Raw genomic sequence first — 57,671 nt, forward strand, 5'->3', positions numbered from 1 at the left:
CGCAGCTCCTTAATATCTTTCGCTTGCACATTATCAGGCTGATCTTGCAAGATCAAGTCCCGAATGCGTTTCGTCGCCTCCTCACACTGTTGACGACGCTCATTATAAGCCGTATCCGCAAGTTCATGGCGTACACCTGTATCGATCACAACAACCGACACATCCGGATCTTCAAAAGGCAGATAGCGATAATCTAAAGAGCGGCAATCCAACAGGATAGCTTTATGTGGTTGTCCCAAACACGATGCCGCTTGATCCAGGATACCGCACATCACCCCCGAAGCAATCTGCTCGGCTCTCTGACATATGCCTGCAACTTGAATATGTGTCAATGTTGCATTATCTTCTCCAATCGTAAAAGCATGCTGCGAGAAAAGAGCATAAGCATGAGCTGAAGCCACCTCCAGAGAAGCTGAAGAGCTCATACCTCCACCCAAAGGAACATCACCGCTCACCACAGCATCAAAGCCCTTCAAAGCGATACCAGCACGTGTGAGCTCAGCTGCTACCCCTAAAATATAACGAGCCCATCCCGAGATACCCTTACGTTGTGCTTCAAAAGAGGCTGGCAGATCAGAGAGAGAAAACTGTGCATACTCTTTAAAATGAGCTGACCAGAGATGTACTTCTTGATCTGCGCGTGTACGACCAGCAAAAGCAGAAACACGATCCATAGCCAACGGCAACACAAACCCACCATTATAATCGGTATGCTCACCAATCAGATTCACCCGACCGGGAGCCCAGGCAGCTCCTAAAGAGCCAATATAAGCCGTTCCATCATGAAACACGGACGAAAACTGCTCAATGGCTTCACGGACGGGAGGCAACAACTTCGTTGTATCCATAGATGGTTACACACCCTTTCCTTTTTCAATTGCTTCGCGTAATTCTTGTGCTTTCAGCTCAGGAGATGAATCATTTGTCCACAGGCCCCATAAAGACTCGGAAGAGGCTGCATATTTGAGCTTACCAGGTGCTCGACCAATCGCCAAAATCTCCACATGAAAGTGAAAACGCTCATCTGCAAGCTGATGTAGTCCCAAGAGGTAAGGCATCGGGGCCATGGCACCGTCATTAAGAGCATTGAAGCCACGAATAACCTTTAACAACATCTCAGCCAAATCACGTAATTCTTCATCTTGCATGGCTCCGATATTTGCCACATGCCGCCGTGGATACAGATGAGTCTCATAAGGATAGCGTACATACGGAGGCAAAAAAGCCTGCCATGTTGTATTGGCAGCCACTTGTTGCTTTCCATCGCCCAGTTCTTCGCGCACGCGACAGAAGGGGCAACCTCGGCCTGCCACATCATCCAGCACAACCGTTTCTAATTCTCGCTCCAGAGTGGGAGGGATGACCGAAACGCCATACGCCTGACCATGCGGATGATACTGCGTCTGTCCGATTGAAGCGCCACTATTCTCAAATATCATCACTGCCGGATAGCGCGAAGCTACATCCTGATACAGGTCTCGCCATAGTTTCGTCACTTCAAATACTTCATCGACTGACAACTGAGGAAATGTGCGATTATGATCTCGATTATAGATCACGACGTACGCTTCACCAACGGGGGGTTTTAGAGGAGGGAAATCATTTGGATGCAACCACACTTGCGTATCGGGGCCTACAAGTCCATTGGTGATATCGGCGCAGAACGGACACTCATTTGTGCCTTCGCGACGATTCATCCTATGTGCGGCATTCACAAGATATTGCCTGAGGATTGGATTCCATACGAGTGGCGTTGAATATTCCTGCATAAATACATTCCTGCCTATAAATGATGATGATGGTGCTGAGCAACCTGACTTCCCAAGAGCACACAACGTCCTTGCCGCGTCAAAGATGCAAGCAATTCTTCTTTACCAGGACCATGCTCATTATCCACATCAGTCAATAGCCATTCATCCCAGGTCGCCTTATCAGTAAAGATGGCCCAGGCCACCGGAGCAACCTGTTCTCTCGCGATCCGTATCAATTCCTGAGCATGATCATAACCGGGCTCTAATTGCGCAATGGGTAACAATCCAGCTGCGACGAACGCTTCAAAAGTCCTCACTGAACACACATCTCCATCCATAATCTCACAGACGCATCCAAGTGACAATTCCTCAGACATTTCAGCGCCATCTTCATGAGCCTGCCACACGCCTATCAACAATGAGCAGTGTGTGGGTAACGTCTTAAGAAATGCACTGATATCTGCTTTGCGCCATCCATGCCATGAATAGGAACCATCATTCTGCTCAATCTGCAACGCGACATCTAGCAAAGGACGGATTGCACTCCACAATGGAGAAGTCGCATCAATCACAATTAATTCTTCAGCTAACACACTTTCTACTCCTCTACAGCATAGCCTGCGTAAAAGTATCTCTCGTATTCAACAGGTAAAGAGGAAATTTCATCTCTCCACCTTATCAAGCTACCAAAAACCTCTTTCTCGCATGCATACAAAGTATACAATACCTGACCATATCATGATATAATTTCAATACACATCTTCCCACTTTCAGACAGCGCATAGATTTTCGAATTCTCTTATACGTGGAGGCGCGCCGATGAATACCGGTCTATTAGCTCTTTTCCTGACGCTCTTCGGGATGCTAGGCTTACTGCTACTCTCTGCAATTGCCCTGCATATCACCTGGCTTTATCGCAACTCCTACACGGGAACGTTTCGCTGGCACATCCGTAATCATTATTTGAAGCAAGTTGCAGCTATTGCCTGCCTTTTTTGTCTTGCCATGGCCGCAAGTTATGGTATCCTACTAGAAGCCTGGGCACTTCTTTACATCATCATTGGCGTAAAAGTTGGAACATGGTGGCTAAGACTGACTATTGACCAGCGCGCCTGATAAAAGCAACCACAGATATCATCCACTCATCTGATAAAAGCTCAGAACCTGAAAAACACGGAGAAGATGCGCTAAAAAAGCAGAGAGGCTCGTTTATCTTTAAGTAGGGCATCTGCGCATAGCTTCACAAGCGGCACGATGACAAAAGGATAAATCTATGAACGAGCTCCCCTGGTATGAGACATTCTTTGGTCCTGATTATTTACGCCTCTATATGCCTTTTCTTCCGCTAGAGAAGGCAGAACAGGACATTAAAAGCATTATCACCCTCTTGCACCTACAGCCCGGTGACCAGCTACTTGATCTCTGTTGCGGCTATGGACGCCATGCGGTTGGATTGGCCCTCTACGGATGCAACGTGACAGGCCAGGATCTCAGTGAAATACTCTTACAAAAGGCTCAGGAACACGCCAGCGCATCCCAGCAAAACATTCGTTGGGTACACAGTGACATGCGCAAAATACCTTTTGAGAACGAATTTGACGTCATCATCAATATGTTCACGTCATTCGGATATTTCCCTACAGATGAAGAGAACCAACAAGTCCTGCATGCAATTACCAAAGCACTTAAGCCGGGGGGGCTCTTTCTACTTGAAACCATCTATCAGCCACGGGTTATCCGCGCCAACGCTCCTCATGGCATTATCCACTATCCAGATGGTCTAATCGTCCTCGAAGAGCGCCATATCAACCTCCTGACAAGCCATAACGAGGTGCATATTAGCTTGCTTAAGCCTGATGGTCAACGTACCGAGTATCGTCAATCCATTCGTATCTACACACTCACAGAGCTTGCCCACATGCTGAAAGAAGCAGGCTTAGAGCTCCAATCTTACTATGGAGATCTTGAGGGCAACCCCTTAACACTAGAAAGTCGCCTCGTCATTATCAGCCAGAAGCGCTAATATAAGCCTGAAAAAATGCACGTAAATGCATACACTCGGTAGCTTCGCACCCATTCTATGGACTCATGGTCTCTAAATGCGCTATAATGAACGAAGCTACCAAATTTTTTAATTGCTTTGTCCAATCTTGGTGGGGCTATATCGACCAGACACCAGACTCAAGCGTGCCAATCCGACAAAAATCTGCATGGCACTGAAAGAGGCTATCTTCTCCCAAATGTATCAAGGAAAAGCCTGCTAACAATCTGGCACATCCCCGCCAACAACGGTAGTATTCATAGAACCGGTCCTATTTTATTATTATAAATGTATAAGGAAGGTACATAACTGTGTCCTGGTGTAGATTTTTTATCCCTAAGATTGCGGCACTCGATGTAAAACCGAGTGATCCCGACTTAAATGAGCACATTTCGTACGCGAAATGTGTCAAAGGTCATGTGTTACGTGACGCAAATGATTGGCTTAAATGTGAAAATTTGCCCGCACCTGATGCGCAATGCTGGCAAGAAGGGGGCGAGACGCTCTTCACATTAAGTGCCCGTCGTCGTCGCGAGGAAGCAGAAACGCCCTCGAACGTCCACGATCAGGAAAAACCAACAACACAAGCTAGTAAATCCTGAGGTCTCATGGGTAAACATACAGCGTCCTCGGCTCTTCCTTCTCATATTGCACCTGATCACATCGCTCTGGTGCAGACATCGCTTCTCTCATGGTATGACCAGGAGCAGCGTGCCTTACCGTGGCGCGAAACAAGTGATCCATATGCAATCCTCGTATCGGAAGTGATGCTTCAACAAACGCAGGTCGACCGTGTTCTCCCTAAATATCAACAGTTTTTAGCTGCCTTCCCCACTCTAGCGGATCTAGCGCAGGCCCCAACTGCTGATGTGATTGCCGTTTGGGTCCCACTCGGCTACAACAGGAGAGCGGTAAGCTTGCAGTCAATTGCTCGACAGGTCATCGCTGAATATAGTGGACGGATTCCAGATACGATCGACGAACTACTCAAGCTCAAAGGGATTGGTCGTTATACAGCTGGAGCGATTGCCTGCTTCGCCTATCGAAAGCAGGTCGCCACCGTTGACACCAATATTCGTCGTGTCCTACATCGCGTCTTCCTGGGTCTTGAACACCCAGAACCCAGAGCTAATGACGCTCAAATGCTCACACTGGCAGAACAGGTACTTCCCACGGATCAAGCATACAACTGGAACCAGGCCCTGATGGATATGGGAGCCACCATTTGTACCAGCAACAATCCTCTCTGTGGAACCTGTCACTTGCAATCAAACTGTCAGGCATACGCCGAAATGGGACAATACAGTCTCTTTCCGTCAGGTGCTGTCTTTCGCCAATTACGCAAAGTAGCTGAGAAGAAACCGCGCTATCAAGCCCAACCTTTTACCAGTACAAACCGCTATTTTCGAGGGCGTATCGTCGATTTACTCCGTTCAGTACCAGCAAATCAACGTATTCCTCTTGCAACATTGGGACCACAGATCAAGCCAGAGTTTGGTGAGCAGGATCACGACTGGTTACAAACGATCATACATGGCCTGGTGAAAGATGGCTTATTGGATGCGAATGAGGAAGGTGTACGTTTACCGTAAAAAACCTCACTTGTCTGTATCATGTATACTTAGGCTATATTTTTCTCATTTGCCTTATCACCATTTGCATGGAGGAAATCAAGCAATGCAACTTACTAGCATTGACCAGATAACAAAACATTACCGACATATTTTTCTTGCTCCCCATCTTGACGACGTCGTCTACTCATGTGGCGGCACTATGGGCATGCAAGTCAGTTCCGGCATCCGCCCTCTCGTGATTACAGCATTTGCTGGTCCTCCCAGGGCCAACCAAAAGCTCAGCCATCTGGCGCTCGAAGTCATGCGCGACTGGGACATCAGCGATCTAGATGGAGCCATCAATTTTACCGATCAGCGTCGCCAGGAGGATAAAGCCGCGCTTGATTACTTACAATCCGACTACCTCTGGCTTGATTATCCTGAAGCTATCTATCGTGGCGACCCTGGTTATTACACCAGCAAAGAGCAACTCATCGGAGGCGAAGTTCACTCCTCCGACAGCTCCCTCGATAGCGAATTGGGCAAAATGCTGACCGATCTACAAGACCGTTTACCTGATACTGTCTGGTATGCACCACTCGGTGTTGGAAAGCATATTGACCATCAAATTGTTTGCTCAGCTGCTGATCGTCTGGTCCAACGTGGTGCGAAAGTCTACTTCTACGAAGAAATCCCTTATGTTCAGCGTGACAAAGGGGCACTTGATGCACGCCTTCAAGAGCTTGGTGGTGCATTCGAGTACAATCTCGTCGAAACATCTGAGCTCATCCCCATGAAATTGGAAGCCGCTGACATGTATACCTCCCAAATCGTACCAAATTTTGGTAGCCGAGAAGCTATGCACAAAGTAATTGATGAATATGCACAAAATATTCGTCCTGTTGAAACGATCCGTCTGGAACGTTATTGGGTTGTACGCTAAAATGTTTCTTACCAGATAATCAGATTCTTTTTCTTTTACCTGGAGAGCAGAGGAAATGTAAAACTCACATCAACTCTGCTTTCTATGGTGTATCAGAAACTTTCATCCTATTTCTAAATGACAGTTATCATGATACAATCAAGAATCAACGTTCGTTTACTTACATCACATGCCTGGGTGGATGAGGGGAAAGTAGGAGTGAGGATTCATGAAAGGGTTAGAAGGTTCAAAATTAGGACGATACGAATTACGTTTTCGTGTGGCCCAGGGAGGAATGTCCGAAGTTTATCTTGGATATGATCGCCGTGTCAAACGCTATGTAGCAGTTAAGGTGTTATATGGCAGTGATGAGCCGTTTGTCCGACGATTCGAACGCGAAGCTCGCGCGGTTGGCACGCTTGCACACAATCATATTTTACCACTCTTCGATTTTGGAGAACAACGTCCCTGGTATTATCTGATTATGCCTTTTGTTGAAGGCGGAACGCTACGCGACTATCTCCATAAACGTGAACGACTCACACTAGAAGAAGCTGGAAGTTTCTTGGAACAAATCGCCAGCGCTCTGCAGTATGCACACGACCATGGAGTTGTGCACCGAGACGTCAAACCATCAAACATTCTACTACGCCTTGATGGTCATGCCTATCTCGTCGATTTCGGCCTGGCCAAAGCAAAGCTCGAGGCCGAATTTCAGACACATTCAGGAGCGATGGTCGGCACTCCTGAGTATATGGCTCCTGAACAGTCAGATGGACGCAACGACTCTCGTAGCGATATCTATTCATTGGGTATTATCCTCTACCAGATGCTTACAGGAAAAGTTCCCTTTACGGCGGACTCGCCAGTTGGCGTTACGTTGAAACATATCCAGACACCGCCGATACCGCCATGCCAATTAAACAGTGAAATCCCGGCTTCCATTGAAGAAGTAATGCTTAAAGCTCTTGCCAAAGCTCCTGAAGATCGTTTCCAGGAAGCGCAGGCATTTGCGCATGCGTATAAAATGGCCTTATTTAAAAACTTGACCGGCGTCCTGGAAAATGAATTACTACTCACTACGATTACTGGGGATACTAATACACATATTGTGCAGCAGACAAGACAACAGACCAACAATATCATCGACGATATCGAACAAATCACGACGAAACTGAACATTCCAGCCACCAAACCACAGCTCTTTCCCCTGGAAAGAGACAAGGCATCGTTTACCTCCTATACAGCAGCTATGTTGAAAAAGAAAAAGAGACGTTTTCATCCTCTCTATATCATCCTACTATTTCTCATAACTACGCTATGTATAACACTTTATCTCGTCCAAATGGGACAACCACAACCTATCCACAAACCTGCACATCACCCAAATCTCATCCAAACAGCAAAGGTTCAAGCCACAAAAACAGGAATGGCCTGGATACATGCCCAGGCAACGCTGGCAGCCCAGGCACGTATCCAGGCACTGACAGAGATTGCCACATCGATTGGGGCCGGCAATATTCTTTATTACAACGATATGAACCAAAAAACTCCTGGCTGGATCAACGATGGAAACCAATGCTACTTTACACCACAAGGATATCATGTCCACACGGGACTGGCCCATGCAGTAGCATGGTGTTACTCCAACCAGCAAAGTTTTGCCAATGCCATCATGTCAGTTCAGGTAGAGATGCACTATGGAGATTTCTGTGGCTTAGTATTTCGTCTCAATCCATACTACAAAACATTTTATGTCTTAGAATTAAACAGTTATGGAGCATATCGTTTGCAACGAGCTCAGGGGAATGATCCCGCTCTCTGGCTTACCTTGATCGATTGGACCAGCAGTAATGCTATTCGTCAGGGATATGGACAATCCAATACCATGCTTGTCGTTGCCACAAAAGCCCGCTTCCGTATTTATATTAACCGTCAACTAGTCATCTCAACTTTTACCGATAATACATATACCGCTGGCTTAATTGGTCTCCTGGTTGGAGGAGATAGTATGTACGGGACTGAAGCCGTTTTTAAGCAAATCGCTATCTTTCAAAAAGAGTAAAAGAGAGGAAAATGTCGGCCATGCATCAGCAAAATAATGCTTTCTCCCCGAAGGAGGCACAAATCCATACTGTTTATCTATCTTTAGGATCAAATCTTGATGATCGGCAGAGCAATCTTCATCGGGCACTCCAAAAGTTACAAAAAATTGTGCAGATTCAGCATACCTCCTCTATTTACGAAACAGCACCTGTTGGATATCTAGATCAACCAGATTTCCTCAATCTAGTTTGTTCAGGTACTACGGACATCACGGCACCAGAACTTTTGGCACAAGCCAAAACCATCGAAAAGTACCTCGGACGTCAATCTACGATTCGGAACGGCCCACGACCCATCGATATTGATATTCTTCTCTACGATACCTGTATATATGAGGACGAATATCTCACCCTTCCTCATCCGCGTATGACCGAGCGGGCCTTTGTTCTCATCCCACTCGTTGAAATTTCCCCCTCTGTGATTGAGCCACGCAGTGGCCGTACAGCACAAGAGCTTCTGGATACAATCTCACACTCTGGTGTGCGCAAGACGACGATTTACATCTAACTTCTCTGCCACATGATACGTACATAAAGCAAGGCACATTCAGGCAATTCGCCTGCATGCTGATCAAATTTTCTAGGTCTTTTACCCTCTTAACAAGAGATAGCCGATCATGCTATAATGCTGATACGACAATTACAACAATTGGCCGTGAACACACTACCGCACATTATCATCAGTGTGCACACAATAGGGAGCACTCGTGGAGGGAGTTCTGTTAGATATAGACCAGCTAGCTAAGGCAGCCGCAGATATTGCATCTGACAAAAAAGCATCCGACGTTCTCTTGCTGGATATTAGAGACGTTAGCTATATGGCCGACTACTTTGTAATCTGTAGCGGCAATAACGATCGTCAGATCCAAGCCATCGCCGATACTATTGACGACGATCTGGGGAAGCAGGGAGGTACGCTGCTTCATCGTGAAGGTAATGCTGATTCGGGATGGGTACTACTTGATTTCGGTAGTGTCATTGTACATATCTTCGGGCCAAAAGAGCGCGAATACTATCGACTAGAGCGCCTTTGGAGTGAAGCAAAAACCATTGTATACTTACAATAATATGTAGAGAAAAGGTGGCGACGATGACATTTTTTCGTAATCGTTTGTTCCTGGAAGGAATAGCTCTTGGTGGGATATGCGGTATCGTTATCGGTTCCGTCATCGCTTTTACCTATGGTGAGAGCAGCGTAGAAGCCGTACGACGAGCCGTACAAAACAAATTTCCAGGCAAACGTGAAGTGCCCTTTAAATATCTCTCGCAATAATTCTTTTTACTGCGAGCATACGTTCTCTAAGGGGCACATTCAGACGAATATGCTGCAATACTGTCAATATCACGTTCAGAATAAGGCGTAAGATGAGAGTGGTGAAGAAGGGGTAGAAGTCGTGAGGTTTTTCTTAGTTTTTTGTCTTACTTGCCTTATTCTGGGCGTGACTTTTTTTGCCGGGCTGTGTCCTCTATCTACCGCTCATGCCCAGGATAGTCAGCGATTTTTATCCATAACCTCAATGATTGATATTACACCCTCACCATCGCCAGAATCGATTGTTATTAACGAGGTAATCACATCACCAGCTTCGCCCCAGCAAGGCCCTTGGATTGAACTCTACAATACGTTACCACAATCATATCAATTAACAAAAGCCATTCTAGATAGCGGTCCCAATACAAATCCATTTGTTATTGCAAATACATCCATACCAGCACACGGTTTCAGCGTGGTATTTCCATCTTCCGATACCAACTTCATGAGTACATTCAGTTCTAATCTAAGACTCATACTCGACGGTACTCTTGTCGATCAAATCTCCTCACTACCCACGCTGCCACAAGATTCATCTTACGCTCGCATCCCCGATGGAAGTTCATCCTGGCAAATCACACCTGATATAACCAAACATACGGCCCCAACCATGGGCAAGAGCAATAACATCATTTTTACCACATCAAGCACACCGGAGCCAAACAAATCAACGGTCAAAACGAAGCAGCGTGCTCAAAAAACGCCTACCCCAAAAGTCATAAAGGCTCAAGCCTCACACCAAACACAATCATCAGCCTCGGCATCGGCACAACCATCAACCGCCAAATCAAAGCTGCCACAACTACAGCCCACATGGAGATCAATCCGCCTACCCACACGTGTCGCAGACTCTACATCACCCGAGTCAACTACACCTGACCTGACAACATTAGCACCTATCGCAAGTTCGCCAGATACATTCAAAAAGATTGCCATCTCCCTTATGGCCATAGCGCTGGCATCGATACTCTGGTGGTGTCGGAGACTTTTCATCAAGACAAAACCAAAACACATTGGCAGCAGACTTTGAAAATTGTACAATAGCATGGAAAGTATCTGCCAGCAGTTGAGTGTGTGGAGAGAGTCACGATCAGATTTCTATTTGATGCAGCATCTCAAACAGCGATTTGATCCGCGTGGACTATTTGTGAGAGGGAGATATTTAGGAGGATTGTGATTACAACTGAAAATTTATGTCTTGTGACGGCTCAAACAGAATTTATTACAGCAGCGTTTGCTGAACTTAAAATCATTGACAAAGGACTTATCGAAGTCGAAGAAATCTCATCTGATATCCTACTCTGCCAGGCGCCCGATGTAGCACAGTTGATGAATATAGCCAGTAATACACACCCCACTTTTGCGCGTCACATAGCCCCGGTGCAGACAATTGTGGACTTAGACAATAACGAGCACGATCTTGGCAATATCGCATTGAGCACGATTCAGTTACCAGATTTTGCTCTGATAGAACGCGGAACTCACTTTGCAGTGCAAACCCGATTAACGCAAACGAATAAAGCTGATGGTGAGCGTGCTTATAGCAGTGGGCAAGTCAATCGAGCATTAGCGGAGGCATTAGCGGAGGAGACCGGTGCAGTAGAGGACATCAAAAAGCCGCAAGTTGTGATTTCTCTGCTCTGCACAATGGATAAAGGATATCTAGGTATCTCAACTGCCGAAACGAATCTCAGCAGTTGGCCTGGAGGAGCCCGGCATTATGCTCAGACCAAAGAGCAAATCAGCCGAGCCGAATTCAAATTACTAGAGGCTCTAGAAGTATTTGGTGTCACACTACCCACTCAAGGGCAAGCGCTTGATCTGGGTGCTGCACCTGGTGGCTGGACGCGACTCTTACTCAATGCGGGACTCCAGGTTGTAGCAGTCGATCCGGCGAAGCTTGATCCTCGCCTGGAGCGGCATAGAGGCTTAGAACATTACCGGGGATATGCTGAGGACTATCTAGAAGATGCCGTGCAAAAAAACAAGCGCTACGATCTTATCGTGAACGATATGCGCATGGATGCACGCGAAGCTGCTCGGCTGCTCAGTAAAGCATCCAGCTGCTTACGTGTTGACGACGGATTTATAATCAGCGTCTTCAAATTGCCCCACGCGACACTAGAGGTCGATCCGTTTGTTAATCTAAAAGAGGCCCTGGCGATACTCAGGAGAAGCTATCGGATTGTGCAAGCGCGTCAGCTTTTTCACAATCGACAAGAAGTAACCGTTATCACCGCGCAGCCAATACCTCAACAAAGACGGCGCTAACAGGCTTGGAGGCAGTAGAATGAAATCAGAATATGCACAGCCACAAACCATAAGATTCTTTCCGCCCACCGAAGGGCCGTTACGTCGTCACACGCATACTTATGATCTCATGCGTCAATGCATTCACTGTGGATTTTGTCTGCCAACCTGCCCAACCTATGCCGTCCTGGGAGTTGAAATGGACTCCCCTCGTGGTCGCATTTTTCAGATGCAAGCTGTGGCCGATGGCAAATTGGATATTTCCGATGATTTCGTTGAGCACATGAACTGTTGTGTTGGATGTCGAGCTTGCGAAACCGCCTGCCCTTCTGGAGTACAGTTTGGAAAACTCATCGAAGCAGCCCGTGAGCAAATTCAACTCACGCCAATCACCCCAGCCGAGCAAGAAGATCCAGACACCAACCAACAGACAGAAGAGGCTGAATTTGGAACCTCAACGACAACCAGAGCCAAAAATAGCGCAGCAATCGCCCTCTTACGTAGATTCTTCTTCGACATCATGCTTCCCTCACGTACGGTGCTCTCAATCGTTTTTGGAGGGCTCAAAGCCTATCAGCGTAGTGGATTACAAACGCTTGTTCGCGAGACCGGGCTTCTCAACCTCTTCAACAAACTGCCAACACCATTCAAAGGCCAATTAAAGCTTCCTGAAGAGCTCATGTCCTCCGCTAAAGGACAAATTATTCCTGACATGCTGCCAGAAATCACCTCGGCACTCGGCACAAAACGCTATCGTGTTGGAATGATTAGTGGCTGTATCATGGACCAGGTATTTCATGATATCAACGAAGCAACCATCCGCGTACTTACCGCCAATGGCTGCGAAGTCGTTACGCCCAGACAACAGGGGTGTTGCGGAGCATTGCATATCCATGGAGGAGAGGCAGCACAGGGTAGAGCTTTAGCACGAAAAAACATTGACATTTTTGAGCAATACAATTGTGATGTCATCATTATCAATTCAGCCGGCTGCGGCTCTACACTCAAAGAGTACGATCATCTGCTACGTGAAGACAACGACTATAAGCAAAAAGCTCAGGATTTTTCTAAAAAAGTTAAAGATATCAGTGAATTCTTAGTGACCATGCAACTCCCACAGCAGATGGGAGAGATCAATCAAACAATAGCCTATCACGATGCCTGCCATCTGCTCCATGGACAAAAAATCAAGCAACAGCCTCGTCAACTCCTTGCTTCCATACCAGGCATAACACTGGTAAATCTAAAAGAATCTGATTGGTGCTGTGGCAGTGCTGGTATTTATAATCTCACCAACCAGGAGATGGCCCAGGAGCTACTCGAACGCAAAATGGACCATATCGAAGCAACCCATGCAAGCATTATCGCAACAGGAAACCCTGGCTGTATGATGCAAATTGCCATGGGGGCGCGGCAACGAGGAATAAATTTGGCAGTCATGCACCCAATCCAATTACTGGATGCAGCCTACGCCTCTGGTGGAATCTATCAGACAGCGCAGAGTAGTACCAACAGCCAACAGACTACGAAAAGCACCATTATTCTTCGAGCAACACTCGCAACTATCGTGCTAGTATTTTTATGGTACCGAAGCAAACAAAAAAATAGATAAGCAGATAGAATCCCTACCATCGCCTAAGTCAAAATATTACGTAACTCTTCAGAGCTATTTTCTTATGCATCCTAAAGAGTTACGCATTTCAGTATCAATGCTCATGCGAAGATTGCCATTGTTGGCGTAGCGTTCGCGACTCAGTAAAGGACTCATGAATATCTGCATCATGCCGAGCAATCTGATCACGGAGCAACAATATATTCGTCGCATAGGTATCCAGCCAGCGCACAATCGCATTGCTATTAGTAAAACATATATCACGATACATTTCTGGACTGCCTGCGGCCAAACGCGTCGTATCGCGAAAACCGCTCGAAGCCAATAAGGATGCATCATTCCAGGTGGGGTCCTGGGCAACTGTATTCATCAGAGTAGTTGCAACCAAAAATGGCAAATGACTGACTCCCGCAACTAATCCATCATGCTCAGTTGGCTCCAGAAAATGGAGGCGAGCACCTAATAATTCAACCATACCTGCAACTATACTGATAGCAGCTGAACTCGTATGTAAAGTGGGAGTCAAACAGTAGATACAGCTTTTAAAAAGATCAGCATCCGCAACATCTACGCCGCTCACTTCTTTACCAGCCATCGGATGGCCTCCCACGAAGAAAACGTTAGCTGGCAAAAATTCTTCTGCCCAACTAATAACTTGCGCCTTCGTACTGGAAACATCTGTCACAACAGCCCCAGCGGCAAGTAGCGGAGCAATCGCTTGTAATAAAGCATGCATCGTGCCCACAGGAGTTGCAATAATCACTAGCTCAGCATCACATACAGTTTCTGCTAGATTCATATATGCTTGATCGATTGCACCAACTTTACATGCACGCTCGCTCACACCATGTCCCAGATCATATCCTACCACCTGCTGTGCAGCATGTGCTTTATGTAAAGCCAGCCCGATTGAACCTCCAATGAGGCCTAAGCCAATGATTGCAACGCGATTAAACATAGGAATTGTGCTCCTTAACATATCATCAATAAACAATGTGCTTATTCATTGTTCTCTCTGGAAATTAGAAGCTATTATACTAAAACCACTTCCAAAAGCATAGAGAAAAATGGGAGCCTATTCCATTATTGTCACCTATAAGAATTTCTGGGGATGTATTTGAAAGTACTGTAACTCCTCACACTGTCCTTTTAGCACCAGTGCACTTGCATACTCTTCTTCAGCAGGCAATGCATAAAGAGCCCAGTCCTCCACAGCTTGCGACTCGTCACGACAGGCAACAAGCTTAGCAGGTATATCAGGTTGCAACGTAACATCAAATGAATCCAGCGCGATAGAAAGCCCTTTACCTCGTGCTTTGATATAGGCTTCTTTCCGTGCCCAACCCGCATAAAAAGCTTGTGCCTTCTGTGTAGCGGGAACCGCCTGGAGTTGTGCAATCTCCATGGGTGAAAAATAATGCTGCGCTAATTGCTCATACTCGATATTAGAGCGCATATATTCAACATCTATACCCACAGCATCAATGAGCGTAAAAGCATAGACCACTGTGTTATGAGAATGAGCCAGATTGAAATACATTGGAACCTGTTGCTTATCTTGCACCAACGTAGGTTTACCATATTCATTATAGCTAAACGTGACATCTTGAGGATCGAGAGAGCAATATCTTCCCAGCAAAATCCGTAACAGACTCCGCGAAATAATCGAAGCCGCGCGATCTTTTTCAAAATAGAAACGACTGGCTCGCTCCTTCTCATCTCTACTTAAGACCGCTATCAAGCGAGGAATTTCTGATTGCCAGACATCAAATGAAGCTCTCCAAATGTGAACATCTCCGGGCGTGAGCAGAGGATGCTCTGACGCCTGCTGCCATATCGTCACAATGATCTCCATACCTGAACTACTATCTCAACAAAAAAGGAGGTATGAGCATCCATCCTCACAACCTCCAGATCTATAGCCAGAGTCAAGTACTCGCAATTAGGATAACTTTATATCCATTCGGCTACCAATAGATAGAACACAAGCGCCGTATCAAAACGCTTAAAAATACACCAATGCTTCCAACCAGGCTTCAGAATCCTGACCCAGTGCCTCTACCAACAACATCGTGACCTGATCGCTTAAAAACTCATTCTGATCAACACGATAAAGGGACAGAAAACGTGAAATGATCGAAACGTCATAGCGTGCCAGCAAATCCGCAGCGAACTGCTCAAGTAACAATTCATACGTAAGATACTCATCGGGGAGGGTATCTTCATACCAATCAAAGCCGCGTACAGTCACCGGCGTCTTACCATCGAGCTCAGGCTCAAATGCCTCTTCATCCTGTTCACGGATATCCTTGTTAACCACGCCCTGGACGCCGTTCAGTTGCTGGGACAACCATAAGGCAAGAAACTTAAATTGCCACTCATCGGCCCAAAGAGGAGTCACTTCGGGCCAGGGACGAGCATCCTCTTCCAGATAAGCGACTGTTAACTCATGATAAAGCATAAAAGCAAACTTTTCGGGAGTTGCTTCTCCAAAAATAGGATCAATCTCAAGTGGAACAACCAGCGTGGCAGGAGTTGTCACATCAGTCATATATGGATGAGGTGAATCGACCTCTTCCGACTCGCTATGAGGAACGAGCGACCAATCATCCATATTCACCAACAATACTTCAAAGTCTGGCATATCAATATTGAGAAGTTGTGAGAGCCGTGTCCCTGCATTATCAATCGTCTGTTGTACCCAGCGGGCAAGTGACTCTTCACCCGCTGGATAATAAACAGTTAATGACTCAGTCAGCGTCTCATAATGGTCATAAGGAAAGATCATAGGCACGATTTAGACTGTCCCTTCTTCTATGAGCTTTCGATCCGACTCAACAAGTATTGGATCAGAGTGGCCTTCACTCAACTCAGTCAGAGACTGTGCCCGAAGTTCATCAATATTTTTGTCGCGGCGGAAGCGATGATAAAAATCCTTATACAGCTGCCGCAAGCGCTTGGGATTAACCGTCTTGCCGCCCTCATAATATTCCAAAGCCACTTCTCCAATAGACCATGTAGCGGCACCAGCAATAGCTCCGGCCACAAAATCACCACCGAAAGGAACAGCTTTCGCCGCTTCTTGAGCCAGATACCGCAGGCCCAATCCCCCAGCAATCGTTGCAATCAGCTCGCGAGCATGTTTTTTTGCATCGGCGCTATCCATCTGCTCGCCATAGAGAGCGGCCAGACGTAACACCAACCGCAGTTGTGTTCCCAGAAGGATTGGAATATCGATGAAAGGAATCGGCTCTAAACCAGCAGCCAAACTGACCAGGGTAGAATTACGAATAATCCTTTGTGCAGCCATACGCCTATACGCAGGGAGTTCACGACCGATAGCCAGGGCGGCCTCAGGACTGGCTTCAATAATTACAGGTATAAGTTCTTCTGCAATATTTTCACCTGTCTTCGCTGACACAGGAATAACGCCAGGAGCCTCCAATAACACAGCCACTTCAGTTGCCAATTGATCTCCCGACTCGCCACCTTTCAGCTCATCAATCTTATTAACAACCACAACTGTTGGCTTATCAAAGCGTTTGATGACCTTATATAACTCGCGGTCGGAGGCTTGCAATCCCTTAGATGCATCAAGCAAAAAAACAATTACGCTTGCCTGATCCATACCACTTTCCATCACATCAGGCAGATGCCCAGGAGTATCTACCAATGTAAATGGGCCAAAGTCTGTGCGCACCAGCGTTCTCGTCGTGCCAGACTGTGGCGAAGCAGGAGACAACGTCTGTCCCTTCAATGTATTGAACAGCGTACTCTTACCTGTATTTGGTTGTCCAACAATCACCACAGTATTATTCAGCCCCTCAAGGACTTCCTGTTGCGCCGATTTCCAGTTAACTGCTTTCATCAAGCCTTGAACCATCGAAATGTTCGCTGGCAGATTACGCAGGGTATGAACACCTAAATCCCTAAAATTCTTTGGTTGATCACGCTTACGCAAAAGGCTCGCCGCCAGATCTCTGCGCAGTTTCTCCTGATCTCCATTGCTATTTGCAAGTGGTTTTTTCTCAGCCACGGTTAACATCCTTCCCTTTTATTCAGTAAACCTGGATATTTAGAAAATGCCTCTTTTTAAGAGTAGCATGCCGTATATACAAATTTGTTTTATGTGTTTTCAATATGTATGCGTTAACACTCTTCACAACAATAGTACGAGCATATATAAGGCCACGTTTCACAAACAAATATTTTCTCTATCACCAAACACACAAACATCAGATCAGAGTCTCTATCCTTAATTCTAGCATATAGCAGAGCTATCATCTCAACGATAAGCTAATTGGCACAGGATTAACGTGTCCCAGCCACAGACCTCCGCTCATGGACAACCTTCCTGATGATCTCCCCCAGTCATCAGAAATCAAACCGCAACGTTTTCTTAAGCAGAAGACAAATGTTCTTGACATCAATATGTATTTTCTGCCATAATCGTGAAGGGATATTTGCTAATCTAAGTATACGCTTTTCAATTCATCATTTTCTGTAGCAAAGGCATTATTATGCAAAATACACCTATCCGCAATGATTCAGCAGAGCGAGATTATGACGCTGGTTTCGTGCGCATCATGTGGTTAGCCGATCAGGCTCGTCTTCACGGTTGGCATTTAAGTGAGCGTCAACTCATCCATGAAATCCTTCAACGAGAGAGGGCGGCTCACATCCGCGAGAAAAGTTCTCTTCCAATGATCGGATCAGAGATACGTTCTGCCGCCTGGAACCATGGACAGGCAGATGCGCTACGCACCCTACTACGTTCTCAACGCGAGAGAAACGACTAATATTATAGTCAAACTGGCGATCTTATTCATTATTCCAAACAAAGCATTGCACTGGAATCCCTCTCATTGCACCTATCATCACGAGTGAGAATCCAGTGCAGATTATCGTTGTACGAGCGTTCTGTACGGCATAAGTAATATGAAAGCTTCATCCTACAGAGTAGATAGAGAGAGCAATAGACCAATGAATCTTGCAACACCTACATATACAGGCCCCCAACCTGGCTCACCAGAACAAGTAACTGCTATTATTAGTGAATTACGACGCCTCTATCCAGCTGCAACCTGCTCGCTCGATTTCACCAACCCGCTGGAATTATTAATTGCCACACAACTCGCCGCCCAATGTACTGATGAACGTGTCAACATGGTTACAGCCAAACTTTTCAAAAAGTACCCAAACGTCGAAGCCTTTGCAAACGCCGGCCTGGAAGATTTAGAGCAAGATATCCGCGCCACAGGATTCTATCATAACAAAGCCAAAAACATCCTGGCAACCAGCCAACGCATCATCTCCATCTATCACGGGAACGTCCCTCAAACAATGGACGAATTGCTCACACTCCCTGGAGTCGCGCGTAAAACGGCCAACGTCGTTTTAGGATACGCCTTCAATATTGTCGTAGGAGTCGTTGTTGACACTCATGTCGGACGCCTTGTACGTCGCTTTGGTTGGACAACCAGCACCGATCCAGTCAAAATCGAGCAAGAGCTTATGTTGATTGTCCCCCGAGCCGATTGGCTGGATTTATCTCATTTATTAATCTTCCATGGTAGAGCTATCTGCGATGCACGTAAGCCACTCTGTGAGCAATGCACCCTCACCCATCTATGCCCATCGGCATTCGCAGCCATCCCTCCACGTGCCACAACCAAAGGAAAGAAACAGTCAACCTTATAATCGATAATAGCGCCGAGCATTCTCGGTCCACAATTTCCGTTTTGCTGTCACCGATAGGCCAGAAGTTAAAGCATCCAGCGTCTCAATCCAGCGTTGATAGGTCGTCGCATTGAGCATCACAGGCCAATCGCTCCCAAAGAGCACACGATCCTCACCAAAGGCATCCAATACATACGAGATATAAGGGGTTAGATCCTCTGGCGACCAATGTGACAGATCAGCCTCAGTTGTCGCACCGCTCACTTTACAGACAACATTTGGGGATGCAGCCAGAGCAGTCATATCACGTCGCCAGGGATCTAGCACATGCCCTTTAATATCAGGTTTTCCAATGTGATCAAGAATAAAAGTGACATCAGGACAACGGCGTACCAACTCTGCCACACTTGCCAGTTGTCGATACGTCACCCCTAGATCAAAAGAAAGCCCATACTCAGCCAACATCTCAATACCACGGATAAAATTTGGTCGCAAGCAATATGCACTATCAGCTTCGGCTTGAAGCAGTCGTCGTACACCCTTGATACGAGGACTTATCTGCACCAATTCATCCAGATAAGCCCGCACCTGCTCGCCAAATTCAATTGGAGCATTAGCAACAATACCAAGCACAAAGTCATGCGCGTTTTTCTCTCCAACAGTTCCAGTAGCAGCATAGTCCTCCCGCCTTTGCTGAGCAGCCCATTTTGCCTCTAGCAAGACAATCTGTGGAGCAGCGTCAACCTCCACATAAACCATACCTTCAACCTGAATCTCCCGTGTTGCCTCCCTATATTCAGACAAAGTATAGCGCTTATTCAAGATCCCGGCATTATCCAGCCAGGGTAGGCGAAGATACGCAGGGTCCCACAAATGCACATGAGTATCTATAATTGGAAAATCTGGCATCATTACACATCCTTTCCGAAAACTCTCAAGCAAAGGTATCAGCACTATGAATTATGCATTCTTGGTCTATACTGGATCGCTTCCGCAACATGATTGGCTGCAATGATATCGCAGTCAGCAAGATCCGCAATAGTTCTCGACAACTTAAGGACACGGTGAAACGCACGTGCGGAGAGATGAAGCTGCTGCATAGCCGCCTTCAAGATCTTTTCGCCTCCAGCATCGACCACACAGAATTCATGAACTTGGGCAGGCCCCATTTCAGCATTACAGGTTAAGCTAGCCTGATGCAGACGTTGTAATTGACGTTCACGGGCTTTCTGAACGCGAGCTTGAATAGTAGCAGAGGACTCAACATGACGTTTATCCGCCAACTTTTCATAATCAACGCGAGGCACCTCGATATGAATATCAATCCGATCCAGCAAGGGACCACTGATCCGCTTCTGATAGCGTGCAATTGCCATCGCCGAACAGGTACATTCGCGCACAGGATCTCCATAAAAGCCGCAAGGACAAGGATTCATTGCGGCCACCAGCATAAAATTCGCTGGATACGTGATACTCCCTTGAGCGCGAGAGATATTCACCACTTTATCCTCAATTGGTTGCCGTAGCACCTCAAGCACATTATGTCCAAACTCGGGCAGTTCATCCAGAAAAAGAACCCCTCGATGTGCCAGGCTAATCTCTCCCGGGCGTGGAATACGTCCACCACCAACCAGACCCGCATGACTCACGGTATGATGAGGAGACCGAAATGGGCGCTGCCTAACTAGAGGAGTATCGGGAGAGAGCATACCACTCACACTATACACTTTCGTTACCTCTAAAGCCTCTTCAATCATCATGCTTGGTAAAATGGAGGGAATTGAGCGAGCCAACAATGTCTTGCCCGAGCCTGGAGAGCCACTCATTAAGACATTATGTCCACCGCTGGCAGCCACTTCAAGAGCACGCTTAACATGTTCCTGCCCACGTACAGATGCCATCTCTTGTCCATAGTGTACCGGCATGACATCCAACAATGTCGGATCATTTTCATATTGCTGAATAGACGCGTTACCATTCAAATGATCTATCAATTGCCCCAGTTTCTCAACAGGATAAACGTCAATACCTTGAACCAGCGTCGCTTCTAAAGCATCCACAGCAGGGACAAAGACCGCCTTAATATGCCTCTCACGAGCCAGAGCCACCATTGGTAAAATGCCATTTGTATGCCGTACACTTCCATCCAGAGATAACTCGCCAAAGAATAAAGCCTCATTTATCTGATTACTATCTGTGATCTGCCCAGAAGCCACCAAAATACCAAGGGCAATCGACAGATCATAGACAGGCCCCTCTTTCCGTAGATCAGCCGGAGCAAGATTCACTGTAATACGCTTATATGGAAAGCTACAATTGCTATTCTTAATCGCAGAGCGAACACGATCCTTCGCCTCATTCACTGCTGGATCAGGCAAACCTACAATCGCAAATGCCGCCAGACCATTCGCCAGATCCACTTCAACCTCGATGATAGCCCCATCTAAACCAAGTACTGCACAGCTACGCACCATTGCCAGCATATCGTATCATCCTTCCTCTTACAATTTTGTCACCTATCTGTATAATGCCCACAAAGCCTCATCATAGAGGAAATTCAAGAGGACCAATTTTCCCTACGCGACGAAGGCATCTTCGTATCTCCGATAGAGATGAGGAAGGCTTAGATGTCCCACCAACGTTGATGCCATGCTTTAGCTGCCAGCAGGGCCTGATGGGTCTCATCACTATAAATAGTCTGACTACGTGCCAACTCATTCGAAGTAGCATACAGATCAACGATGCCCAGATTTACTCCAACCAATGCCTCAATCGCAGCAGTAGTACAATAGGGAACGTATGGAGCGCTATATCCTCCTTCATGAAACAGTATCAGGCGCCCATCACAGACACGAGCCGCCAAATCAACCATCAAAGAGGCCAGAGTACGATAGCCATCCATAGTTACCATCATTTGTGCCAATGGATCAAGCCAGCATGCATCCTGCCCGGCCGACACGAGAATCAGTTGCGGGCGATAAAGCTGTCCAATAGGAAGAACTATTTGTTCAAACGCCTCACGATAACCGCGATCGCCTGTTCCTGGAGGTAACGGGATATTGACGGTATATCCAGTACCTTCAGCGCGCCCAACCTGATCAAGCTCTCCACCTAGAGCCGGAAACCAGTCCTTTTGATGAAGCGAGACAAACAACACGCCAGCATCCTGATAAAAGGCATCCTGCGTGCCATTACCGTGATGGACATCCCAATCCACAATCATAATCCGTTCCAGGCCAAATGCCCTCTTGGCATACTGCGCGGCCAGCACAACATTATTAAAGATACAAAAACCCATCGCTTGATTACGTGTAGCATGATGCCCGGGAGGACGCAAAAGTGCATAAGCATTTTGTACGTTCCCTTCCATGACCGACTGCACTGCATTCATAGCCCCACCGGCCGCATACAGAGCCGCATCAAAAGAGCCTGGCATAAGAATAGTATCTTCATCCATCTCGCCCCAGGGAGCTACCAGTGGCCCAGACAAGCCTTTCTCGGCACAAGCACGCACCCCCCTAATATATTCATATGTGTGATAGGCCATCAGTTCTTCTTCGGTAGCGGGACGAGCTGGTATTGAATGCATCTCAGCGGTTAGCCCGCTTCTATCCAGAAACTCTTTCGTCCGACGTATAATCGCTACCGATGATGGATGTGGCTCTGGTGATAATTCAAATGAACCATTATTCGTCTCGACTAGAGACTCCACGCCAGTATCGTGAGTCAGAAAACGTTCGTCATAGACTAACCCGGAACGATATATAGGCATAGTAAGCATCTCTCCTTATATACATATGAGAGCAAACAAACAGCATAAAGCACAGCAAAGCCCATTGAGTATACTCTATAATACACTATCAATACATATCGCTATCTACAAACTTTGCAGCAGCTACCAGCCTCTCAAAAAGCAGGTTATCACATCACCGTTCCACTCTTAACACACCTCCCTTCAGCAAAGACAGGTAGTAAATATGAATAATGTTTATACATGTTATACTCAAAAAATGCTCGGCACTTTGACTTAAAAAGCGTGGTAAGTGACAATAAACTCAAGATTATAGAGCACTCGACAATGATCATGTAAAGTAGTCCTAGATGTACTCTGTAGCGTGTACATGTCTCTTGAACTAGTGTATAATGCGAATGCGGGTGATACAGCGACCAAGATATCGATAAAGAGGTTCCATATTTTCCCAGATTACCATACCAAAATCGTCTTATTAGCGATATGAAGAGTTATCTCCTTGTTAAGTGTGTCGTGAATTACCACCGAGTTGAAATCTTCGTGGTTTTCCCGCTACTTTTGATAATTTCACTGATGATCCATATATATCTCTGATTGCTTGTGCAGATTTTCGTCTGACGGGAGTAGTGTTCGTTACCTCTTAGGCACACTGTGGGCGGGGAAGATGGCTGTTGATATTTATAAGTCCTCAGTCCCTAATAATATCAGTGCCCCGCGTTCATAGATCAAACAGGGATATTTTCGCTGGAGGAAGTAATGATAGAGACAGTCCCATCTGGTACGATATTACATGGACGGTATCGTGCTGATCGTGTTCTGGGTAGCGGTGGCTTTGGGCACGTCTATCTAGCATTTGATCTGATGACCAACCAACAATGCGCAGTCAAGGAATATTTAGTAACTGGTTCAAGCGGTCAGGAGCAACTAAAACATGAAGCCCGCGTGCTTAGCCAATTACACCATCCTAATCTGCCTGCATTTTTGGATACTTTTATGGAGCGGGGACGCTATTACGTGGTCCTCAGCTATATCGAGGGTAACGACTTAACTGATCTGGTACGGATGACACGACAGAGGAACGAGGTAATTCCTATTGCTCAATTGCTGAACTGGATCTTATCAATCTGTGACGGGGTCATGTTTATGCACAGCCAACGTCCGCCGGTCGTTCATCGAGATATCAAACCCGATAACATTCGCATCACTCCCAACGGCACAGCCGTCCTGGTAGATCTTGGCAACGCGAAGACAGTGGCCGCTGATGGAGCGCGGACTCTTTTCTTCATTCGACACCAGGGCACTCCTGGTTACGCACCACCTGAGCAATATCCTGGTGGCACAGGCACTGATGCTCGTTCGGACGTATACGCACTCGGCAGCACCCTTTATTTTGCATTGACCGCTACTGAGCCACCCAGTGTTTCTACACGTAATCAATCGATTCAGCAAGGCCAGCCAGACCTACCAACGCTACAGGATCATCTCGCCAACAACCCTCCTGAGGAGAGTCGAGAAGTCCACGAAGCGCGACAGTTTCGCCTGGGTGTATCAAAACCAGCCAAGCCTGCGCCACGCCATTCCAAACATATCGCCCAGCTTGGTACGGTGCCACCAGAGATACTCAACGCACTCAACCGCATCACGCAGAAGTCAATGGCGCTGCGTCCGAAGGAGCGCTATCAGTATGTAGCAGATTTTGCCAATGATCTCAAAAATGTGATCGCTGCATTTCCCAAGCCACCAGCAGCCACAAAATTGAAAGATCCCAATAGTACGCAGCCAGATCTGGCCGAGATCTATGATGCGCTACAGGCAGCAAAAGGGCAGGTCAACCAATCCAATCAGCCAAATACGCCGCCTCCATCATCACAACCCAATAGTGGAAACGCGACAATGGTTTGTCCACGCTGTCAAAATCCATTAGCTCCCAACGCCGCTTTCTGCCCGCGCTGCGGCACACCATTGAGACAACCAGGAAATATGATGAGCAACTCAGCTCCTCATGCCAGCGTCAATGTCGCCCAGGCAGACAAAACGATGATAGTTTCTCAGGAGCAACGCGGACAAGTTATTGGTACAACTGCCCAACGAGGGAGTAGTTTTCCGCCAACCATGCAAACCCCACAACCTGAACATCAGTATGCATCAAATCCTGCCATGCAGGCGCAGGCCATGATCATGCCGTCCTCACCGAATCAAGCATCATTTCCCATAGAAAACGGGATAACACCTTCCAGTCCTCCTCAGAATGCTCATCAAAGCAGCAGCAGTAGCAAGATGATTATTTTCGGTGTCATTGCGCTCCTGGTAATTATCATTATTATTGCGTTTATACTTCTCAGACACTGATAGGCAGAGGCGCGAATATCCTTCTCCTCTGCCCTGTCTTAAGCATCACCTTAACATTTCAAAAAGCACGAAACCACTGAGACTAATCCCACATCTCAGCAAATGAGTGACGTACACGACCCAACCAGGCAGGCAAAGAAGTTGCCCAAGCCAAACGTTCTAGCATCTCATCAATGACTGCGACCTCAGCCTCTTCATCTGTATAAAAGAGATCTTCAAGAGGTCCATTCAGCGTCGCAATCGGTGAAATGAGGGTCAATGCATCCACCAGCAAAGTAGCTTCTCCCTTGACAGGAGGGCACAATTCATTATACCCATGCAAGAAACTACGCACACGTTCTGGCTCAAAGCCTCTCTTAACAAGAGGTGGAGTTGCGGAGCCACCTGGCAACCAGGCCAGGCCACCAAAATAGAAGAGGGCGTAAGCAACTTCAAAGATACGCTTTTCCCAGCGTGCCGCTTCCAGGCCAGTAACAGCACTTACGCCGAACGGGCTAAAGCGCAAATTCAAAGCGTGGTAATCGCCGTGGATATGAAACGCTGGTAGAGCATGATGAGCACCGATTGACATCATCGCAGCAGGCAGAATAGCTTGCCATTGATCAGCCCACTCAGACAGAGCGGAGGAGACCGCCTGGAGGGCACCTTCATTCGCACGGCTACGTGCCAGATTAAGATATCCCTGCACTATACTACCAATTTGTGCTTCCGCAGGCCAGGCATGAGAAACTCCAGTATAGTGCTGCGATGCCTCATGAATACGACCCAACATAGAACCGGCCGATACCGTCCAGTCGAGGCTACGTGGATTAGATGTACTAAAAAACTCCCCACCAATCTGCTGCTGAATCTCAAAAAAATCCTCACCCAGCTTGAAAGTTGGCTCCCCCTGAGAGGTCCGCAGAAAAGAAGGCACAGGGATACCCGCCTGCTGCAAATATTGCTGAAAATCATAACGAAAATGGATATCTTCACCAATTGGGCCATCAGGTCGCTCTCTCAGCACATAATTCTGTCCCTTGATCTCGACCAACACACTTAAAAAGTTGCTATTCGATGTCTCTAATGGTCCCAAATTCTTCCACTCGGAAACGCCGAAAGCCTGCATAACCTCATTGAGATCAAGCAGGTTTTCGGCGTTGAAGCTATCCTCTGTCATATCGTTACCAATTCATCCATTTATTTCAGTGGCACAGAGATCTCAGCCCGTAGACATAGAGAGATTATATCAATCTCCTTTACACTTCTACGGGAAGGTCCTGACGCACACCCCATTCATTCCAGGAGCCATCGTAATTAGTCAGTTGAGGATATCCAAGCATGGCCAGGCTAAAGAGCACGCTGGTAGCAGCGACCCCACCATTACAATAAGCCACAACACGTTTATCTTGAGCAACGTGGGCATCAGTAAAGATACGCTGCAACTCTTCGCTCGAACGAAAAGTGCCATCAGACGGATCAATCAATTCCTCTCGGGGTAAGCTCAACGCTCCAGGAATATGGCCAGCACGACCATCGCCACGTACAACCGTACCATCATACTGTCCACTATCACGAGCATCAACGAGAGTCACATCTTGTTGACCGATAAGGGATAGAACCTCCTCTGCTGTAGCGCGCCACTGTGGCTGTCGCCTTGGCGTAAATATGGCAGGAGATAGAGATGCTAGCTTTCCATGCTCCAGAGGGCGTCCTTCGCGCTTCCATTTAGGCAATCCGCCATTGAGTACCACAACGCGCGTATGACCATAATACGTCAGTGCCCACCAGAGACGCGTTGCAAACTGTGAAGCGGGATGGGTATCATACGCCACGACCAGACTATCGTCACCAATGCCCACACGTTGCATAGCCTCCGCAAAACGCTCGGGAGAGGCTATCTGAGCCTCAACTGGATCATCATGATCCACGATATCCTGTGTCCAATCGACATAGACAGCCCCTGGAATATGCTCCTGCTCGTACTCAGTAGGAGCGCCTTCATACACGGCTACCTGCTCCCCACCTTTAGAAACTGTCCGCACGTAGCCACGCATATCAACGATGCGTAGCTCGGGATCATGCAAATGTTCCTCAAGCCACGCAGTCTCAACCAGAAATTGAGAACGACGATCCTGACTCATAATGCCTTTTTCTTCCTCTCTATGAAAACAAACCTGCTGCATCTGGATTATCAGTACTCACAAAGTGAGCAGGTGATCCCATCACAACCGACTGCTTTACACCAAGAATACGCATTGAGGCATTCGGAGTCTGTGTCGTGATATAGCGTTGCACCTGCAAACCCAGCGGACGCGCCAGGACAGTAGCAGCCATCGAAGCCAGAATCACATTATTCGCTGTACTATAGGGGCGTCGCATTTTCGCCACAGCAAACGACGAGAGACCAGTCAACACCCCGGCCACAGCGAGATTCGTGCCACAGCGTTCGTGAATAGCCAATTCTGGCTGTGTTGTGCGTAACAACTGCAACGCCTCTTCAGCCTTTGGGAGAATCGCCTCTGTGGGAAGATCACCAAACACAAAGAAACCTGCTGCAAACGAGATACCTGACAAGCGGGCTTCTGGATACTTTCGTGACAGCAGCACAATCGTAGCATGTTCAAGCGCGTGGTTCTGCTTTACCGCACCACCTAATAACATTTGTTGTGCCACCTGAACAACGGGATTAATGGAACTCATAGCAATTTTCCTTCCCTATACGCATGCAGCCACTCTTTATTTCATCAAAAAGAAGGCCACAGAAATCCATATCAGCCAGACAAGGACCGTATACGCATCATATCATGAGCCGCAAATCACGGACCATATGTTATATTAAATACGACTACCTCGTCTCCAAAGTTGATGACATCTCCATCATTGAGCACAACCGCCTGAAAAAGTCGTACATTATTGACACGGGTACCATTTGAACTTCCGACATCATCTACGTACCACAGCCCATCTGCAAACCAGAGCCGTGCATGGCGGCGTGACACTGACAGTCCTGAAATGATCAGATCATTCCCATTCGTGCGCCCTACCGTCGTTACATCCTGATGGAAGCGATAGGACCGCCCTTGCATAGCCCCACTTTGTATTGTCAGGCGTGCCAAAACGGGACGTCCATTCACCAGATAGGTATCTTTACTTGCGCGTGAATTTGAGAGCTCATCTCCGCAAATAGTACAATAGATGCTTGAACTTGAATTCACTGAACCACAGCGAAAGCACACTGCATTGGGAGATGCGGCTGCTGGTCCTACCGGTGACACAACTGATGACCCACCATAACTGGCCCCGGAGCCTGCTTGGCTGTAGTCGCCTTGATCAGAGACTATCGGTGAGACGCGATAGATACGAGGTAAAGAGAGATTAGAGGCTGCAAGTGCACTGGTCAATGCTTCAATTAAAGCATCCGCTGACTGATAGCGATCGCCAGCCTGCTTCGCAGTCATTTTTTGGACCACTTGTATGACTGGAGGCGGCACTCCTTCGGCGTTGAGATGGTCAACGGGTAGTGGTTCATTGAGGTGCTTGACAGTTATAGTTAGAGGGCTATCTGCAGAAAAAGGGACATGCCCGGTTAAGCAATGAAATAGCACAATCCCGAGAGAATATATATCACTTCTACGGTCTACTTTTTGACCCATCCCCTGCTCGGGAGACATATATTGGGGAGTTCCTATACCAGTACCGACGCGTGTTAAATTCGTTGATTGTTCCAGCAATTTAGCGATACCAAAATCTGATAACAAGAGATGTCGATCCTTGCGCACCAGCATATTAGCTGGCTTGACGTCGCGATGGATAATCCCATTACGATGAGCACAATCGAGCCCCTCCGCCGCCTGAATGGTAAAATTAATCGCCTCTGGCACAGGTAAAGCATGCTTAAGACGGTCCTTCAGCGTCCCACCATCCACATATTCCATCACAATGTAGGTGACATTATCTTGTTCGCCCTGCCCAAAATCATGAATCTGTACAATGTTTGGATGCGCGAGTTTCGCCACTGAACGGGCTTCCTGGACAAATCGTTTCACAAATATTGGATCACTAGCATGATAAGCAGGCAAGACTTTCACAGCAACATAGCGATCAAGGGTTGGCTGATATGCTTTGAACACCGTTGCCATACCACCGGTGCCAATTCGCTCAACAATGCGATATTGGCCCAACGATTTACCTATAAGTGAATTTATGTCTCCATTATTTCCTGCTTGTTGAGGATAGTTATTTCCTGGCTGCATTACCCCGAAGGCTCCCTCTGTTCCTGCCGTATGTGGTGATCTATGACAATACCTTCATATCCACTTCCAGCAATATAGCCCCACAATGGTGTGTTTATGATACTTCAGAACTTGCTGGCTTGCCGCTAAAATTAGAGGCAGGCCAGACAAGACAAGTAGTATTGCTGCGATAATCACATTGATTATACAGATATAAACGCAGTATGTCGAGAGAAACCGCACATAATCTTAGCCTTCAAGTAGCAGTGACTCAGGGTCTTCAATCAGCTCCTTGATCGTGACGAGAAAACGCACGGCCTCACTTCCATCTACTATGCGATGATCATAAGAGAGCGCCACGTACATCATGGGGCGAATAACTACCTCTCCATTCAGTGCAATTGGGCGCTGCTCTATCTTATGCAACCCAAGAATACCAACCTGAGGTGCATTCAAGATTGGAGTTGAGAGCATCGATCCAAAGACGCCTCCATTGGTGATAGTAAACGTCCCACCCTGTAAATCGGCCAGCGAGAGCGTATTAGAACGTGCTCGTTTCGCCAGCTCGGCGATCTCCCGTTCGATCTGCGCAAAGCCTTTACGATCGGCATCACGTACAACTGGCACGATCAATCCCTCGTCTGTAGAGACTGCGATGCTCATATCATAGTAATGCTTTAAGAGAATATCGTTCCCCTGGATCTCTGCATTCAAACGTGGATACGCTTTCAGCGCTCCGATCGCCGCCTTGGTAAAGAAAGACATAAAGCCCAGAGAGACATTATGACGCTCTTTAAAAGCATCCTTGCGGCGACGACGTACATCCATCACTGCACTCATATCAACCTCGTTAAAGGTCGTGAGCATAGCCGCTGTATGTTGCGCATCCACCAGACGCTGTGCGATGGTCTGACGACGACGTGACATGCGCACACGCTCTTCACGTCGATCAGCTCCCGCCACCTCAACCTGAGGTTTGGGTTGCGCCGTAGGGCGTGATGGCTGAGCCGCTTGTGTCACTGCGGTTGGAGCGGGGGTAGATCCCGCAGTATCCTGTACATTTTGTTCTAAATACGTGATAACATCATCCTTTGTCACTCGTCCATGTGGACTACTACCTCGCACTTGCGAGATGTCTACTTGATGCTCGGCCGCAATGCGACGTGCCAGCGGCGAAGGTGGGCGCTGCGTATCTGAAAGCTCTGCTCTCGTAGATTGTCCGGGCACACGATTTGCACTTTCAGCAGCGACAGAGGTTGCTTTAGCTCCATTTGTTGCAGCCACAGGACTCTCTGCGCTATCGCTAATTGAGCAGATCGCTTCGCCAACGGCAACGGTATCTCCCACCTGTTTCAAGATCTTTTGCAGCACACCATCCTGCTCAGCATTGACCTCAACATTCACCTTATCGGTCTCGAGTTCGGCCAGGGTTTCGCCGCGTGTAACGGCGTCCCCCTCTTTTTTTAACCAGGATGCTATTGTCGCATCAACAATAGATTCCCCAAGTTCAGGGACACGAATTTCAACGGACATAATTTCCTCCTGGTTGTTTCAGCGGTAAACTGGAGGCTTCAGCAATAATTTGCTCTTGTTCTGCTACATATAAATCCCAGAAGCCTGCCGCCGGGCTTGATCGCTCAGGACGCGAGATAACATTCACTGTCACATTCGAACCAACAATTCCGGACAAACGTGGGAACATATAGCTCCACGCCCCCATGTTTTTTGGTTCCTCCTGTACCCAGACCACCTCACGCGCGTTTGGATACTGAGCCAGTACTTTTTTAATCTCTTCACCTGGAAACGGATACAACATCTCAACTCTTACGAGAGCGATACCTTCATTTTGAGCACTGGCATTATGTGCCAATAAATCTATAGCTATTTTTCCGGTACATAGGACGACTCTTCTAACCTCGCCAGCTTTTTGGCGGGCCTTCTGATCATCGATAACCGGCTGGAAGCTCCCATAGACCAGATCATCTAACATTGAAGATGACTGTGCATTACGTAGCAATGCTTTGGGAGACATGATGATTAAGGGGCGTGGATAATTCTTAAGACTTTTCGCCTGCAAGCGCAGAAGATGATAATATTGAGCCGAGGTTGAACAATTAGCCACACGCCAGTTATCCTGGGCAGCCAGTTGTAAGTAACGCTCTAAACGAGCGCTTGAATGTTCCGGACCTTGTCCTTCATAACCATGAGGCAGCAACATAACAACGGATGAATCCTGCTTCCATTTCGCTCGGCCTGAAGCAATAAATTGGTCAATAATAACCTGAGCGACGTTAGAAAAGTCTCCAAATTGCGCTTCCCATACGACCAGCGTATCGGGAGCATGAACACTATAGCCATACTCAAAACCCAATGCGCCAACTTCACTCAAGGGACTGTTATAAATCGAGAATGAAGCCTGAGCGTCAACCAGGTGCTGTAAGGGAATATATGTTTCGTCACTGTCCACGCTATGTATGACAGCGTTACGATGACTGAACGTTCCTCGTTCGACATCCTGACCAGTAAGACGTATCGGTGTCCCTTCGGACAAAATGGAAGCAAAAGCTAAAGCTTCAGCCTGCCCCCAATCGATACCGCCCTCAGAGCCAAGCGTTGTGCCTCGACGCTGAAGAATACGTGCCAGTTTCGTGTTTGGAGTAAAACTCTTCGGCCACGTCAAAAGTTCCTGGTTATAAGCCTGTAGTTGCTCTCGAGAAACCTCCACAGGGTTTTCCAACGTTGGCTTCTGACGTTTACGCTTCTTATCAGAGAGATCTTGCACGGTATAGGCCCCACTATCGGCCTCTTTTTTTGCCTGTTCCAGCGTTGCCAGAGCCTCTTTTAAAAGCGTATCAGCCACGCCCGATTGGATTAATCCTTTTGACTCCAAAAACTGCGCATAAATTTCTCTTACAGTAGGATGAGTGCGAATAGTTTCATACATCTCTGGTTGCGTGAAAGCTGGTTCGTCACCCTCGTTATGCCCCCAACGACGATATCCAACCAGATCAATAAGCACATCTTTATGAAATTGATCGCGATACGAATGCGCAATACGCACAGCCGTCAGACAGGCATATGGGTCATCAGCATTTACATGGATGATCGGTATGCTAAAGCCTTTGGCCAGATCACTTGCGAAAGGAGTCGAGCGACTATCTTCTGGATCAGTGGTAAAACCCAGTTGGTTATTGGCAATGATATGAATTGTTCCACCTACCCAGTAGCCACGTAGATGCCACAAGTTGAGCGTTTCCGCCACCACACCTTCGCCAGGGAAGGCCGCATCTCCATGAATAAGAATAGGTAAAGTTTTATCCACATCTTGCAGAGGAGCCCCCGCCACCGTACGAATCTCTTGTGAAGCGCGTGTAATACCACCCACAACTGGATTGACAAATTCGAGGTGACTGGGATTGGGAGGTAATACAACTTTCAAGTCAACCGCTGCGCCCTGACCAAAGATGTTTTCCGCGCCCAAATGATACTTCACATCCCCGGTCCAGCCATACCCAAAACTATCGGTAAGGGGTACACCCTCTTCATGCTTCGCATGCGAGAACTCTGCGAGAATAGCTCCATATGGCTTACCGAGCACATGTGCCAGGACATTCAAGCGACCTCGATGCGCCATACCGATGACGACCTCTTTGGTCTCTGAATCCACTGCCCCTGCGATAATCTCGTCGAGCATTGGCACCAACATGTCGATGCCTTCAATCGAAAAGCGCTTTTGACCCACAAATACCTGATGCAGGTAGCGTTCAAACGATTCGACCTCTGTCAGACGTTTTAACAGCTTACGCACTTCTGACACATTAGGGTCTCGATGATAGAGATTTAATCCAACCGCATCGCGCAACCAGCGTCGCTCATTGGGGCTTTTGACTTGATCGAACTCGTAACTAATCGTGCCTGAATACATTTCTTTGAGTGCATGGATAGCCTCTAATGCATTCTCCGCACCTTCAGCTGAATGACCACCAATCGTCTTCGGAGATAGGTGAGCCAGATCCTCATTCGTTATATCATACGTCTCAGGCAACAATGCGGGATCACCTAACGGCGCGCTACCCAGAGGGTCCAGGTGTGCACCTAAATGCCCCTTCACTCGAATCGCATGAGCATAATTTGAAGCTGCCAGAATTTTCAAGACCTGCGTACGTGAATAAGCAGGCGTATCCTCATGAGTAACAGTAGTAACAGATGGTGTCGGTTGACTCTGTGCGGGCTGTAACTCTTCTAAATCCTCGGGTGTCCAGGATTCAAAGATGGCACGAGTGGCAGCATCCACCGACTCCGGGTCTTGCTGATAGCGTTCGTAAAGGTCCAGGACGTAACCAGCATTCGGTCCATAGAATCTTCTTAGATTTTGCATACTATTCCTTAGGTTACATTGCTTAAGTTAGTATAACTTACGGAATACGAAATTGATGAAGGGGCGTCAATGCTCGCTTCCTTCATCGACCTATTGTATTCTAACACCTACTATGGTATCATAGCTTTACCATACTCCAAAATATTCACGGTACTATAGACTACAAGAACCAGTACAAATCGCACTTCACTCTGTTCAGCTAGTTGCTATTATACGCGTAGATTGGAGTTAATATACAATTCACTTATACTCATCCTTTTCTCCTGGTAGAGGATTCTCTCTGGAGAAAAGATCATGTTTTATACAACGAATAGAGACATTTTTTCTTAAATACAGGCGATGACAGAGCCAGTATGCCACAATATGCGTTACAGAGAGTCCGGGGATGGTGTAACCGGATACCATATGTAAGCAGAAAATCACTCTCGAGCCACAAGCCGAATCAGTATTGCCTTGCATTGTTAGAACTCTCCTTTAACTATACGTTTATGATAGGAAGAAGGTTTTCTGACCGTCCGGCTACATTGATAGGTACAGTCGGCCCCTTCCCGTTATCATGAAGGCATGTAGTTCCGCAATCCCAGTATGCGTTCAAACCCACATGACCTCGTAACCCGGCCAGCCGGACCGTTTTGTGAAGAACTCTCGCAGGGAACCGCAATGGAATACAGTGTATTGAGTGAGTTTTAGCATGATATCTGTTGTGCTGAACTAATCAGGGTGGTACCACGGGAGTTCCTCTCGTCCCTATGCGGGCGAGGGGTTTTTTTGTTCATGAAAAGGATTCTGATGATGAAAACAAAGCTCCTCTACCATACAAACAGTTTTACTTACGAGTGTACTGCGACCGTCGTGGCGGTAGAAGGCGACGACATCGCGCTTGATGCCACTGTCTTCTATCCAGGAGGTGGTGGACAGATGGCTGATCGGGGAGTAATCACCTGGGAAAACCAGGATTATCCCGCCAGCGTCATCTCAATGCACAAGCGTAACGACGTTGTCTGGCACACACTCGATTATCCGGTGCCAGCCGTGGGCACCGAAGTTGTCGGAACCATTGATTGGGATTTTCGTTATCAGATGATGCGCACACATACGGCCTTACATATTCTATGCGGCATCATCTGGAAAGAGTTTGGCATCCAGGTCACCGGAGGCCAGATGTATCCTGAGAGAGCACGCATGGATTTTGCCATGGAAAATCTGGATAAAGATCGCATCAATCACATTGAAGAGAAGGTTAATGAAGCCATCGAAATGGATTATCCCATTCGTGTCTACTCATTGCCACGTGAAAAAGCCTTTGCCATTCCAGATCTAGTGCGCACCAAGATTAATTTACTGCCACCTGATATCGAAGAGGTACGCATTGTTGAAATTGTTGGCCTGGACCTCCAGGCTGACGGAGGCACACATGTCAGTCATACCCGAGAAGTTGGCGGCATTCATATTACGAAAACCGAGAATAAGGGCAGAATTAATAAACGACTGGAAATTGTGCTCGATTCTCAAACCATGTAATCATCCAGTCTTATAATAGCATTCATCATAATGCATCCATTTCACCTGCGGGGTACTACCATTCGTAGCCTTGGGCGCAGAGGAGGAATACTGTGTCAGTAACATCTAGTGTCTTCAAACCGGTTGTCGCAGCCGACCGCGTCGATTACCCAAAGTTGGAGCACGCCATCCAAAATTGGTGGGACGAACAAAACGTCCGCCAACAATACATACGCCGAAACGAGCAAAGTGAGAAAAGATATTCCTTTGTGGACGGTCCTATCACTGCCAACAATCCAATGGGCGTCCATCATGCCTGGGGCCGCACCTACAAAGACCTTTACCAACGGTTCAAAACCATGCAGGGCTATAAGCAGCGCTATCAAAATGGCTTTGACTGTCAGGGACTCTGGGTAGAGGTCAATGTCGAGCAAGATCTTAAGCTGGCGACGAAACGTGATATCGAGAAATTTGGCATCGCCAACTTCGTTGAAAAATGCAAAGAACGTGTCTTCACATTTGCCAAACGCCAGACTGAGCAGTCTATCCGGCTTGGCTACTGGATGGACTGGGGCAACGATTACTATACGCTCTCCGACGAGAACAACTACACCATCTGGTCATTCCTGAAAAAGTGCCAGGAGCGCGACTTGATCTATAAGGGGCACGACGTCATGCCCTGGTGTCCACGCTGCGCCACGGCTATCTCAAATATGGAGATGGAAGCAGAGGGATATCAAGATATCGAACACTTGAGTCTCTATGTTCGCTTCCCACTCGTTGACCGTCCGGGTGAATACTTATTGATCTGGACAACCACCCCGTGGACGCTTGCAGCCAATGTAGCAGCCGCCGTGAATCCGGACCTGACTTACGTGAAGGTCGAACAAGATGGCGAATATTACTATCTTGTTGAGCAGCTTCTTTCAGTACTCAAAGCGCTCAAGGGACGTGATAAAGGCGACTATAAAGTGGTGCAAACACTCAAGGGCAGTGATATGGTCGGATGGAAATTTCATGGTCCATTCGACGAACTTCCTGCCGCAAAGAATGTTGTACATACAGTCGTGCCATGGAAAGAGGCCAACGCCAGCGAAGGAACTGGCATTGTCCATATCGCTCCTGGTTGTGGTAAAGAGGACTTTGGGCTTTCAAAAGAATTTGGCCTGAATGTAGTTGCTCCCATCGATGAATTCGGGGTCTATCTCGAAGGCTTCGATTGGCTCACTGGCAAGCACACAAACGAGGTCGGACGACTTGTAGCTGACAATCTGATCACGAAAGGTCTACTCTATCGCACACAGAACTACAAGCATCGTTATCCAACATGCTGGCGCTGTAAGACAGAGCTCATCTTTCGCCTCGTTGATGAGTGGTTCATCTCCATGGAGACTTTGCGCTACGAAATCATGGATGTTGTCCGTCAAATCAAATGGATACCTTCCTTTGGCTTCGATCGCGAGATGGACTGGCTACGCAATATGGACGATTGGATGATCTCGAAAAAGCGCTATTGGGGTCTGGCACTACCTATCTTCGATTGTAAAGCATGTGGCAATTTTGAAATCATCGGTGATAAAGAAGAGCTCAAACAGCGCACGGTCGCGGGCTGGGATGAGTTTGAGGGACATACACCTCATCGTCCATACATCGATGCCATCAAGATCAAGTGTCGAACATGTGGCAGTGAAGTTTCACGTATCAAAGATGTAGGTAATCCCTGGTTGGATGCAGGTATCGTTCCTTATTCTACGCTTCACTATCGCACCGATCCTGACTATTGGAAGCAATGGTTCTCAGCTGATTTCGTGACGGAGTCCTTTCCTGGACAGTTCAGAAATTGGTTCTATTCGATGCTGGTAATGAGTACCGTCCTGGAGCAGACACCTCCATTTAAGACACTCTTTGGCTATGCGACCTTAATGTCTGAGGATGGAACTCCGATGCATAAATCAAAAGGCAACATGGTTGTCTTTGAAGATGCAGCAGAGCGTGTTGGTTCCGACACGATGCGTTGGCTTTATGCCAATCACGCACCTGAACAGAATTTGAACTTTCCAGCCGTGCCAACCAATCAGGATATGGAAAAGTCGTCGACCAGCGGGCTACCTGTACGCTTGAGCGAGAAATGGATGCTGACACGCCGCACACTCGACAAAATCTGGAATGTCTACTGGTTCTTTGTGACCTATGCAAATATCGATCAATTCGATCCGACGCAGCAGCCATTACCAATCGAACGGCGCAGTGAACTCGATCGTTGGATCATCTCTGAGTTACAGCAAACGATCCGCGACGTCACAAAGGGTCTGGAGCAATATGATACGACGAAGCCAGCCGAGGCCATCCAGTCCTTCCTGGAAGACCTTTCCAACTGGTACCTGCGTCGTAGTCGGGAGCGCATCTGGAAGCCTCAAATGGATGATGATAAGCTAGCCGCTTACCAGACTCTCTACGAGTGCCTGACAACGTTCATCACATTGCTCTCGCCCTTTATGCCATTTCTGACCGAAGAGCTCTATCAGAATCTGGTACGCAATGTCGATACATCGACGCCATTAAGCGTCCATCTCTGTGACTGGCCACAGGCGCGTCCAGAGTTAATCGATGAGCAATTAACGAGCGAGACTCATCTCGTGATGCGTATCGTTGGCCTGGGTCGTGCTGCTCGTGAGAAAGCTCAGATCCGCGTACGCCAGCCATTGAACTCACTTTATATCCATGTACCAGCCAAAGCTGAAGAGGAGTCTCTACAGCGTTTAAGCGATCAAATACTTGAAGAGTTAAATATCAAAGAGCTTGAGCTTCTCAGTGCTGATAGCGATATGCTTGCATACACCTTAAAGCCACAGGTCAAAATACTGGGACCAAAATATGGACCATTGGTACAGAAAATCCTGGGTTATCTCAAAGGCTTATCAGCGCACGAAGCCCAGAAAGCTGCGACACAACTAAATACTGCTGGCACGCTTACCTTCACAGTAGCCGACAAAGAAGTCACGCTAACAAAAGATGAAGTTGAAATCCTGGCGACTGCTCGTCCTGGCTTCGTTACTGCTGAAGAACGCGGCTATATCGCAGCGCTAGAAACAACGATCACGCCCCAGCTACGCGAAGAGGGCATGGTCCGCGACCTGATACATTTCATCCAGGATATGCGTAAGAAGGCCGGTTTCAACATCGAAGATCACATTGGTCTGGCGCTCTACACCGATGTCAATCTGGCCCAGATTCTCCAGCCGTATCAGTCAGAAATCATGGAGGAAACACTCGCTGTCAATCTGCTGCTCTCGATCAGTCAGCGCGACTTTCCATCGTTCGAGGAGGTCTATCGGGAGCGCATAGCACCGGACGCAGCCAAGAAACTCGAAGAATATACCATCGATATCGTACTGGGGAAACATGTACGTGACAGTAGCCAACTCTAAATAGTCCTTTGTAGAGAAAAAACAGAAGCAAAACAGAGACCCTTCTCAGTTAACCGCGAAGGGTCTCTGTTTTGCTATAATCTATCTGAAGATCATTTATGGACTATGCCCCTTCTGATATTTATATTCTCGCCCACCCACAAAGCTAGCGAGACACAAAAAGGTGCCGAGAATCAGGTCAAAGACGAAAGGTAGACACCGATGCGTATTGAGGAAGCAACGATTGCCGAATTGCAGATAGCGATGACAGAAGGAAAGATGACCGCGCATCAACTTACAGAGCAGTATCTTGAACGTATTCAAGCTATCGATAAAAGTGGTCCCACACTCAATTCAGTGATCGAGATCAACCCCGATGCTCTGAAAATCGCAGATGCGTTGGACGCCGAGCGTGCTCAGCAAGGACCACGTGGACCACTTCATGGCATTCCCATTATGCTCAAAGATAATATTGCGACCGCCGATGCGATGCAAACAACCGCTGGTTCTCTAGCGTTGGTCGGCTCAATACCGCCAAGAGACGCTTTTGTCGCTCAGAAACTCCGCGAAGCAGGAGCGGTTATCCTGGGTAAAACGAATCTCAGTGAATGGGCTAACCTGCGAGGATCGCACTCCATCAGTGGTTGGAGCGGTCGTGGGGGACAGACCCATAATCCTTACGTACTTGATCGCACTCCATGTGGCTCAAGCTCTGGTTCTGCTGTCGCGGTAGCAGCCAACATAGTCACAGTCGCACTGGGAACCGAAACTGATGGTTCAATCATCTGCCCTGCCTCGATGTGTGACGTAGTAGGCATCAAGCCCACAGTTGGACTCACCAGCCGTGCTGGAGTCATTCCAATCTCTCATAGCCAGGATACAGTTGGACCTTTTGCGCGTACGGTGACAGATGCAGTCATCGTGCTAGGAGCTATCATAGGAGTTGATGCACGCGATCCTGCAACGGGAGAGAGCACAGAAGCATCGCACTCCGACTACACACAGTTTCTCGATGTGAATGGCTTACAAGGAGCACGTCTTGGTGTTGCACGTGATATCTACTTTGATTACAGCCCCAAAGCAGATCAACTAATTGAAGAGGCACTCCGAGTCCTTGAAAAACAAGGAGCGATCTTAATCGATCCAGCAGACATCCCCACAGCTAAACGTATGGCTGAAACGGAAGCTGAAAATCAAGTCTTGATTTACGAGCTCAAAGCTGATCTCAATGCATATCTCAGTGAGTTGACAACGACACCCGTCAAAAATCTAGAGGAAGTCATCGCCTTCAACCAGGCACACGCCGCTGAAGAACTTCATCTCTTTGGGCAAGAACTCCTGATCAAAGCCCAGGCCACCAACGGACTCACCGATGTATCATATCAAGAAAGTTTGCAAGAGAGTCGACGGCTCGCAAGAGAAGAGGGCATCAACGCAATCATGGAGAAACATCACCTAGATGCTTTAGTTATGCCCAGTTGTGGTCCTGCCTGGTACATAGATGTAGTAAACGGAGACAGTTTTTCCGGGAGTTGTACACAGGCCGCAGCCATGGCTGGCTACCCCATTATCAGTGTTCCGGCCGGACATGTCCAGGAATTGCCAGTTGGTATCAGCTTTGTCGGGCGAGCTTACAGCGAGCCAACACTGATCAAACTCGCCTATGCCTTTGAGCAAGCAACGAAGGCGCGGAAAGAACCGCGATATCTACCAACCATAAATTGAGTTGATCCATACTTTCTTTTGCATTACGAGAAAGAAGCACGGTAGATGGTCAGAATATACGGCAACAGAATAAGAGGACCCTGGCCATCTACCGTCAAACAGAGAAGGAATAAACACAATTGCATTAGACAAAATGACTATCTACAATTACACATTGGGCAGAACCCACACATTTAATCCCATTGATATATTAGCGGCAAAAGCTCTGCAAGAGATGTAATGGTAGCACTTGGGCGAATATGGTCAGGCTCAGGCCAGGGGTAGGGAGTCTTTTTCCACACGCCACGCATACCTACCCCCAAAGCGCCCGAGACATCATCAATCAAGCGATCTCCAACCATCACACAATGTTCCGGCTGTACCTGCAAGCGTTGGCATACCGTCATAAACGCCTCTGGATGGGGTTTAGAATACGGCAGATCAGAAGTATAGGTAATCACATCAAGTAATGTATTCAAGCCGTGCATTAGCAGATCTGCATTATGCCAATCTGCTGCCCACCATGTATTAGAGAGTAAGCCAAGACGATAGCCACGTTCGCGCAATGCAGACAACGTCGCCAGAGCATCAGGGAAGACCATCGACCAACCATAGACAGCTTGAGCATAGCCATCCAGAGCAAACAGAAGTTCATCCTGACTTACGACACAATCCAACGTTTGAAATCCCTCAAGTAGAACTTCAGACGGCGTGTTACTGCTTCGCACTGTATTTACACGCTGCCAATGAGCCAACTCCGCTCCACGCATCGCCATCACATAATTTTCGCGCTCAGGCCAATCCCTCCCACTCGCCTTTGAAATGAGATAATCATATGAGAGTCCCCAGCGATTCAGAATATCATCATCCCAATCCGGCCAATCAATTAACGTGCCACCCAGATCAAAAATCACAGCTTGAATAGACATAAACTCAGATCCTTCCCAAAACACACAACACGACATGAATAAAATCGTGCGAACAACAGCGTACTCCGTAGATGCTTCTCAATGGACCTCATATGCACGAATTTACAACTTATTTTATCGTTTATGCCTCGTTCCTACAAATAAGCATTACCTATATTACCCATTCGGCCGTAAAATTAATCTGGAGGCTCCGATAATTGAATTTGCAGGAAGATTTTATTTCACCACAAAAGTCATTGGTAAATGTTCCACTCCAAATACCAAATTACTTTTTCTCAATTCAAGAGGAATTGAGCGATCACGCTTGATCTCAGATAAACGTTTTAGTGTCACGTTCAAAGCCACCTTCGCTTCTAAACGAGCCAGAGGAGCCCCCAGGCAAAAGTGAATCCCATGCCCAAAGGCAAAATGCCGATTTGGAGTTCGATGAATATCAAATACATCGGCATGTGGAAATTGGGCTTCATCTCTATTAGCAGAGGCAAATTGAGGCAACACCATATCATCACATTTAATCAGCTGGCCGTTCAAAATTGTATCTTGAGTAGCAACACGTGGAAGCATGCGGACAGGTGAATAATAGCGCAGTATCTCCTCGATGGCAGACGGCATCAGCGTTACATCGGCTCGCAACTCCTCAACGGCATCGGGATACGCATCAAAACAAAAGAAAGCGTTGCCAAGCAGATTCGTAGTAGTTTCGTGGCCAGCCACAAGCAGTAAGACACAAAATCCTACCAATTCCAGATCAGAGAGATGTTTGCCATCAACTTCGGCACGTAACAGAGCTGTCAAGAGATCATCTTGTGGCTTTCGGCGACGTAGCTCCATCTGTTGCATGAAATAAGCCCCCATTGCCTGCTGCGAGACCATAAGTGCATTTTCGTCTGTCCCAACGATAGCATTCGACCAGATTTGAAATTGCTCACGATCTTCAAATGGGACCCCTATTAACTCGGCGATAATTGTCACAGGGAGTGGAAAGGCCAGATCAGTAATTACATCCATCGAACCTTTATTGATAACTTGATCCAATAAAGTATGTGTAATACTTTCTATACGTGTCTCCAGACGTGCAATAGTACGTGGGGTGAAGGCTTGAGTCACCAGGCTTCGGAGTTGACGATGCCGTGGCGGATCCAGGCTAATGATACTTGCCCCCACTGGATTTTGAGGATCATCATGATCCTCGCCACGTGCAGACGAGAAAATCGACCATTCTGTCAACACCTTTTGCACATCAGCATAGCGAAAAACCGACCAGACGGCATAATCTGGCGACTTATAGACAGGCTGATTTTCACGCATCTGGCTATATTCAAGATAAGTAGCTTCGTCTAATTGAGGTACGGATGATGGTTGCTGCGTAGTCACGCCATATACTCCCTTTGATAGAAAGACACTTTAATTTTCTTACGTAAGAGCAGAGGAGAGAGACCCTATGTTCATCATTCTTCCTCTCAATCTCCCCTATTCAAACACATCATTCTATCATATAAACAACAGCTACTAGAAATTTATATTCCATTATATTTATCATTTACAAAGTAATCTTTACAGCCCTTTTTAGTGCGAGTTGATCAATCCTGACGCTAAGAACTATTTCTATCTTTCAGCTTTAAAAATGATCCAACAGCACACATAAGTAAAAACGTCATAATTCCCAGCACGGTCCATGTCGTCAGCAATTGCTGCACAGCATTGGCATGAGAATAAACGGAAAACAGAGTCCCCTGATAAATGTTATCCGAATTAATTAATCTATCCCCTCCCAATTTATCGCTATGCAAACCTACAGTCGACCCCAACGCTGCAATCGACCATCGGGATGTAAAAAGCATCGCCAATAATTGAGTGACCCAGCCAGTAAAAGGAAAAATCGTTCCTGAAAAAATGATCTGAGGAATGAGAATAAGGGGAATAAAACTCATCGCACGATCTGTACTGGATGCCAGAGCAGAGAGCGCTAATCCTATCATCAAGCCTGAGAGCGATGTTAATGCTAAAGTACAATATACTTCCAATACCGTTGGCATCACAATGCCCCAGGATGAAAAAGAAGATACTGCATTGACAGACAAAACAAGCACAGCCGTCTGTATCAGACATAAGAGGCCCAGAATGATAATTTTTGAGAACATATACGGCAATATACCCACTACTACAGCGCGTTCTCGGGCATAGATAGGCGCCTCTTTCACAATTTCGCGCACAGCATTCACGCATCCAAAAAGGATGGCAGTAAAACTCATAATGAAGAGGATTTTCTGTGCATTTTCACCCGATGCAGGTAAGATAAAATCTTGTAAAGCTCGTTTCTGACCACCATGAGTTTTGGCGTAAGCTTTGCCAGCTGCCTGAGTCTGGAGCATATTTTCTACGCGTAAACAGGATTTTGAAACAAGGGGATGAGCCTGGCTTGGCATTTCCGGCAGGCCATTGGTACCAATCATCGCCGCCGTAGTTGGACATGTCGCAATATCGTTTTGCTTGAACATCGTTGTCCCAATTTCACATCTCATCAGCGCGATCAGCAGCAATGAGATCACAGGAGCTTGTAATAACAACATTATCAGGTTGCCACGATCATTCTTTAACAGTTCCAGGTAACGTAAGGAGAGCAGCCAGAGCTGTTTCCAGCCATTACTACGTTGAGGTGCTTGGAACAAAGAGGGTCGGGCAGCATGTTTGCTCAAGACCATATCGGCCTGCAACCGTTCAGCAATATATTTGTGATAATCGTGAGAGAGCTTGAAGCGAAGTTCAAATTCTTCTGGTGCTCTGGGATGGTCGATACAGGATTCTAATAGATGGTATATCTCTGCAAAGTCTGTTTTCCCAAAATAGAGCCGTGCTCTATCCGGAGGCCCAAAGTAAGCCAGCCTCCCGCCGGGAGCCAGAAAGCAGATATAATCACAGAGTGTAATATTACTTGTAGCGTGAGTCACTACAACAACCGTCTGACCTTTATCAGCAAGTCGGCGTAGCAGCAGCATCATTTTTTGATCAAGACCGGGATCGAGTCCAGAGGTCGGCTCATCGAGAAAGAAAACATTCGGCTTATCCAGTAATTCGAGAGCAATCGAGACACGCTTTCGCTGTCCACCCGAAAGCTTATTGATCATCAAAGAGCGACGTCCCTTAAGATCCACATCATCCAGTACCTCATCGATACGCATCGCAATCTGAGCCCTGGTATAATGCGCAGGTAAACGCATCTTAGCTGCATAGTAGAGGGCACGTTCAACCGTCAGACTCTGATGAACGATATCATCCTGCGGAACATAGCCTTGTTGTTTACGAAAGATAGATGCATATTGATAATAATTCTGGCCATTGTAGAAAAGTTTTCCTTGCTGAAACGTTCTCGATCCGTTGATCGCTTTCATCAACGTTGATTTCCCTGCACCTGAACTTCCAACCAGAGCGACAAAAGCGCCCGCCGGAATCGCCAATGAAATATCATTCAGCAGGACAACATTGTTTCGACTTACTTTTTTAAGATTAAATGCATCGATGCACACCCCTGGGCAACCACGCAGTTGAGCCTCCTCTTGACCATGAAAGGCACTTTGATTTCTTTCAGTAGGGCGACTGCTACCTCTTGTCCAATCGTCGACCTGAGATTGCTTTTCATCAATAGATGAGAGATGCGTTAAAGAGAGGATATCTTCAGAACGAAGGGTCACCGTTTCATGGCAACTTAGATCTTTATTATAATCTAATGCAGAAAGCGCTTTTATAAGCGTCGGACGCTGAAGAACAGTTTGGGGTTGTATAATATCTTTGTTAAGGCAGCTCATCCTTTCTGTATCTAAAGCACAGTACTTATCTTGAATATCTATATCATGTTTATTTTTCTCAATCATGATGGTACGATACCCCCTCCCAATACACATAACACCGATCGCGAATCTATAATAGGCTGTTGAATAATCTATTCCCTATTTTAGGTCAGAATCCAACAATAATATGCCTGTAGGCTTGCTGCTTACTTTCATACATTCAGATCACTTCATACATATTATCTATTATAGAGCCTATATTACCATCTGATCAAGCAGGAATGACTTTTCGCTCTCCCTATACAAAAGGAAAAGTATAGATCCATCTCCTGATGAGCACAGAAACCATCACGCAATAAAACCTTTCTGGCGCATTTGTGCGAGATCATATTCAACGGGAGCCAGAGGACTAATGCCTGCTGAGACACAAGCCCAACCAATCACATCAAATCCTGACATCAATCCATGCACCAATTGCACTAAATCTTGTGAAGAAACCATTTCCACCGTACTCTGACACAGCGCAGATATATCCTCAAAAGTATACTTGCTAGTAAATCCTTTCAAGATAGCTGTATGGGGATTAAATTGATCGTACTCTACACCGCTTACTGCCGCGATTAAAAACAGCCAATAGCCGACCTGGCTACCTTCCAGAGCTGTATCTTCCGGCAGACCCGTATGGACGTGCTCTCCCGTTTGAACTCCTACGAGCTCTGCTAGCTCATTGGACACACGCTTCACCAAAAATTCTCGATTTTTCTCGTGCAAGAGGCGTGACGTATTTGAAACGGCAGTTTTATCCTGATCACGCAAGGAGGTATAGACAGAGTACAGTTGGCGTAATGCTTCCTCCAATTGTTGTGGAGTTTGAGCTTCTTCTTTATCATCATCGCTTGCCCGCTTGGCCTCGCCATGCAAGCTGTGGTGATATACATCTTTAGGATCAAAAATACGCTCAGCCACTAATTCATACTGATCGTCAGAGAGGAGGCGACGATGATAGCAGCTTACATAGCCTTCATGACAGGCGGCTTCTCCATGTTGAAAGACACGAATTAAGAGGCTATTCTCCTCACAATTCACAAATATACCGCGTACCTCTTGAAAATTGCCCGATTCCTCGCCTTTATGCCAGATCTTATTACGCGAGCGACTAAAGAAATGCGTCTGCCCCGTTTCGCGTGTCAAGCGCAATGATTCCTCACTCATAGAAGCCAGCATCAGCACTTCATTAGACTCATCATCGACAATTACGACAGGAACAAATCCTTGTGCATCAAATTTCAACATGGCCTTATCGTTACTCCTCTTAATTGTAAATAGTGCTTAACATCACGCACACGGAACTCGCCAAAGTGAAAGATCGAAGCGGCCAGAACCGCATCTGCACCGCCCTGCGTCAGCCCATCATACATATGCTCCAGAGTTCCAACGCCGCCAGAAGCAATCACGGGCACAGTCACAGTGGACGAGACGCGAGCATTCAGATCAAGATCATACCCTTTCTTTGTGCCATCCCGATCCATACTTGTCAGCAAAATTTCACCGGCTCCCAGGGAGACGCCACGCTGAGCCCACTCGACCACATCCAGCCCAGTAGGAGTTCGCCCCCCATGGACATACACCTCATAGCCGCTTGGCATCTCTGCATTCGAACGAGCATCGATTGCCAGCACAATACACTGAGCGCCAAACTGCTCTGAGCCAGCCGTAATCAGCTCAGGATTCTGCACGGCCGCTGTATTCAGAGACGTTTTATCAGCGCCAGCCCCCAGGGTTGCCCGAATATCCTCAACAGAGCGAATACCGCCGCCAACAGTGACAGGAATAAAAACCTGCTCTGAAGTGCGTCGCACTACATCCAGCATCGTCGCGCGTTTTTCATAGGAAGCCGTGATATCCAGAAAAGTTATCTCATCGGCCCCTTCCTGATCATATAATTTCGCCAATTCGACTGGATCTCCAGCATCACGCAAATTGACAAAGCTGACCCCTTTGACGACCCGTCCATTCATAACATCCAGGCAGGGAATAATCCGCTTTGCTAACATCAACCTTCCCTCTCAATTTCGCGGATAGCTGTCGCCAGGTCCACTGCGCCTGTATAAATTGCCTTCCCGACGATCGTTCCCTCGACCCCACTCTCAGCCAGCGCATGGAGATCAGTCAGTGAGCTCACTCCTCCAGAGGCAATCAGAGCACTTGTGACAGAACGCTGCATCTCTGCCAGAGCTTTCAGATTTGGTCCAATCAGTGCGCCATCACGGGCGATATCAGTATAGATAAAACGCTGCACGCCCAACGCACTCAGTTCCGCCGCCAGATCGACAGCCTTGACGGGAGAAGTCTCCAGCCATCCAGTAATCGCCACATAGCCATCACGAGCATCCAGTCCCACTACAATCCGCTCCTGCCAGCGGGCCAGCGCCTCCTGTAGCAAAGAACGATCAGTAATCGCCACAGTCCCCAATATCACGCGATCCACGCCTATATCCAGCATCTGTGCAGCATGCTCCAGAGTACGTATGCCGCCACCAACCTCAATATGCAAAGTCGTTGCAGCTCGAATGCGTTTAATCAGCTCAGCATTGACAGGAAAGCCAGCCTTCGCACCATCCAGATCAACCAGATGGAGCCAGCTTGAGCCTGCATCCTGCCAGCGTCGTGCCACTTCTACAGGATCAGTATCATACGTTGTCACCTGTGCATAATCGCCCTGAAACAGACGCACACATTGTCCATCTTTGATATCTATTGCAGGTAAAATAATCATTGCTTCACCCATTTCACAAAATTCTTCAGGATTTGCATCCCCACATCGCCACTCTTCTCGGGATGAAACTGAGTTCCCCACACCTGATCCGTAACAATCACGCTACAATAAGGAGACCCATAATCCGTGACGGCAGCGACCCCGGTCTGATCCTGTGGCTCGACATAATAGGAATGCGCAAAATAGAAGTAGGCATCGGAAGGAACATTGGCAAAAATTGGCGCATCCGGTGACAACGTTTGCAATTGATTCCAGCCCATGTGGGGAATTTTAGGGCCATGCGGAATGCGGCGCACAGATCCGCGGAAGAGCCTTAAGCCATCAACCTCACCCTCCTCATGATGATCGGCTAGCAATTGCATGCCAAGACAAATACCAAGAAACGGCTTCCCTTGAAATGTCGCCTCTCGAATCGCCTCATCGAGCCCACGCTCCGTCATGCGAGCCATCGCCGAGCCACCAGAACCCACGCCCGGCAGCACCACAGCATCGGCACGAGCCACCACTTGCAGATCATCAGTCACCTGTACCTGTGCTCCTACATGTGCCAGCGCCTTCTCTATACTTCGAATATTTCCCGCTCCATAATCGATAATGGCAATCATCTTTCTACTCCCCTATATTTAATAGAGTGCCCATCTGCATCACCTGAGAGAGTCCAAGCCAGCAGATGGCGGCCGACCGCTTCGTATCATCCAGCAAATTGACCGTGAGCAACGGACAGCAGAGCAATGCCAGGCGAACTACCTCAGCCCAATTCTCTGGTAGAGCCTGCTTTTCGCGCAGCAGCGAAAGCAATGCTGGCAACAAAGAGGTTAATTTAGTCTCCAGTATCGCCTGCCGCACGGGTGAAAGCTCATAATTATGCTCAATCACAAGATGCGAACCATGTATTGCAACGGAGATCTGCAACTGCTGCTCCACCTCGAATGGAAAATACATCCATGTAGCAAAGACGTTATGAAACAGAGGTTTAACAATATCCAGCAACGGCGTATGGCGTCCAGCAAAGGCTGGATCAAAGTACTGATAGACTGTTTGATCTTCCAAAAAGACATTCCCGAAATGAGCATCGCCATGACCGATCACAGTCAATGCAGCCTGTGCTGGCTGGAGCACCTCTTTTGCACGCTCGATGAGTTGTCCCAGAGACTGCTCTGAACCATCAGCATGAGTTGGAATATCCACCCCATTGATAGTCCATTGACAGCGCAGCAGATCCTCAAAAGAGATCCCTTGCAAGTCGCCAGCGTGTGCTGATCGATCTGGAAATGGAAAGAACTTGTGCTCATAAAAGCTCTGTAAACGTCCGCCGGTCAGGCGGTGCCAGAAGAGTTGATGAATTGGAGCCTGAGCATGTTCTTCGGGAGTACGCAGAGCCAATGTCCGCTGATAAATCTCCAACAAACGCGCACATTCCCGTTGCTCAGCAGCCACCAGCAATTCGAGAGTTGCCTGCGATGTATCTCCCAATTCCACAGCTCGCATCAAATCGAACATCACAGGGGCATGAATCACAGGATAAATTACCATCTGCTGACCTTTTTGATGCACTGTACGAACGGGCCGTACAATATTGTAACCAGCCTGTTGCAGCAGTTCAGCATGATAATATTCTTCTAAAATGCCCTGCTCTTCGACATGCGTCTTAAAAAAATACTCCTGGTCTTCGACGCGATAGATACCGTTAAAGGAATTAAGCGAGACTGCTTTTGGAGTTAAGCGTACCTCATCTACCTGTAAATCCATAGAGCGCAAGAACCAGCGCCTCAACAGTATCTCAGCCTTCTCACGCTCACTAAACTGCATATGCTGAATAGTTGCCAGATCATCCAGGTGCTTCAGCAAATCGGGCACATACGTCACGTCAGGAACAATAAAATCTGGTTGGCTTTTCTCCAGCAAGCGTCGGGCTTCAGCGCTCTGCGCTCCAGTTAGAACAGCAATCACAATGGCCCCCGCAGCCCGACCACCAAGCACATCGCTGGTTGTGTCGCCAACGACGACAAAACTACCGCGAGGTGGAGGCAGTTGATCAGGGGTAGAGCCTGGATAGGCCGCCGCCAAAAATTGATAGGGGTGGGGTTTGACCAGCGAACGATGACCAACCTCGGAGCGCAATTTTTCCTCAGCCAGCGCAACCTCATGATGGGTCATAATTCGATCTGGATCAAAATATTCCAAAAGCCCATAATTCTGGAGTGGAACAATCGCCTCAGGCCCGGGGCGTCCGGTTGCAATCCCCAGAGTGTAGCCCTGTTCGTGCAGGCTCTGAAGCATTGTATACAACGCCTCAACAGGTAAAAGTGGTTGCTCCATATGAATACAGCCATATTTCCCCGGCTGTGCAGGAGCGTGGTGATATTCTTGAGTGTAGAGCTGATCGCCCAGATATGTTTCCTGAAAAATATCCTGACAGAGCAGCCAAAAAGGGCTGTATCGTACAAAAACACCATCGATCTGCTGTCCAACAATCCCACTTGCATATGTGGTCAACCGTTCAAACAATTCAAATCCCACATAATCCTGGAAGATCGGCTCCTGCAACAGCCGATAAGGTTCACGCTTACCAGCACTATGAGCATGAGAGTCGGCCAGCATCTCACGAAAAGTCTTCAACCAAAGTGCATCCCAGGGCTGTAGCGGCAGCAATGCCGAGCAATCGGGCAGCGTCGCAAGTAGATCCACCAGACACACACACACAGCTGCATAGCAGGTATCCCAATTAGAATTAATCGAGCGAGCCTTAAACCCAAGCATTACAGACGCAGGAAGGACTTCCCGACTCAAACGTGTACACGTCTCGGCATCAGCCGCAGGTATATACGTCTGAGTGCCACCAACATTCCAATAACGCGGACTATAGATTATCTCATGCAGCACCAGGCCAGCTGTAACCCAGTACGCCTCTTCACTTGTAATCACACCATCCAGATCAAAAACGACGAGGTTACTCAAAATGTCCCTTTCAACCGTAAGAATACAAGAAAACCACCCTCATAAATCGTAGTGTATCATGTCATTAACATACCCGTCATGACAGCGTTTCGAGCTCCAGGTATAATCAACAAAAAAGGGACAGCATAAAAGTTTTTGCTGTCCCCTGAACACGACACCAGCATGTGAAAGCTTCCCCTGCACGCCCACAATACGCTCATTGCGTGATTTATAATGATAAACAAAACAGCAAAGCCAGGGAGACAAAGCTCCTTGCTAGCGAATAATCATTGTCCCAGCGCCCTCATCAGTAAACAGTTCGCGCAATAACACATGTGACTCACGACCATCTACGATATGAACGCGTGGCACAGCCGCCAGAGCATCGAGACAAGCAGTAACCTTTGGAATCATCCCACCACTGATAACCCCTTCATCGATCAACTTTTTGGCATCGGACTCGCGTAATTCTGACATTAAGGAGCCATCTGAGCGACAAATACCGGCCACATTGCTCAAAAAGATCAGCTTCTCCGCATTCAGCGCCCCAGCCAGATGAGCCGCTACCAGATCAGCATTGATATTCAAACAAGTGCCATTAGCACCTTCGCCCAATGGAGCGACTATCGGAATATAGCCATCTTTGAGCAGGGATTCGATCGGCATAGGATCTATGGAGTCAATCTCGCCCACAAAACCCAACTGTTCGTCAGCAATATGTGCACGTACCATACCCCCATCCGTTCCACACAATCCAACCGCCTTACCGCCCATCTGAGAAGCCATCAGCACCAGGCCTTGATTTACCTGTCCCAGCAGAACCATCCGCACCACTTCCAGAGTAGGAGCATCGGTAACACGAAGCCCATTGACAAAACGTGTGGGCAGATTAAACTTTGTCAGCCACTCATTGATATATGGGCCTCCACCATGAACCAGAATCGGATACGCTCCTAAAGCTCTCAGCCAGATAATATCTTGTAACACTGAGCGCTGATGCTCCAGCGTGCTACCACCTAGCTTTATCACCAGAGTCTTCCCTTTTAAAAAATCAATATAGGGAAGGGCCTCTCCCAATACCTGTGCAATAAGATGATGATCGCTAATAATATCCCCCTGGGGTGTTCGTGAAAATGAGATTGCCATGTACCCAGACTCCTCACAATAGAAATTCTATCTTCTTTTCAATTTTAAACCTGGCTAAAACAATGCACACTGCTAGCAAGCAGCAGACACTTATGGATGTATACCTAGTGAGGACAATCCTGTTGTCTCGGGCAATCCATAGAGTATATTTGCATTTTGTATCGCCTGCCCGGAAGCTCCTTTGACCAGATTGTCCAGACAGGAAACAACAATAAGACGCTTTGCACGCGTATCAACGATTGGATAGATAAAGCAATGATTGCTACCATAGGTCCATTTCGTATGTGGTGGCTGATCAACCACATGCACAAATGGCTCATCTTTATAATATTGCTCATAGAGTGAGCGTATTTCGGCGGTTGTTGGCAATGGCTGCGCATTTTCTTGTTTCAAATCCGCATAACACGTTGCCAGAATACCACGTGTCATTGGCATCAAGTGCGGGACAAATGTGATACGCAGATCATGAGCAAAAGGATGACCTCCAGCTTCAGCCATCAACGTCAGTTCTTGAGCAATCTCGGGCATATGTCTATGGCCAGATAACCCATAAGCGCTCACATCCTCATCGGCCTCAGGAAAATGATATGTCAAACCTGGCGTTCGTCCACCACCACTAATACCTGTTTTGGAATCGATAATAACATCGGGATTGATAATACCAGCCGCAGCTGCGGGACTCAAGCCAAGAATAGAGGTGGTCGTATGACAACCAGGGTTAGCTACAAGAGAGGTGGTCCGAATACGATCGCGATAATGCTCACATAGTCCATACACCGCTGTCTCTAGCAATGCCGGAGCCGGATGTGTATGTTTATACCACTCTTCATACGTTGCCACATCGTGTAAGCGAAAATCAGCTGATAAATCCACTACTTTTGTGCCGCGCTGTAGCAGCTTTACAACCGCTTCAGCTGCCGCCGCATGTGGCAGGCAGACAAAGGCCAGATCCGTCTGGGCTGGCTCTTCTGTGATCACAAGAGTTGGATCTATAGCTGGCCGTTGCCCTTCTTTGCCAGGAACGCCCGCACGCAAATAGGGGAAGACTTCTTCAAGTCTCTTTCCTACAGCACTACGTCCTGTCGCTGATGTCACCACAAAATCGGGATGCAGTGCCAGCAAGCGCAACAATTCAGATCCAGTATAACTTGTTACGTTCACAATAGAAACAGTCGTCATAAAGCATCCACCTCGCAATTTCTCAACTCTAGAACAATAAAAAAAGCCTTCATCCCTACTTCATACAGGGACGAAAGCTATGCTCCCGTGGTACCACCCAGATTGTCTTCCACACTTACTTGATTCGAGAAATTGCAATATTCACGACTTGTGTATACAGCATCGCAGCGAAGGTGGAAAGACCACTCTTTCTAGCCCTTACGCTGCGTGGGGGCTACCCACCTATCCTACTTGCCACATGATCACCCGGTATTTCTTCATACTCCTTCGAGAGAAGAATATTTCCATCCAGTACCTTAGAGCAATCAAGACTTTCTTCGGATAACCGCTCACGAAAGGGTTCTGAGTGGGTCACGCCATTCCGAACTTTCACCAAACGCCGGATCTCTGTCGGCTCCCTACCTCATACTAGGTTCGCTCAACGCGGGTCAGTCTTTATTTATAGAGTTGTTATTGACAAGCATACCAGCAGAATACCTGTCTGTCAATTAGTAATTTTCCTGTCAGCAAGACAGACCTATGTAAAAAATGACTATACGCTTTTTACCCATCAATTGAGCATACTTCCTCTTCAACTCAGAAGTAGCGTCTAAAAAGGAAGGATACACACGTTTAAAACGTGAACTATATCTCACACGGGCTCAAAAATGCACACCAGATAAAAGAAGGTATGGGACAAAACACCTATCCGATCATGATGAATATGATCACAGAATTCACTATTCAAGCCTACATTATCACCCTAACAGTTGACGTTCCCAAAACGTCTATTATAATGAAGAAGAAACATTACGTGTGACATTGTCTTGACTTTTTTTGCCTTTGATGACAGATCAGGGGCAAGTGTGATACCGTATATAATGCCGTCAAAATTACTGTAATCAAAAAAATAATAGGAGCCATTAAGGCATTCACCAGAAACTATCCTGTCTTTGGAAGGGAGTTCTGCAAAGGGACTTGCTGATTAGATCAAGCAGGATATAAGGATGATCCTTAGTAGAAATATTTCGTATGCGAACTATCAACCAGTCGATATCTTTCAGTGAGAGGATTTACGAGCGTGGTGACTGACAGCAATGAGTTACTAGGGCAGGCGCTCGGAACATGTACACTCCAACGTCTCCTCGGACGCGGTGGTATGGGTGCAGTGTATCTGGCGCGACAGTCACGTCCACGGCGGATTGTAGCCGTTAAAGTACTTTTACCAGGTGTTGTTCTTGAGCAGCGTTCACGCAATGAGTTTCTCGCCCGCTTTCGTCGGGAAGCGGATGCGATCGCTGCACTGGACCATATCAATATTATGCCTGTTTATGAATATGGCGAACAAGGTGATCTAGCATTTCTCGTGATGCCTTATGTTACAGGAGGAACACTCCGTGACGTTTTAGAAAAACGAGGTGTGCTTTCTTTAGAAGAGGTTGTCCCGATTATTGAACAGGCTGCGGCTGGCCTGGATTGCGCTCATGCTCAGACCATTGTTCACCGTGACCTTAAGCCTGGAAATATCCTTTTTCATGCCGACGGGCGCATCATGCTCGCAGACTTCGGTCTTGCAAAGGTGCTCAAGGACGTCACCGATCAGGAGAACAGCCAGGGACATCTCACAAGCGTCGGAACTATCGTTGGCACCCCCGAATACTTATCACCAGAACAAGGTACCGGCGACACGATTGACTATAGGACAGACGTCTACTCGCTTGGTGTTGTCCTCTATCAAATGCTGGCCGGTCGTGTTCCTTTTACAGGCACCTCTCCTGTTGCTGTCGCCATCAAACATACCTTAGAAGAACCACCATTAATTACGCGCTTCAATCCCCAGGTGCCAAAAAATGTCGAAGCCGTCGTCATGAAGGCTATGGCTAAATCACCCAGCCAGCGCTACGATAGTGCCGGCATGTTTGCACAGGCGTTACGTCAAGCCGTCTCCGAAGCACTCGGGGACCACTTCCCTCGCTCCTTGCCATCATCAGCAGGTGAGCAATTCACGCCAGTCTATCCACTCACACAAGAAAAAATCACCGAGACCCCGGCTGAGCGTCATACCGAAGATGACAACATGCCCACGAAAATAACGCATCCATCTGATGACGCTTCTCAGACACCTGGCGTGGTCACTGTTCTCATGGATGAGGAGAGCCAGAATAAAGAAAATAATGCGGCTCCACATCTCTCTGAGCACACGCAAAATCGTCTCCAGACACTACCCACCGTCATCACAGAACTTGATGCTACCATCGCCGATCAGCCAGCACCAACATCACAGAAGGCCCCTTTAACACAAGCTCCTAGAGAGCAACAACTGCTAAAGGAATCTCCATTAATAGAGAATGGACAACAACAACAACCAATTACTACCCCACCCATCACAGAGCAATCCTCTTTTGATCATTCCGAACGGCTACGAGAGTCCGAACGAACAACACAATGGAATAGCGCCAGGCCCGCACAGCAACAAAGACAAGGCTATCAGGCGCAAGAAACTACTCCTCCACGTTTCCGTGCCAACAGTGCCAGAAGCCCCCGCATGCTTGCGCTGGCCATCGCGATCCTGGCAATCATTATTATTGGTGGTAGTCTGACCACTTTCTTCATTAACCAGAACAGCAAAACAACCACGCAATCCAGCGCAACTGCCGTAGCGGCCGCTGCGACCAGTACCGCAGTCAGCAAACAAAACACACCCACATCGCATACCACACCAACAAACACGCTCAATCCACCTTATGCACTCCCCACTACTCTGGCACCAGGAGCTGGAAGTATAATTTATAGTACCAATTATCCCGGTACATGTGATCCTAAAGGTGGAAAATGGGAAAATGTTAGCATAGACGCAAAATGTGGCCCGGCACAGCTGAGACTTACTAATCCTGCAGGTAGTAATGCAGGAGCCATTTTGACCCAACTACCTGGTGGCGCATCACTCCCAAGTAGCTACTACATTCAAGTTCAGGTAACACTCAACACAGCAAGCAGTCAGTTTGGTATTTATTACCATATGTCTTCATCAAGTACATACTATTATGTAACATTTGACGCAAATGGGTGGAACTCCTATTTCACTAATCAGTCACTACTATCAAATGGAGAGATTCCTTTAAATAATGTAACGTTAGAAAAAACCGTTACTGTTGATATTCTGGTCAATCAGGGAAATTTTCACTATTATATCAATAATGTACACCAGGGCGACTCTACGAGTGGCTTTGCCGGCACGGATATTGGTGGCAATATTGGACTTACAGTAGGACAGAACTCGGATGTTTCCTTCAAGAATCTGGCTATTTACAACTTACAATAAGCCAGACGACAAAAGAAGGTTCTTGTAGCATTATATCGCTACAAGAACCTTCTTTTTACTTTATCAATAATGCTAATTGTTGATGTATATCTGTGACAAGTCAGATATTGCTGAGATCATTTTTTCCGACACAAGAAATTGCTCCGTGGACTGCCAGACAGCAGGATCATTATAGCCTGGTTTTCCTTTTCCCTCAAAGATAGGAATGGTTGCCTTGAGCACATCCAGAGCAACAGTCGTATTCATCCCAGGAACGTATGATGCACTGATAGTCACCGCATCTGAAGGATGAGCATCCACATAGGTAACACCTTTCAGCGTGGCCTGAATAAAGCTCTTCACGAGTTGCGTCTGCTTGGTATAAGTGTCTTTGGTTGTTATAATACCATTCGAGACGAGCGGCAGATAATCAGAGACATCAAAGGTACGTACGTGAAAACCATTGCGCTCCAATTGCAGTGGCTCATTATTGGAATAGCCAACCACAGCATCCTCTTTATGTGTCATCAAGGACGCCACTTGATTATAACCAATCGATTGTATCTTCACATCGTTAGATGTCAGATGACCTGCTTGCAGAAGCGCCAGCAAACCAGTATATGTAGCACCATAGAGTCCCGGCACACCGATCGTGTGTCCTTTGAGATCTGATAGTTGCTTAATAGATGAGTCCTTAGGGACAATGATACTGACAGGATATTTCTGAAAGATTGTAGCGACGTCAACCGCCTGCAAACTCTTATTCTTATCAAATGCCGTCAACAACTCATCACCACTGGCAAAAACAAATGTGTTCTTGCCAGCAAACATGGTTCCAATCAGATCAGTGACGATTCCATGGTTGAAGGTGACATTAAGACCAGCATCTTTATAGTAACCTTTGCTCTGCGCGACATAAAAGGGGGCAAATTGAATATCAGGATTGTAGCCCAAACCGATCGAAACATTTTGTAATGTTTTGCCATTTGAAGTCGATGATGTGCTCGATCCAGGATTGCCGCAGGCGGTCACGAACATGCCACAGATCAGCACAAGCGCTAAAGCCGACCACACCACAGATACACGACGAGATATTACCATTGAAACAGTT

General features: G+C 47.2%; 46 protein-coding genes (1 of these 46 cut by a window edge). 19 read left to right on the forward strand and 27 right to left on the reverse strand.

Annotated features, from left to right (window positions below; genetic code table 11):
• The 3 genes in view from galK to AC27N8_RS14085 are tightly spaced (at most 14 nt apart) and all read right to left on the reverse strand, a layout consistent with a single transcriptional unit that may run on beyond the window.
• On the reverse strand, positions 1-848 hold the 5' portion of the coding sequence (galK, locus tag AC27N8_RS14075; protein WP_487068010.1) for a galactokinase. It extends 427 nt beyond the left edge of the window; only the first 848 of its 1,275 coding nucleotides appear in the window; it begins with the start codon at positions 846-848; its stop codon lies off the left edge, out of view.
• A 6-nt stretch (positions 849-854) separates the two neighbouring features.
• Entirely contained in the window at positions 855-1,769 is a 915-nt protein-coding gene (gene galT / locus AC27N8_RS14080) for a galactose-1-phosphate uridylyltransferase (RefSeq protein WP_487068011.1), read from the reverse strand.
• A gap of 14 nt (positions 1,770-1,783) precedes the next feature.
• Positions 1,784-2,344: a hypothetical protein gene (locus AC27N8_RS14085; RefSeq protein WP_487068012.1), complete on the reverse strand. Its 561-nt coding sequence runs from the start codon at positions 2,342-2,344 to the stop codon at positions 1,784-1,786.
• Between the two features lie 226 nt (positions 2,345-2,570).
• Here AC27N8_RS14085 and AC27N8_RS14090 point away from each other — a divergent pair, with 226 nt between their 5' ends.
• From AC27N8_RS14090 to AC27N8_RS14145, 12 genes are all read left to right on the forward strand, one after another.
• Complete coding sequence (locus AC27N8_RS14090; protein ID WP_487068013.1) at positions 2,571-2,867, forward strand: hypothetical protein; 297 nt, start codon at positions 2,571-2,573, stop codon at positions 2,865-2,867.
• Positions 2,868-3,024: 157 nt separating this feature from the next.
• Positions 3,025-3,774 carry a class I SAM-dependent methyltransferase gene (locus tag AC27N8_RS14095; protein WP_487068014.1) on the forward strand — a complete coding sequence of 250 codons (750 nt, stop codon included), beginning with the start codon at positions 3,025-3,027 and terminating at the stop codon, positions 3,772-3,774.
• A 329-nt stretch (positions 3,775-4,103) separates the two neighbouring features.
• The gene (locus tag AC27N8_RS14100; protein WP_487068015.1) at positions 4,104-4,394 is read left to right on the forward strand and encodes a hypothetical protein; all 291 of its coding nucleotides are present in this window, start codon (positions 4,104-4,106) and stop codon (positions 4,392-4,394) included.
• Positions 4,395-4,400: 6 nt separating this feature from the next.
• A complete protein-coding gene (locus tag AC27N8_RS14105; RefSeq protein ID WP_487068016.1) occupies positions 4,401-5,384 on the forward strand; it encodes an A/G-specific adenine glycosylase in 984 nt (327 codons plus the stop codon).
• Between the two features lie 85 nt (positions 5,385-5,469).
• Positions 5,470-6,288, forward strand: a complete 819-nt coding sequence (locus AC27N8_RS14110) for a PIG-L deacetylase family protein (RefSeq protein WP_487068017.1) — start codon at positions 5,470-5,472, stop codon at positions 6,286-6,288.
• Between the two features lie 208 nt (positions 6,289-6,496).
• Entirely contained in the window at positions 6,497-8,332 is a 1,836-nt protein-coding gene (locus tag AC27N8_RS14115; RefSeq protein ID WP_487068018.1) for a serine/threonine protein kinase, read from the forward strand.
• A gap of 20 nt (positions 8,333-8,352) precedes the next feature.
• Positions 8,353-8,880: a 2-amino-4-hydroxy-6-hydroxymethyldihydropteridine diphosphokinase gene (folK, locus tag AC27N8_RS14120; RefSeq protein ID WP_487068019.1), complete on the forward strand. Its 528-nt coding sequence runs from the start codon at positions 8,353-8,355 to the stop codon at positions 8,878-8,880.
• Between the two features lie 199 nt (positions 8,881-9,079).
• The gene (gene rsfS, locus AC27N8_RS14125; RefSeq protein WP_487068020.1) at positions 9,080-9,439 is read left to right on the forward strand and encodes a ribosome silencing factor; all 360 of its coding nucleotides are present in this window, start codon (positions 9,080-9,082) and stop codon (positions 9,437-9,439) included.
• 23 nt (positions 9,440-9,462) lie between these two features.
• A complete protein-coding gene (locus tag AC27N8_RS14130) occupies positions 9,463-9,645 on the forward strand; it encodes a hypothetical protein (RefSeq protein ID WP_487068021.1) in 183 nt (60 codons plus the stop codon).
• Positions 9,646-9,766: 121 nt separating this feature from the next.
• Positions 9,767-10,714: a lamin tail domain-containing protein gene (locus AC27N8_RS14135; protein WP_487068022.1), complete on the forward strand. Its 948-nt coding sequence runs from the start codon at positions 9,767-9,769 to the stop codon at positions 10,712-10,714.
• Positions 10,715-10,857: 143 nt separating this feature from the next.
• The gene (locus AC27N8_RS14140; protein ID WP_487068023.1) at positions 10,858-11,955 is read left to right on the forward strand and encodes an SAM-dependent methyltransferase; all 1,098 of its coding nucleotides are present in this window, start codon (positions 10,858-10,860) and stop codon (positions 11,953-11,955) included.
• A 19-nt stretch (positions 11,956-11,974) separates the two neighbouring features.
• Positions 11,975-13,546, forward strand: a complete 1,572-nt coding sequence (locus AC27N8_RS14145) for a (Fe-S)-binding protein (RefSeq protein ID WP_487068024.1) — start codon at positions 11,975-11,977, stop codon at positions 13,544-13,546.
• Positions 13,547-13,640: 94 nt separating this feature from the next.
• On the opposite strand, the gene AC27N8_RS14150 is transcribed toward AC27N8_RS14145, so the two are convergent.
• The 4 genes from AC27N8_RS14150 to AC27N8_RS14165 form a co-directional block, all read right to left on the reverse strand.
• A complete protein-coding gene (locus AC27N8_RS14150) occupies positions 13,641-14,504 on the reverse strand; it encodes a prephenate dehydrogenase (RefSeq protein ID WP_487068025.1) in 864 nt (287 codons plus the stop codon).
• A 135-nt stretch (positions 14,505-14,639) separates the two neighbouring features.
• A complete protein-coding gene (locus AC27N8_RS14155; protein ID WP_487068026.1) occupies positions 14,640-15,389 on the reverse strand; it encodes a 4'-phosphopantetheinyl transferase family protein in 750 nt (249 codons plus the stop codon).
• 162 nt (positions 15,390-15,551) lie between these two features.
• Positions 15,552-16,340: a hypothetical protein gene (locus tag AC27N8_RS14160; protein ID WP_487068027.1), complete on the reverse strand. Its 789-nt coding sequence runs from the start codon at positions 16,338-16,340 to the stop codon at positions 15,552-15,554.
• A gap of 3 nt (positions 16,341-16,343) precedes the next feature.
• The gene (locus tag AC27N8_RS14165; RefSeq protein ID WP_487068028.1) at positions 16,344-17,582 is read right to left on the reverse strand and encodes a GTP-binding protein; all 1,239 of its coding nucleotides are present in this window, start codon (positions 17,580-17,582) and stop codon (positions 16,344-16,346) included.
• A gap of 484 nt (positions 17,583-18,066) precedes the next feature.
• On the opposite strand from AC27N8_RS14165, the gene AC27N8_RS14170 reads away from it, so the two are divergent.
• Together AC27N8_RS14170 and nth are read left to right on the forward strand one after the other, a co-directional pair.
• Entirely contained in the window at positions 18,067-18,345 is a 279-nt protein-coding gene (locus tag AC27N8_RS14170) for a hypothetical protein (RefSeq protein ID WP_487068029.1), read from the forward strand.
• A 184-nt stretch (positions 18,346-18,529) separates the two neighbouring features.
• Complete coding sequence (nth, locus tag AC27N8_RS14175; RefSeq protein WP_487068030.1) at positions 18,530-19,246, forward strand: endonuclease III; 717 nt, start codon at positions 18,530-18,532, stop codon at positions 19,244-19,246.
• Here the strand turns inward: nth and AC27N8_RS14180 are convergent.
• The 3 genes from AC27N8_RS14180 to AC27N8_RS14190 form a co-directional block, all read right to left on the reverse strand.
• Positions 19,241-20,137 carry an amidohydrolase family protein gene (locus AC27N8_RS14180; RefSeq protein ID WP_487068031.1) on the reverse strand — a complete coding sequence of 299 codons (897 nt, stop codon included), beginning with the start codon at positions 20,135-20,137 and terminating at the stop codon, positions 19,241-19,243. The two genes, nth and AC27N8_RS14180, sit on opposite strands and share 6 nt — an antisense overlap.
• Positions 20,138-20,178: 41 nt before the next feature.
• A complete protein-coding gene (locus AC27N8_RS14185) occupies positions 20,179-21,708 on the reverse strand; it encodes a YifB family Mg chelatase-like AAA ATPase (protein ID WP_487068032.1) in 1,530 nt (509 codons plus the stop codon).
• Between the two features lie 140 nt (positions 21,709-21,848).
• A complete protein-coding gene (locus AC27N8_RS14190; protein ID WP_487068033.1) occupies positions 21,849-22,997 on the reverse strand; it encodes a class II histone deacetylase in 1,149 nt (382 codons plus the stop codon).
• A gap of 735 nt (positions 22,998-23,732) precedes the next feature.
• On the opposite strand from AC27N8_RS14190, the gene AC27N8_RS14195 reads away from it, so the two are divergent.
• Entirely contained in the window at positions 23,733-25,325 is a 1,593-nt protein-coding gene (locus AC27N8_RS14195) for a protein kinase domain-containing protein (protein WP_487068034.1), read from the forward strand.
• An 82-nt stretch (positions 25,326-25,407) separates the two neighbouring features.
• Here AC27N8_RS14195 and AC27N8_RS14200 read toward each other — a convergent pair whose 3' ends face one another.
• The 6 genes from AC27N8_RS14200 to AC27N8_RS14225 all read right to left on the reverse strand — a co-directional run bounded on the left by AC27N8_RS14200 (position 25,408) and on the right by AC27N8_RS14225 (position 33,917).
• Entirely contained in the window at positions 25,408-26,484 is a 1,077-nt protein-coding gene (locus AC27N8_RS14200) for a phosphotransferase enzyme family protein (protein ID WP_487068035.1), read from the reverse strand.
• A 79-nt stretch (positions 26,485-26,563) separates the two neighbouring features.
• Positions 26,564-27,448 (reverse strand): sulfurtransferase, encoded by an 885-nt coding sequence (locus tag AC27N8_RS14205; protein ID WP_487068036.1) that lies wholly within the window; start codon positions 27,446-27,448, stop codon positions 26,564-26,566.
• 19 nt (positions 27,449-27,467) lie between these two features.
• Complete coding sequence (locus AC27N8_RS14210) at positions 27,468-28,007, reverse strand: DUF6391 domain-containing protein (RefSeq protein ID WP_487068037.1); 540 nt, start codon at positions 28,005-28,007, stop codon at positions 27,468-27,470.
• 116 nt (positions 28,008-28,123) lie between these two features.
• A complete protein-coding gene (locus AC27N8_RS14215; protein ID WP_487068038.1) occupies positions 28,124-29,560 on the reverse strand; it encodes a protein kinase domain-containing protein in 1,437 nt (478 codons plus the stop codon).
• A 228-nt stretch (positions 29,561-29,788) separates the two neighbouring features.
• Positions 29,789-31,072, reverse strand: a complete 1,284-nt coding sequence (odhB, locus tag AC27N8_RS14220; protein ID WP_487068039.1) for a 2-oxoglutarate dehydrogenase complex dihydrolipoyllysine-residue succinyltransferase — start codon at positions 31,070-31,072, stop codon at positions 29,789-29,791.
• Positions 31,062-33,917: a 2-oxoglutarate dehydrogenase E1 component gene (locus tag AC27N8_RS14225; RefSeq protein WP_487068040.1), complete on the reverse strand. Its 2,856-nt coding sequence runs from the start codon at positions 33,915-33,917 to the stop codon at positions 31,062-31,064. Before AC27N8_RS14225 ends, odhB begins: the two co-directional genes overlap by 11 nt.
• A gap of 789 nt (positions 33,918-34,706) precedes the next feature.
• Between AC27N8_RS14225 and AC27N8_RS14230 the strand changes: the two genes are divergently transcribed.
• The 3 genes from AC27N8_RS14230 to AC27N8_RS14240 all read left to right on the forward strand — a co-directional run bounded on the left by AC27N8_RS14230 (position 34,707) and on the right by AC27N8_RS14240 (position 40,549).
• On the forward strand, positions 34,707-35,438 hold the full coding sequence (locus AC27N8_RS14230) for an alanyl-tRNA editing protein (protein ID WP_487068041.1): 732 nt from the start codon (positions 34,707-34,709) through the stop codon (positions 35,436-35,438).
• Positions 35,439-35,530: 92 nt separating this feature from the next.
• Entirely contained in the window at positions 35,531-38,845 is a 3,315-nt protein-coding gene (gene ileS / locus AC27N8_RS14235) for an isoleucine--tRNA ligase (protein WP_487068042.1), read from the forward strand.
• 201 nt (positions 38,846-39,046) lie between these two features.
• Positions 39,047-40,549, forward strand: a complete 1,503-nt coding sequence (locus AC27N8_RS14240; protein ID WP_487068043.1) for an amidase — start codon at positions 39,047-39,049, stop codon at positions 40,547-40,549.
• A gap of 173 nt (positions 40,550-40,722) precedes the next feature.
• Here the strand turns inward: AC27N8_RS14240 and AC27N8_RS14245 are convergent, their stop codons facing one another.
• From AC27N8_RS14245 to argC, 10 genes are all read right to left on the reverse strand, one after another.
• Positions 40,723-41,457, reverse strand: coding sequence for an HAD family hydrolase (locus AC27N8_RS14245; protein WP_487068044.1), 735 nt, complete (start codon positions 41,455-41,457; stop codon positions 40,723-40,725).
• A 216-nt stretch (positions 41,458-41,673) separates the two neighbouring features.
• Positions 41,674-42,831, reverse strand: a complete 1,158-nt coding sequence (locus AC27N8_RS14250) for a cytochrome P450 (protein WP_487068045.1) — start codon at positions 42,829-42,831, stop codon at positions 41,674-41,676.
• Positions 42,832-43,049: 218 nt separating this feature from the next.
• Positions 43,050-45,326, reverse strand: coding sequence for an ATP-binding cassette domain-containing protein (locus AC27N8_RS14255; RefSeq protein WP_487068046.1), 2,277 nt, complete (start codon positions 45,324-45,326; stop codon positions 43,050-43,052).
• 264 nt (positions 45,327-45,590) lie between these two features.
• The gene (hisI, locus tag AC27N8_RS14260) at positions 45,591-46,535 is read right to left on the reverse strand and encodes a phosphoribosyl-AMP cyclohydrolase (RefSeq protein WP_487068047.1); all 945 of its coding nucleotides are present in this window, start codon (positions 46,533-46,535) and stop codon (positions 45,591-45,593) included.
• Entirely contained in the window at positions 46,529-47,296 is a 768-nt protein-coding gene (gene hisF, locus AC27N8_RS14265) for an imidazole glycerol phosphate synthase subunit HisF (protein ID WP_487068048.1), read from the reverse strand. Before hisF ends, hisI begins: the two co-directional genes overlap by 7 nt.
• Entirely contained in the window at positions 47,296-48,030 is a 735-nt protein-coding gene (gene hisA, locus AC27N8_RS14270) for a 1-(5-phosphoribosyl)-5-[(5-phosphoribosylamino)methylideneamino]imidazole-4-carboxamide isomerase (RefSeq protein WP_487068049.1), read from the reverse strand. The genes hisF and hisA overlap by 1 nt, the downstream gene beginning before the upstream one ends.
• Positions 48,015-48,623, reverse strand: a complete 609-nt coding sequence (gene hisH / locus AC27N8_RS14275) for an imidazole glycerol phosphate synthase subunit HisH (RefSeq protein ID WP_487068050.1) — start codon at positions 48,621-48,623, stop codon at positions 48,015-48,017. The genes hisA and hisH overlap by 16 nt, the downstream gene beginning before the upstream one ends.
• Positions 48,624-48,627: 4 nt before the next feature.
• On the reverse strand, positions 48,628-50,976 hold the full coding sequence (locus AC27N8_RS14280; RefSeq protein WP_487068051.1) for an HAD family hydrolase: 2,349 nt from the start codon (positions 50,974-50,976) through the stop codon (positions 48,628-48,630).
• Positions 50,977-51,231: 255 nt separating this feature from the next.
• Complete coding sequence (argB, locus tag AC27N8_RS14285) at positions 51,232-52,101, reverse strand: acetylglutamate kinase (RefSeq protein ID WP_487068052.1); 870 nt, start codon at positions 52,099-52,101, stop codon at positions 51,232-51,234.
• 90 nt (positions 52,102-52,191) lie between these two features.
• Positions 52,192-53,280, reverse strand: coding sequence for an N-acetyl-gamma-glutamyl-phosphate reductase (gene argC, locus AC27N8_RS14290; protein WP_487068053.1), 1,089 nt, complete (start codon positions 53,278-53,280; stop codon positions 52,192-52,194).
• Between the two features lie 1,063 nt (positions 53,281-54,343).
• Here argC and AC27N8_RS14295 point away from each other — a divergent pair.
• Positions 54,344-56,581: a serine/threonine protein kinase gene (locus AC27N8_RS14295; protein WP_487068054.1), complete on the forward strand. Its 2,238-nt coding sequence runs from the start codon at positions 54,344-54,346 to the stop codon at positions 56,579-56,581.
• A gap of 72 nt (positions 56,582-56,653) precedes the next feature.
• On the opposite strand, the gene AC27N8_RS14300 is transcribed toward AC27N8_RS14295, so the two are convergent.
• A complete protein-coding gene (locus AC27N8_RS14300) occupies positions 56,654-57,661 on the reverse strand; it encodes an ABC transporter substrate-binding protein (RefSeq protein WP_487068055.1) in 1,008 nt (335 codons plus the stop codon).
• Positions 57,662-57,671: the final 10 nt, after the last annotated feature.

Source organism: Dictyobacter sp. Z7_2 (assembly GCF_057551105.1).

Excerpts from the sequence above, each read along its gene's own strand:
- hisI (WP_487068047.1), bottom strand. The coding sequence starts at position 46,535 with ATGTTGAAATTTGATGCACAAGGATTTGTTCCTGTCGTAATTGTCGAT.
- AC27N8_RS14195 (WP_487068034.1), top strand. The coding sequence starts at position 23,733 with ATGATAGAGACAGTCCCATCTGGTACGATATTACATGGACGGTATCGT.
- AC27N8_RS14110 (WP_487068017.1), top strand. The coding sequence starts at position 5,470 with ATGCAACTTACTAGCATTGACCAGATAACAAAACATTACCGACATATT.
- AC27N8_RS14180 (WP_487068031.1), bottom strand. The coding sequence starts at position 20,137 with ATGATGCCAGATTTTCCAATTATAGATACTCATGTGCATTTGTGGGAC.
- AC27N8_RS14300 (WP_487068055.1), bottom strand. The coding sequence starts at position 57,661 with ATGGTAATATCTCGTCGTGTATCTGTGGTGTGGTCGGCTTTAGCGCTT.
- galT (WP_487068011.1), bottom strand. The coding sequence starts at position 1,769 with ATGCAGGAATATTCAACGCCACTCGTATGGAATCCAATCCTCAGGCAA.
- AC27N8_RS14240 (WP_487068043.1), top strand. The coding sequence starts at position 39,047 with ATGCGTATTGAGGAAGCAACGATTGCCGAATTGCAGATAGCGATGACA.
- AC27N8_RS14190 (WP_487068033.1), bottom strand. The coding sequence starts at position 22,997 with ATGCCTATATATCGTTCCGGGTTAGTCTATGACGAACGTTTTCTGACT.
- AC27N8_RS14200 (WP_487068035.1), bottom strand. The coding sequence starts at position 26,484 with ATGACAGAGGATAGCTTCAACGCCGAAAACCTGCTTGATCTCAATGAG.
- odhB (WP_487068039.1), bottom strand. The coding sequence starts at position 31,072 with ATGTCCGTTGAAATTCGTGTCCCTGAACTTGGGGAATCTATTGTTGAT.
- hisA (WP_487068049.1), bottom strand. The coding sequence starts at position 48,030 with ATGGGTGAAGCAATGATTATTTTACCTGCAATAGATATCAAAGATGGA.
- AC27N8_RS14105 (WP_487068016.1), top strand. The coding sequence starts at position 4,401 with ATGGGTAAACATACAGCGTCCTCGGCTCTTCCTTCTCATATTGCACCT.
- AC27N8_RS14255 (WP_487068046.1), bottom strand. The coding sequence starts at position 45,326 with ATGATTGAGAAAAATAAACATGATATAGATATTCAAGATAAGTACTGT.
- AC27N8_RS14205 (WP_487068036.1), bottom strand. The coding sequence starts at position 27,448 with ATGAGTCAGGATCGTCGTTCTCAATTTCTGGTTGAGACTGCGTGGCTT.
- AC27N8_RS14090 (WP_487068013.1), top strand. The coding sequence starts at position 2,571 with ATGAATACCGGTCTATTAGCTCTTTTCCTGACGCTCTTCGGGATGCTA.
- argB (WP_487068052.1), bottom strand. The coding sequence starts at position 52,101 with ATGGCAATCTCATTTTCACGAACACCCCAGGGGGATATTATTAGCGAT.
- hisF (WP_487068048.1), bottom strand. The coding sequence starts at position 47,296 with ATGTTAGCAAAGCGGATTATTCCCTGCCTGGATGTTATGAATGGACGG.
- AC27N8_RS14170 (WP_487068029.1), top strand. The coding sequence starts at position 18,067 with ATGCAAAATACACCTATCCGCAATGATTCAGCAGAGCGAGATTATGAC.
- AC27N8_RS14210 (WP_487068037.1), bottom strand. The coding sequence starts at position 28,007 with ATGAGTTCCATTAATCCCGTTGTTCAGGTGGCACAACAAATGTTATTA.
- AC27N8_RS14230 (WP_487068041.1), top strand. The coding sequence starts at position 34,707 with ATGATGAAAACAAAGCTCCTCTACCATACAAACAGTTTTACTTACGAG.
- AC27N8_RS14245 (WP_487068044.1), bottom strand. The coding sequence starts at position 41,457 with ATGTCTATTCAAGCTGTGATTTTTGATCTGGGTGGCACGTTAATTGAT.
- AC27N8_RS14145 (WP_487068024.1), top strand. The coding sequence starts at position 11,975 with ATGAAATCAGAATATGCACAGCCACAAACCATAAGATTCTTTCCGCCC.
- AC27N8_RS14215 (WP_487068038.1), bottom strand. The coding sequence starts at position 29,560 with ATGCAGCCAGGAAATAACTATCCTCAACAAGCAGGAAATAATGGAGAC.
- AC27N8_RS14150 (WP_487068025.1), bottom strand. The coding sequence starts at position 14,504 with ATGTTTAATCGCGTTGCAATCATTGGCTTAGGCCTCATTGGAGGTTCA.
- hisH (WP_487068050.1), bottom strand. The coding sequence starts at position 48,623 with ATGATTGCCATTATCGATTATGGAGCGGGAAATATTCGAAGTATAGAG.
- nth (WP_487068030.1), top strand. The coding sequence starts at position 18,530 with ATGAATCTTGCAACACCTACATATACAGGCCCCCAACCTGGCTCACCA.
- AC27N8_RS14225 (WP_487068040.1), bottom strand. The coding sequence starts at position 33,917 with ATGCAAAATCTAAGAAGATTCTATGGACCGAATGCTGGTTACGTCCTG.
- AC27N8_RS14185 (WP_487068032.1), bottom strand. The coding sequence starts at position 21,708 with ATGCTGGCAATGGTGCGTAGCTGTGCAGTACTTGGTTTAGATGGGGCT.
- AC27N8_RS14115 (WP_487068018.1), top strand. The coding sequence starts at position 6,497 with ATGAAAGGGTTAGAAGGTTCAAAATTAGGACGATACGAATTACGTTTT.
- argC (WP_487068053.1), bottom strand. The coding sequence starts at position 53,280 with ATGACGACTGTTTCTATTGTGAACGTAACAAGTTATACTGGATCTGAA.
- folK (WP_487068019.1), top strand. The coding sequence starts at position 8,353 with ATGCATCAGCAAAATAATGCTTTCTCCCCGAAGGAGGCACAAATCCAT.
- AC27N8_RS14130 (WP_487068021.1), top strand. The coding sequence starts at position 9,463 with ATGACATTTTTTCGTAATCGTTTGTTCCTGGAAGGAATAGCTCTTGGT.
- AC27N8_RS14095 (WP_487068014.1), top strand. The coding sequence starts at position 3,025 with ATGAACGAGCTCCCCTGGTATGAGACATTCTTTGGTCCTGATTATTTA.